This is a genomic window from Halomonas sp. CSM-2 (assembly GCF_002119345.1).
GTDB lineage: Bacteria > Pseudomonadota > Gammaproteobacteria > Pseudomonadales > Halomonadaceae > Vreelandella > Vreelandella janggokensis.
In genome coordinates, this window is the sequence record NZ_NBYR01000007.1 from 113,741 (window position 1) to 170,061 (window position 56,321).

Consider the following 56,321-nt stretch of genomic DNA (forward strand, 5'->3'; position numbering starts at 1 on the left):
AGATGACCGCTGACAGCGTCATCATGCAGTCTCAGATCGAAGACGTGTTCACCCAGGAACAGCGCGACCAACTGGATGAGGCCATGGCCCAGCGGCGGCAGCAGATGCAACAGATGCAGGAGCAGATGCAACAGCAGGGAGGCTAAGGCGAAGACGCAGTGATAGAGACTGTCTTTTCCATTGATGACCCCGCCACGTGCGGGGTCACTCGTTTGTGGCAGATGATTTCAACGAACTCACCCTAACTTATGCGGTACGACCTTATGGCCGAGTTCTTTATAGCGCTGCCAGCAGGCGCGCTTGGCGACCAGTACTTGCTGGTGCTGGTTAATGATTTCGGCAATGCGGGTGTAGCGTTCTATGCCCTCGGGAATATCCGGGTGCAGGTTCAGCAGGGCGGTCTCTGCCGAAGGCACCGGTAACTGCTGCCAGCCGAGCGTGATCGGCACGCTGGCGGCCATGTCGCTGTCTTCCAGCGCGTGGGGCAGGTAGGCGTCGTCGCGAAACCCCCACAGGGCCTCGTCGGCCTGTTCAGCCAGGGCCTTATCCTCGCAGTGCAGATGCAGGCGATAGCCTTTACGCCAGATGGTCTCGGCCAGCTTGCAGGCAAACTGGAGGCGGGCATCCAGCGTGGTGTCCGGCAGGATATAAAAGTCTATACGCGCCATGGCGGATTCCTGGCAGGGCGTCTCAAGGCAGCGCCGCCGCAGGCAATGCCGCGGCGACGCAATAAGGCTGGGGGTTATGCCAGCTTAGTGAGCCAGCCGTACTGGTCTTCGCTACGGCCGTATTGCAGATCCAGCAGTTTGGTGCGAATGCGCTTGGCGACCTCGTTGCTGCCGCCAGCCGTAAGACGAATACGCTCATTTTCGCTGACCAGCTCGCCCACCGGTGTGATTACCGCCGCCGTGCCGCAGGCAAAAACTTCGGTAATCTCGCCTGAGGCCGCCCCCTCACGCCACTCGTCGATGCTGATAGGGCGTTCTTCAGGGCTCAGGCCTTCGTCTTTGGCCAGGGTGAGCACCGAGTTGCGCGTGACGCCCTCGAGAATGGTGTCGGTCAGGCGAGGCGTCACCAGGCGACCGTCCTTGAAGACGAAAAACAGGTTCATGCCGCCCAGTTCCTCGATCCACTTGCTTTCTGCGGCATCCAGAAACGCCACCTGGCCGCAGCCGTTGGCGGCGGCTTCCTTTTGCGCTGCCAGTGAGGCCGCGTAGTTGCCGCCACACTTGGCAAAGCCGGTGCCGCCGGGCGCGGCGCGCTTGTAATGGGAAGACAGCCAGATGGAAACGGGTTCAATGCCGCCTTTGAAATAGGCGGCGGCCGGTGAGGCAATCACGTAGTAATCCACCTCATGGGCAGGGCGTACGCCCAGGAAAGCTTCCGTGGCAATCATGAAGGGACGCAGGTAGAGGCTGCACTCATCGGCATTGCTTGAGGGCGTGGGCACCCAGGCGTGATCCTGGGCGAGCAGGGCTTTCAGCGAGCCAATAAAGTCCTCGTCGGAAAGCTCTGGCAGTGCCAAACGCCGCGCGCTGCGACGAAAGCGCTCGGCGTTCTTCTCGGGGCGGAACGTCCAGACCGAGCCGTCGGCGTGACGATAAGCCTTGATGCCCTCGAAAATCTCCTGGCCGTAGTGCAGTACCGAAGCGGCGGGGTCAAGCGTCAAGGGGCCGTAAGGACGCACCTGGTGACCGTGCCAGTCGGCATCGATCGTCCAGCGAACGTGGGCCATGTGGTCGGTGAAGTACTGGCCAAAGCCGGGGCTTTCCAGAATGCTGTCGCGAATCTCGTCGTCTGTCGGCTGATTGGACGGCAACACATCAAAACGGGTATCAGAACTTGCAGTGGGCACGGCTGTGGGTCTCCGCTAGCAATACGCCTTGTCGGGCGAATACTGTATCAGTAAGAGGTATTAAAACAGGCGCACCGAGTCAGGCCCAGTACGCCTTGATGTGTTCAGGTTTAACGGTTGTGGCGCTTAAAGGCAACCGCTGGTTGTCTAGTCGTCGCCATTTTCAACCTGGACGTCGTTTTCCCGGTCCAGAAGGTACTGGGTGAGCAGGCCGACGGGGCGGCCGGTGGCACCTTTCTGCTTGCCGGAGTGCCAGGCGGTGCCGGCAATGTCCAGGTGTGCCCAGGGGAAACGGTCGGCAAAACGCGACAGGAAACACGCCGCGGTAATCGTGCCCGCAGGGCGGCCACCGATATTGGCCAGGTCGGCGAAGTTGGAGTCGAGCTGTTCCTGATATTCATCCCACAGCGGTAGGTGCCAGGCACGATCCCAGGCGCCTTCGCCTGCATCCAGCAGGTCAAGGGCGAGGTCATCATCATTGGAGAGCAGACCGGTGGCATGATGGCCCAGCGCGATGATGGCTGCACCTGTGAGCGTGGCAATATCGACCACGCTTGCCGGCTTGAAGCGCTCGGCATAGGTCAGCGCGTCGCACAGCACCAGACGGCCTTCGGCGTCGGTATTGAGCACCTCAACGGTCAGCCCCTTGAGCGTGGTAATGATGTCGCCGGGTTTGGTGGCGGCGCCGTCCGGCATGTTTTCCGCTGCGGCGACGATAAACACCAGGTTCAGCTTGGGCTTGATCGTGAGGAGCGCTTTGACCGTGCCAAAGACGCTGGCCGCCCCGCCCATGTCGAACTTCATCTCGTCCATGCCTTCGCCAGCCTTGAGCGAAATGCCGCCTGTGTCGAAGGTGATACCCTTGCCGATCAAGACATGGGGGGCTTCTTCCGCATTGTCGGCCCCTTTATAGTGCATGACGATCAGGCGACTTGGCTCTCGACTGCCACGCCCGACCGATAGCAGGGCGCCCGCGCCCAATTCGGCAAGCGCCTCTTCGTCCAGAATATCGACGGCCAAAGCGCCTTGGGATTCGCGTCCAAGCTGTTCCGCCTGGTCGGCCAAGTAGCTCGGCGTGCAGACATTTCCCGGCAGATTGCCTAGCGTACGCGTATAGTTGATGCCCTGACCGATGGCGCTACCCTGGTGGGCGCCCTGTCGAGCCCCTTCGGCATCGGCGGCATTGCTGATCATCAGGTTCAATTGCGTCAGGCTTGCCGCTGGCGCCGGGTTGCGCTTGAACTGATCAAACCGGTAGTTCGCGCGTTCGATACTTTCGAGCACTTTGCGCGCTTTCCAGCCCGTATCGCGATCGGCAAGCGGCACTTCGGTCAGCATGACGCTGGCATTATCGATGGGAAGTTTGATCAGCGCCGCCATGGCAGCATCCAGCGCCTTCAGATACGCCGTTTCATGACATTTTTCGCGTTCGCCAAGGCCAACAATCAGCAGGCGCTCGGCACCCAGACCTGGGGCATACGGCAATAGCTGAACGTTTGCGAGGCTGGCATCAATGTCGCCACTGGCGACAAGCTGGCCGATCAACTGTTCGCTGGCATCGTCGAGTTTGGCAACGGCGGGTAATAAGTCGCTACTTTTGTGGTCAGGTACCTTGTAAACAGGAACGACCAGGCAGGCCGTTTCTATTTTGGCAGGGTTAGCCGTTTGAACGGAAAATTCCATGACGTCTCCAACAAGACAAGCATCGAGGTATTCAGGATAATGTCCCAGTGTACCCAAGCACTGCAGGTGTTGCATAACATCCTGCACGACTAGCCGGAGAGCGCGTTGATCTTATTTCGCTATTTAACACGAGAAGTTCTGGTCACCATGTCCGCTGTAGCGGGCATTTTGTTGTTGGTGATCATGGGCAGCCGCTTTATCCGCTATTTTTCCGACGCCGCGGAGGGAGACTTTCCGGTCAATATCCTGGGTAGCTTGATGGTCTATCACCTGCCGGGGTTCATGGAGCTTATCCTGCCGCTTTCGTTTTTTCTGGGCATATTGCTGGCTTATGGCCAGTTGTACATGAACAGCGAAATTACCGTTATGGTGGCCTGTGGCATGAGCCCCAAGCGGCTTCTCAAGGTGACGTTATTGCCCGCTTCGGCGGTGGCGATAGTGGTAGGCGTTTGCAGCCTGTGGCTGACACCGGCGGGGGCTCTCCAGACCGCTGCCATCATAGAAGAACAGGAAAGCCGCTTGGACGTTTCAGTCCTGGCCCCCGGCCGCTTTCAGGAGTTTGGCGGTGGGCGTACCGCCTATATCAGCGGTTTCAATGATGATGGAAGCGAAATGCAGGATGTGTTGGTTCATGAACAGCGTCAGCCTGGTGATGATGCAGAACACAACTATGTCACGCGTGCAGTGTCGGGTTATCAGGAAACGCGGATGGATACCGGTAGCCGCTTTCTGGTGCTTAATGACGGTGAGCGTTACGGCGTGACCCCGGGGCAGCGAAACGCCGAACGCTTGACGTTTGAGCGCTACACGTTGCGGCTTGGCCTGAGCCGCGACCGCCAGGAACTGGATTCGCTGGAGTACGCCACGACGTTGGCACTTTGGCAGGATGACAATGATCGTGCCCAGGCCCAATGGCAGTGGCGGGCGGGGTTGCCGCTGATGGTCTTTATTCTGGCGATCATGGCGCAGCCGCTCTCGCGGGTTAACCCCCGACAGGGGCGGTTTGCCAAGTTGCTTCCCGCGGTCTTTTTATACGTTGCGTACCTGAGCTTATTGCTGGCGGCTGTCGATGCGGTGGGTAGCGGGGCGTGGTCCACTAGCGTGGGCATATGGCCCGTCCATGGGCTGTTTCTAGCCTTGGGGCTCTTGCTGATCTGGCACTCGCAACGCAAGGGGATGCGCTGATGATCGTTGATCGACTCGACCGCTATATTGCTCGCAATGTGCTGGCGGCCATTGTGGTGGTGCAGTTTGTTCTGCTCGGATTGGATATCACCATCGCCTACATCGACGATCTGGGTGATGTGCAGGAAGGCTATTCGGCACTGGATGCACTGTTCTATCTACTGATGCGGACTCCCTGGCGGTTTTACCAATATGCGCCGGTCGCGGTGCTGATAGGTGCGCTGATCGGCCTGGGCAGCATGGCGTCAAGTAATGAACTGACCGTGATGCGAGCGGCGGGCCGTTCACTGGGACGTATTGTCTGGAGCGTGATGAAGCCTGTGCTGGTCGTCGTCGTGGTCGTACTGATGGTGGCCGAGTATGTCAGCCCGCGCACCGAACAATATGCCGAAGCGTGGCGGCTTGAACAGCTTCAGGGTGAGGGGGCCATGTTAACCAGCCGCAGCGGCTGGCAGGTCGAAGGAGACAGTGTTTACCGCTTCGGGGCTATCCGGGCGGACAATGTGGTGCTCGACCTGACGCGTTACCGGTTTGACGAGGAACGTCTCGTCGAAGCGACCCATGCGCAACGCGCTATCTGGGACGATGGCGGGTGGCAACTGGAAGGTGTCGCCACCACGCAGATTTTTGATGACCACACCGAGTCTGAGCAAGCTCAAACCTTGCGCTGGGAAACCGACTTCACCCCGCTTCAGTTGGAGCGCCTGTTGCGTTCGGTAGAAAGCCAGGCACCCAGCGAACTTTGGGCTTACGCGCGCTTCCTTGAAGAGCAAGGTATGCAGGCGGACCAGCCGTTGCTGTATTTCTGGCAAAAAATGTTAATGCCGCTGACCATGGGGTCGCTGGTCTTGATTGCCGCTTCGTTCGTGTTTGGTCCGCTGCGCACCGTGGCGGCGGGCACGCGGGTGTTTTACGGCGTGGTGACCGGGCTGGTCTTTAAATACGTTCAGGACTTGCTGGCACCGGCCTCGACACTCTTTGGTTTCTCCCCTGTCTGGGCAGTACTGGTCCCGACGCTGGCGTGCGCCGTGGTGGGAGTGTATTTCCTGCGGCGCAACGGTTAATCCAGATGCCGAGGAGTCCCATGACCAAGCGACGTTTTCCGCAACCGGCCAATACCCGGCCCGCGGGATTGCCATCGCGCCTGGGCGCGATGCTCTACGATGGCTTGTTGGTGACAGCCATCTGGATCGCCGTGACTGTCGCTCACTTGGTGTTTTTCAGGTTCGTGCTAGGTCAGAAGGCAGAAGAGATTGGCATCCAGGGCGTCGATATTTGGAGTTTGCGGCTTTTGCTGGTGCTGATCACGACGCTGTTTTTTGTTTTCTTCTGGCAGCGCGGAGGCATGACGCTGGGCATGCAGGCGTGGCGGCTGCGTGTGCAAACCCTCGATGGAGAGAGCATTTCACTCAAGCAAAGTCTGGTGCGCTGCCTCATGGCCTGGCTTTCCCTGGCAGCGCTGGGAATAGGTTACTGGTGGGTGTTGTTTGATAGCCAGTGCCGCAGCTGGCCAGACATCGCTTCTGGCACCCAGATCGTGAAATTGCCCAAGCATTAATTTTTCTTTGCAAGTGGATGAAATGTCGTTCCCGACAATCAGTTACATGCACCCTCACGTTACTTAAGACGAATCGATACTAAAGGTCATGCATTTTTACTTGCAAAGATGTATGCGACTCATTTACATTCACCTCATGAACTTTATGAGGTGCAGCCATGTACGTGTGTGTGTGCAAGGGAGTAACTGACCATCAGATCCGCCAGCAGGTGAGCGACGGCGCGCGTAGCTGGCAGGAAGTCCGTGAAGCAACCGGCTGTGCCACCCAATGCGGCAAGTGCGCATGCTTCGCCAAGTCGGTGACCCGCGAAGCGGTTCATGAGGCGCGCCTGGAAGCCAATGCTGGCTTGGCATATGCCGTTTGACGCGAATCACTATTGTTAGGGTTATCTTTAGCAAATATATGATTTGCTTGAATTTTTAGTCCTCATCTCTATACTCCCAGTAAGGCTGGGAGTACGCCTTTTATGGCCAATACTCCTCCATTAACGTAACTGCTTGATAGAGCCTGCTAAACTATCAGCATTACAGCAAAAAGGTGACGTCATGAAAGGTGATCCGAAAGTAATTGAGCATCTCAATATTGCACTTGGCAACGAGCTGGTGGCCATCAATCAGTACTTTTTGCATGCCAAGATGTACAAGGACTGGGGCCTGCAAGCGCTGGCCAAGTGGGAATACGACGAATCCATCGAAGAGATGCAGCACGCCGATAAACTTATCGAGCGTATCCTGTTCCTTGAAGGCATTCCCAACCTGCAGGATCTCGGCAAGCTGTATATCGGCGAAAATGTCAAAGAGATGCTCGAAAGCGATCTGAAGATCGAGCACGATGGCCGCAACGATTACATCGAAGCCATTACCTATTGCGAGAGCGTTAAAGATTACGTTACCCGCGATTTGCTGCGCGACCTGCTCGCCGACGAAGAAGATCATATCGACCACATCGAAACCGAGCTTGGCTTGATCGACAAGGTGGGTATTCAGAATTATATGCAGCGCCAGATGCAGATGGCAGGCGACGAGTAATCGCTTGAGTTGAGCCAGCTTAACAGCTGAGCCAATCGCACAACGCAAAACGGGCAGCCATCATTGGCTGCCCGTTTTGTTTTTGGCTGTCTCTAAGCGTTATTCACTGTCGTCAGAGGCTTCTACGATGCCACAGCCCACGCGGCTTCCGCCGCCACCCAGTGCTTCAGGGTCATCCGAATAGTTATCGCCGCCTTCGTGAATCATGATGCTGCGGCCTTTTACATCCTCGACACTCAAGCGCGGCGCGAGGACAGGTAGAGTGGCGTTGCCGTCTTCATCGACGATAAGCACGGGTAAATCGCCCAGGTGGCCGTCGTCGTAGGGCCCTTTGTGGCTGCCTGTTTCTTCCGGGTCATAATGGCCCCCGGCATAAAGCCCCGCGGTCATGTGCCCGCTGTCGTTTTCCTGAGCCTCGCAGCTTGGGTTCTGGTGTACATGAAAGCCATGGGGGCCAGTTTCCAGATCGCTGAGGTCAGGCGTCAACAGCAGGCCATGTTCAGTGTCTTCCAGCGTGATGCTGCCGATGGACTCGCCGACGCCTTCGGCGCTGATTTTATGCATTCCTACATCCATGCTGTTGTTAGCCTGAGCAGCAGAGACGAGCAGTAGAGAGGCGGAAAGACCGCCGATTATTGCTGCATGACGCATGATGATGTCTCCTTTCCTTGTCCATGGAAATTTCGCGATAAGGTACTTCCTTAAAGTAGCTGCATGAGGGCTAAACTGCCAATCGTTCGTCCCGCGCTTTTCCCATCGCGTGGGTGACAACGCCGCGCCAAGCCGCGACAATGGCACTCTGCCATAGTGACTCGTTATGATTACCCAGGAGCGTTATGACGCCACTCAACATCCTCTATCAGGATGAGCATCTGGTTGCGGTACATAAGCCGTCAGGGCTTTTAGTCCATCGTTCGGCGCTGGCGCGTGGAGAAACTGAATTTCTCCTTCAACGGCTGCGTAATCAGCTTGGCAAACGCGTCTACCCGGTGCATCGGTTAGACCGGCCCACCTCAGGCGTGATGGTGTTTGGTTTATCCTCAGAGGTCGCTGCTCTGCTCAGCGACGCCTTTAGCGAACGTCAAGTCGAAAAGCGCTACCTGGCCGTGGTGCGCGGTAAAGCCCCGGAAAGTGAGCGCTTGGATTACCCGCTCCGGGAAGAGGATGGCACGCGCCCCAAGGCGGAAATGCCCGCGATGCCAGCGATGACGGATATTCGCCGCCTGGACAGTGCTGAGCTACCTGTCCAGGTCGACCGCTACCCCGTGGCGCGCTACTCGCTGGTCGAGGCGCGGCCACTGACCGGGCGGCGCCATCAGATTCGCCGCCATCTTTCGCGGCGTGGCTACCCCATCATTGGTGATGCCAAACATGGCAAAAGTGTCCACAATCGCTTTTTTGCCGAACAGCTAAGTGCTCCCCGGTTACTGCTGGCCGCGACCTATCTGGCGTTTGACCATCCGCTGTTCGACAAGCGCATTCAGCTTAGCTGTGCCCTGGATGACACCATGAGCACGCTGCTTGATTACCTGGGCTGGTCTGGCCACTTGCCCCTGGACAGCGTGCGGACGCCGCCTGTCGGCACGCCATCCGCCCTTTTAACATGAGCCTGGGAGATATTATGTCGTCTGCGGACTACGATTTTCGCTTCGGCGGGATTCGCCGCCTCTATGGTCAGCGTGCCGCGGATGTATTTCGCCATGCCCACGTGGTGGTCGTCGGCGTCGGTGGGGTAGGTAGCTGGACAGTCGAGGCGCTGGCGCGCTCGGGCATTGGCAAGCTGACGCTGATCGACCTGGATGATGTCTGTGTCTCCAACGTCAACCGGCAGCTTCACGCGCTGGATGGCACCATCGGCAAGCCCAAGGTCGACGTACTGGCTGAGCGCTGCCGCCTGATTGCCCCCGAGATTGAGATTGTCGCTGATACCGCCTTCGTCACGCCCGCCAATCTTGCCGAGCGCGTCCCCGATGACGCTGATCATGTGGTGGATGCCATCGACAGCGTGATCGCCAAGGCCGCGCTCATCGCCTGGTGCAAACGGCGCAAAATTCCGATTACCGTGACGGGGGCGGCGGGTGGGCAAACCGACCCGACACGCATTCAAGTGTCGGATTTAACCCGCACCGAGCACGATCCGCTTCTATCAAAGGTCCGCTCGCGGCTGCGCCGGGACTACGGCTTCTCCCGCAACCCCAAACGGCGTTTCTCGGTGGAATGCGTCTACTCCGATGAACAGCTCATCTACCCCAGCGGCGACGGCGAAGTCTGCCTGCAAAAGCCCGGTAGCGGTGACGCCACGCGGTTGGACTGCGCTTCAGGCTTTGGCGCCGCCACTTTTTTAACCGGCACTTTTGGTTTTGTTGCTGCCTCAAAAGTGCTTGAGCGACTTGCCAAAAAAGCCAACCAGCCAGCGACTCAAAAGGAAGCTTTATGACCGCTCCCGTCCCCGGTATTTACCGCCATTACAAAGGCAGCCTTTACGAAGTGCTCGGGACTGCCCAGCACAGCGAAAGTGAAGAGCCGCTGGTTGTGTATCGTGCCCTGTATGGCGACTACGGTCTCTGGGTGCGCCCGCTTGAGATGTTTATGGAGACAGTCAGCAAAGAGGGCCAGACCCAGCCCCGTTTTGCGCTGGAAAAAGCGTTTTCGTGAGTGCTATTGCTTATATTCTTTAATCAGCTATCTTTATAACCTTTATTGAATGGCGTCAACATTGAGGATATAAGCATGAAGACCTTCGCGCTTTCCCAGCACAAGGGAGAAGGCACGCCGGATGTCGCCGGTTTTTTTGATCCACGCACCTTCAGCGTTCAGTACGTAGTGAGCGACCCTGCTACCCAGCAGTGCGCGATTATTGACCCGGTGCTGGATTACGATGAGAAGTCTGGCGCGACGGCGACCTTTAATGCGGACGAGTTACTGGCTTATATAGAGCAAGCAGGGCTTTCGGTCGCCTGGATTCTGGATACCCATCCCCACGCTGACCACTTCTCGGCGGCCCACTATTTACAAGAAAAAACCGGCGCGCCCACCGCCATTGGCCAGCACGTCACTCAAGTGCAGGCGCTGTGGAAGGATATCTATCACTGGCCGGAAATGCCCACCGACGGCCGTCAGTGGGACACGCTGTTTGCGGAAGGCGACACGTTTAAAATCGGTAAGCTGGACGCCCGCGTGCTGTATTCGCCAGGCCACACACTGGCCTCGATTACTTATGTGGTCGGCGATACGGCTTTCGTTCATGACACCCTTTTTCAGCCTGATTTTGGTACCGCCAGGGCGGACTTTCCCGGTGGAAGTGCCAAAGCGCTATGGGATTCCATCCAGCAGATTCTCTCCCTGCCCGACCATACTCGCTTGTTCACCGGCCACGATTATATGCCTGATGATCGAGAGCCCCAGTGGCAAAGCAGCGTCGCCGAACAGCGGGCGCACAACCCGCACTTGGTGGGCAAAAGCCAGGATGACTACATTGCGCTGCGCCAAAAGCGTGACAGCGAGCTCCCCATGCCCAAGCTGATTCTCCACGCGCTACAGGTCAATACCCAAGGCGGTCGCCTCCCGGAACCAGAGGCCAACGGCAAGCGCTACCTGAAAATTCCGCTGGATGCACTGGAAGGTGCGGCCTGGGAGTAACGCCCACGGATAGTCTGATGGGTACGTTTTACGGTAGGCTGTTGGCCAACTGTTTTACTTTTCCGCCAAGGAACGGTCATGCCCCCGATATCGCCGCAACAAACGCTCAAGGACGTCTTCGGCTTTGACGACTTTCGCGGTGGCCAGCAGGCGGTAGTGTCAAGGGTGCTGGATGGGTACTCCACGGCGGCGATTTTTGCCACCGGTGCAGGGAAGTCGCTCTGCTATCAGTTGCCAGCGATTCACCTTCCGCACTTGACCCTGGTGGTGTCGCCGCTGCTGGCGCTAATGCAGGATCAGCTTTCCTTTCTGGCCCGTCATGGTGTGGCCGCAGCGAGTATTGATTCCACCCAAGACCGTGACACCACCCGTGACGTCATGGAGCGAGCCAAAAGCGGCGAGCTGAAAATCCTCATGGTCTCGGTGGAGCGGCTCAAGAACGAGCGTTTTCGGCACTTTCTACGCCAGGTGCGTATTTCGCTTATGGTGGTCGACGAAGCCCACTGCCTCTCTGAATGGGGGCATAACTTCCGCCCCGATTACCTCAAACTGCCGGACTACCAGCGTGAGTTTGCCATTCCCCAGGTGCTGTTGCTCACCGCCACGGCAACGCCCGCCGTTATCGCTGATATGCGTGAGAAGTTTGCCATCGCGCCGGATAACGTCATCACCACCGGCTTCTATCGTCCCAATCTTGAGTTGCTGGTGGCACCTGCCCTGGAGGATCGCCAGCAGCAGTTGATTGAGTGGCTGACACCGCAGATGCAGCCGGGCTTTGAGGCGCCGACGATTATCTATGTCACCCTGCAGCAAACTGCAGAGCAGGTGGCGAAAGCGCTGACGGCTCAAGGCATTGCCGCCCAGGCATATCATGCCGGGCTCGATTCGCAGCGGCGGGATGAGATTCAGGGGCAGTTCATGCGCGGGGAATCGCCCTGCATCGTGGCCACCATTGCCTTTGGCATGGGCATCGACAAGGGCAATATCCGCAACGTCGTTCACTATGACCTGCCCAAATCCATCGAAAACTACAGCCAGGAGATCGGCCGGGCGGGGCGCGACGGCCGGCCTTCCACCTGCCTGACCATGGCGGGACGCGATGGCTTGCGGGTGCTGGAAAATTTCGTTTACGGCGATACCCCCGAATACGCCGGCATTGTCCGCTTGCTGGAAGAGATCGCGGCAGCAGGTGGCCAGCCCGACCGCCAGTGGGAAGTGTTGCTTTTCACGCTTTCCCGCGACACCAATATCCGTTCGCTGCCATTGAAAACTCTATTAGTGCGGTTGGAAATGCACGGCATTATCGCCCCGCGCTTTGCGTTTCTCGCCGAGTATCGGCTGCGCTATCACATCGAACCCGCGGAACTGGTGAGCCGCTTTGAGGGCGAGCGCGCGGCCTTTGTGCGCCTTATTGTCGATAACATCCCCATCGCCCGGACCTGGGGAACGGTGGATTTTGAGCGCCTGCACAGTGCGGGGCAGGCCCAGCAGATTGACGCCTCCCGTGCCCGCGTGATTGCTGCGCTTGAGTACTTTCAGGATAAAGGCTGGCTGACCCTGGAAGGCAAGCGGATGACCGACGTGTACGAGGTGCTTCAGCTGAATTTTGCCATTGAAGCGCTGGCGAGTCAGTTAATTGACGAATGCCGACATCGGGAACGAATTGAGATTGAGCGGCTACAGGCCATGCTGGCGCTGTTTGAATCGGAAGGTTGCCTGACGCGGAGGCTGGCCGAACACTTTGGCGATAGCACTTTTGAAGCACCACCCGAGACCGAGCAGGGCCGCTGCAGGCACTGCTCGGTGTGTTACGGCCACCCCGTGCGACTGCCGGATGCGCCGCCGCTGCCCGCGCTAAGCGATGCTGATTTTGCGCGCTATGCCAGGCCGCTGATTGAGCGCCACACCGAACAGTTTGGTAAGCCGCCTAATGCGCAGCGGCTGGCGCACTTTCTGTGCGGCCTCACCATGCCGATATTCACACCGCTCAAAGCTCGTGGCCTTAACGGCTTCGCGGTTTTCGAACAGCGGCCCTACCCGGACGTGCGCCAGTGGGCTGAAAGGCATTTAGGCAATGCCGACCACTAACGACATGTCATTCCCAAGCAGGGAAGGGGTCGGGTAGCGTCTTCCACGCTTCCATGCCTTCGAGTAACTCTGCTTCACTCAGCAGGCAATCATCCAGCGCTGCGCGCATTTTGGCTTGATCCAGACTCTGGCCGATAAATACCAGTTCCTGGCGCATGTCGCCAAACGGTTCTTGCCACTTGTCCATAATAAACTGTCGTGTTTCTGGGTCGTCCGGCCATTGGTCTTCAAGAATGGCTTTCCAGAATACGCCGGCCATACCGTGGTGGGCGATACCGCCTGCCTGGCTCCACTGGCCCGCGTAGCGCGGGCGGGTCGCCAGCCAGAAGAAGCCTTTCGAGCGTAGCAGGCCGTTACCGAACCACTCCTGATTCAGCAGGTCGTGAAATTTTTGGGGATGGAAGGGGCGGCGGGCATGGTAGGCAAAGCTGCCGATGCCGTACTCTTCGGTTTCGGGCACGTGCTCACCGCGCATCTCTTTCAGCCAGCCGGGTGCCAGTTGTGCGCGCTCAAAGTTAAACTTGTCGGTGTCGAGCACCTTATCCAGCGGCACGTCGCCCTGGGTAATCGGCACCAGTTCAGCATCGGGGTTCAGCGAGCGCAGAATGGCTTTTAGAGCGTCCAGCTCTTTGTCGCTAATCAGATCGGTCTTGCTGATCAGCAAGACGTCGCAAAACTCAACTTGATCGACCAGCAGGTCGGCCACGTTGCGCTCATCCTCTTCACCCAAACTTTCGCCTGCTTCGGACAGGCTTTGCGCTTCGCGGTACTGCTCCAGAAAATTTGCCCCGTCGACCACAGTGACCAGCGTATCCAGCCGCGCTAGGTGGGAAAGGCTCTGGCCGCTTTCATCTTCGAACGTGAAGGTTTCCGCCACGGGCAACGGCTCGGAAATGCCGGTGGACTCAATCACTAGATAATCGAACTTGCCTTCCCGGGCCAGTTGGCTGACCTCTTCCAGCAAGTCTTCACGCAGGGTGCAGCAGATGCAGCCATTGCTCATCTCGACCAGCCGTTCCTCACTGCGATTAAGCGCCACCTCGCCATCCAGCGTCGACTGGCCAGGGCCGCCGCGCACCAGCGCGCCGTCGATATTGACCTCGCTCATATCGTTGACGATGACCGCCACACGGCGACCTTCACGGTTGGCAAGAATATGATTGAGCACGGTGGTTTTGCCAGCACCCAGAAAACCCGAGAGCACTGTCACGGGTAAAGGAGAAAGCGCAGTCATTACCAGGTCACCTCTAAATGATAGTATGTTATGTAATAATATAACAAAAAAGAGGTGGCAACAGAAAGATATGTTTCTCTGGCGTCTACATGAAGCTCTTCATGAGCAGCAATCAGCGCTTATATTGCGTTGGGCAGTAGCCGCGTAGGACATCCGGTGAGCGCAGAGCGGTATGTTTCGTCGCGCGGCCGGTGACCCGTTTGCGCCAGAGGCGAAATGAAGCCGGTTTCAGCTGGTGGCGCATTACCTCGATTACATCGGGTTCGGCAAGACCATAGAGCGTTGCAATGGCTTCAAATGGCGTGCGGTCTTCCCAGGCCATTTCGATGATGCGTGACTGTTCATCGTCAGGTAGGCGGCGAAACCGTTTGACGGCAGCTTTGGGCATGGCGATACCTTTTTGAGTTTAGGGAAAATGTAAGTGCGTACACGCGACGAGTGGCGGCGTTTTATGGCGATCCAGCGCAGAACCTGGAAAAGAGCGTCAGCCCGTATGGTAGGCGAGGGTGTTGGATGGCACCAGTCCAACCGGGCGACATAGCGTCGCAATATAAGGTGTCATTCGGGTTTGGCGGCCAACAGGGCACGAAACAAGCCGTTCATCAGGACCGGTTCGTCGTGGCGGATCTGGAATCCGGCCTGGGTAAGCAACGGCTCTGCTTGGCGGGTAATATCGGTTGCGAGTGCAGACGTCACTATATTGACAAGACGTCGACTAGCACCTGCTGGCTGGCCGTCAGGCTGGAACTTGTCCATCACGCATAACTGACCGCCAGGCCTGAGTACGCGGTAAGCTTCAGCCAGACCTTGCTGGGGGTTGGGCATGACAGCGAGCAGTAAATGCATGATCACAACGTCGAAATGCTCGTCCGGATAGGTTAGCGCTTCAGCATCCATTACGTGGCAAGTGACATCGCGCTGATAGCGATGAGCACGAGTCTTGGCGCGCGTGACCATGGCGGGTGTCAGGTCGGTTAAATGAATCTCCAGCTCACGAGGTATAAAAGGAAGGTCTAACCCAGTGCCAGCCCCCACCAGCAAGACGCGCATTCCAGGTTCCCAGTCCACCTGACCCAGCGCCACCCGCCGAGGCCTGCGAAAAGCACGACTCGCAATGGCATCGTATAGTGGCGCATAGGCGGTATAGCGTATACGGTTCCAAACGGTGGTGTTGAGCATCAATGCCCTCACTGGCATGCAGCGTTGATCAATCATCTATAGCACGAATGAGTAAAGGTCACCAACAAGGGTGGGGCTTCGGGAAGGCTCGATCTTGCTTTAATTTTATGAGGTCATTGTTTAAAGGCTGATGGTCAGTTTGTTTTTTTAATATAGTTTTATGAAGCTTTTCTTATTTTTAATCGGCTTTAATTTATTTTTTATGATTAAAACGGTTGGTTAGATTCTCGAGAATATCGAGTAACAGCTGGCGGTCACTTGTATCGAGTGGTGCCAGAAGTTGCTTTACCCGACTGGACTGGTCGTCCAGGTGAAAGCTGGCTTGCCCTAATAACAATGCGGCCTCGCAGTTGAAGATTTCTGCCAGTTCCAGCAGCCGAACGATGTTGGGGATCACCCTGCCACGCTCTATCCGCGACACGGCCTCATTGCCAATGCCCAAGCGTTCAGCCACTTCTTCCTGGGTAAGTTGACTGCGAATCCGCTGCTTGGCAATTGCTCTGCCAATGTTGCTAGCTAGCCGTTTCTGTTCAGTTTTGTTCACAGTGCCCTCCGTATAGACCTAAATGGTTGAGGATCAACCTATTGACATGAAGGACTGTTTGGGTTGAATATCAACTTTTTAGGTTGATGTACAGCAGGATAGAGAGTTTTTGATAGCAACGTCTGCAGGGGAAATAGGCAGATGAAAAATTTAATTTCTTTGATCATTTAATTAAAAGTAAGTTGGGTGTTTTTAGTTGGTTTTTTAGGGGTGAGTTGAAGCTATTTTCGCGTTTTCATAAATGGACGTAGTTGATTAGGTGGGCCTTAGCTGATGCCAAATTAAAGGCAGATTTAGACGCACAGCGGGTGTAGGCCCTGCCGTTGGAAGCGGCGGGTCGTGGTTTATAACGTAATACATGAAATTATTTACTCTACTAGCGAATGGTTCAGGGATGATCACACCGCAGCCTTATACAGCCTTTGGCGAGCAGACGTGGCGTACCTGTCGGATTTCAAGGCGTTAATATCATGTCTTCTACTAAGGCTCCAGTGGTTTTTGGGCAGTTGGCTGACAGCTTGACCTCTGTCAGTGAAAACGGTTTTTTTTATCACTTGGTAAAAGCGCTCTCGGACATCCTGTGCGTTGACCATGTGCTATTGGCACGCTTTGATTCTGAGCGTGGTATCGCAACCCCTTTGGCTTTCTGGACCCATGGGGCGCCCAGCGAGCTGGATACGTACGCTGTAAAGGACACACCCTGCGAACAGGTCGTTATGCTAACCCGCTGGCGCACCCTGTCGGGTGTAAGCGACCACTTCCCTAATGACGCACGGCTGGGTGAGCTATCGGCGGAAGGCTATTGGGGCATGGCGCTACAAGCACCCGACGGCACCTGCATGGGGGTGCTTGCCATCATGCACTCGTCACCTCTGGTGCTGCCTGCCTACGCTGAAGAGATCTTGCGAGTCATCGCGATACTGGGGGGAACCGAACTTGCCCGCCAACTCACCCAGGATAATGTTCAAGCACGGTTACGCAGAAAGAAAAGAGCACTGCAGCTAATGAATCGGCGTCACGATTTATTAATGCATACCGGTAGCGAACAACATTTGTTGCAGTCAGCGTGCAGCTTGGCGGTGGGCATCGGCGGGTACGCTGGCGCCTGGGTTACCGCGTTTACGCCTGATGCGGGATCAGAGGAGGTTTTATCCATAGAGGCGATGGCGGATGAAGACGGTGAGGCCGCTTCCTGGTTGAGCCCCGCTCAGCTCTTTATTTCACGTTACTGCAAAGGGCTGGCCGAGAGAGCGCTGCAGCTTAATCGTCCTGTCGTCATTGAGCGCCCCAATGATGAAACATTGCCTTTGGGGGTTAATCAGGCCCTCAGCGTGCTGGGAGCCGAACAGGTGGTTGCCTTGCCGCTTCAGTATGCCGATAAGCAGTACGGTGTAATGACGCTTTATCATCGACAGTCTGACAGGCTGAACGTCGAAGAAATGCAGTTGCTGGAAGAACTGGTCGATGAACTATCATTAGGGATCTATAGCCGTCGGCAAAAACAAGCGGAAGCACGTATCCAGCATGCGGTCACCAGAATTGCGACGGCCGTCTCCGCCAGTAGCGGCGAGGCGTTTCTTCATCAACTCACGGTACACATGGCCGAGGCCTTATCGGCAGAAGTCGGGTTTATTGCGCTGCTGGATGAGCAAGATACTGATTTCGCTTGTACATTAACGCTGTACGTAGAAGGCCAGCTTCAGGATAATTTTACCTACTACCTGCCTGGGGTGCCTTGCCACAAGGTGATGGTCGAACAGGAATGCATTGTTCATAAAGATGCTGCCTTCATGCTTCCCGGTGAAACGAAGGGGGCGCTGAGTTGGGTAAATGGGTATGTAGGGAGGCGCTTGGATAATAGCCATGGTCAACCCATGGGGCTTGTTGGCGTGATGTTCAAAGAGCCGCTGGCCGAGGTGGAGATTGTACGTAATGTGCTGCAGATATTTGCAGCCCGTGCTGCGTCAGAGCTGGAGCGCCAGGAAGATGAAAGCCGTATAAGGCAACTGGCCTTTAATGACACGGGTACCCAATTACCCAACCGAGCGGCTTTCATGCGCCACTTAAAGCATGTGCTCACCGATATACCGGCTCCGGGCCTGGCACTGTTAATTCTGGACCTTAATCATTTCAAAGAGATCAATGACACCGCCGGGCACGATTTGGGGGATCTAGTCCTTAAAGAAGTGGCCAGTCGCTTGGCGGCATCATTGACGCACAACGAGTATCTGGCACGGTTGGGCGGAGATGAGTTTGTTGTGGTCTGCCCTGCTCGCGATGAAGCCGAAGCCCTGGCAAATGCACGGCGATTGTGCAAGTGCATCGAGGATCCTTTCAGCATCTACCAGCAATCCTTCGAACTCACGGTCAGTGTCGGCATCTCGCTCTCCCCTCGGCATGCAACAACGCCTTTGGACCTTCTTAAGGATGCCGACATTGCCATCTACCAAGCCAAGCGCCAAAAGCTGCCTGTTTGTGTCTTTGAACCGTGGATGGAGTGCGAAGTCGCTGAGCAGTTGCAGATAGCCAAACGGCTGTCCAATGCCATTACAGAAAAACAACTGCGTCTGCATTTTCAGCCACAGGTCGACCTTCGGAATGGAAAGTTAATCGGCGCTGAGGCGTTATGCCGTTGGCACGATGAGGAACTTGGTGTCGTGTCACCTGGCAAGTTTATTCCCATTGCCGAAGACCGTGGCATGATGGTGGCGCTGGGCAACTGGGTTATAGAAGAAGCCTGTCGGCATCTGGCGCAATGGCACCAACAGGGCCTGTGGCTACCGGGGCAGTTGGCGATCAACATTGCGGCCGACCAGTTTGAAGACGGTGATCTGGTAAGGTCACTATTGGACTACTGCCAGCAGTTTCAGGTGGAAGCCTCAATGCTCAGCCTGGAAATCACCGAAAGCGGTATCATGGTGAATCCCGAAAAGGCCATTGCCATGACCAAAACCCTGAAAGGAAAAGGGTTGGGATTGGCGATTGATGACTTTGGTACAGGGTATTCGTCGTTGGCCTATTTAAAGCGTTTTGCCGCCGATAAAATCAAGATTGATATTTCATTCGTTCGCGACATGCTCACCAGCGACAATGACCGCGTTATAGTCGAGACAATTATTGCCATGGCCACCACCTTGGGGCTCGCAACGATCGCGGAAGGTATTGAACATGCCTCCCAGGCGGAAGCACTGCTGGCGATGGGGTGTACCCAGGCGCAAGGCTACTATTTTGATCGGCCGCTACCCGCCGACCAGTTTGCTGAACGCTGGCTTGTGGGCGCTCAGCGTTTGTGAGGGACATTCACCAAACTGTTGCTTGTAGTCATGGGCGAACTGACCCAGATGCCAGAACCCCCAATAAGTGGCAATCTCGGTCACCGACTGATCAGGGGCTGCGGCCCGCAATGCCCGTCGAACCCGGTTGAGCCGGGTAAGGCGCAAAAACTGCAGCGGGCTGATGCCAAGAATGGTGGTGAAGCTGTATTGCAGCGTGCGCCTGCTGACATGGGTCAGTTCGCACAGTGCCTCCATGGTGACCGGTCCTTCCAGATGTTCGTCGACGTAACGCTTAACGCGGTCGACGACTTCTTTTCGATGCGCATAGCTGGGTGGTGCTTCCTGGCAAGGCTTTTCCGCCTGCAGTAATTCAAGCAGAGCCATCAAAAAAATATCTCGATGCAGTCGTTCGGCAATGGTGCCTTTCGGGTTAACCACTAACTTTTCCAGCAAAAACGTAACGGCACTCAGCGTGTCATGCGCCACATGGCGGCGTGGTACTTGCTGCCATCGCTCATCCAGCTTAATACCCTGTTGCGCTGCGGCGGCGTTCAGCGTGGGCAAGTCAACCACCAAACCATAAATATCAAACGCATCTGGGGTGACGAGTTCAAAGTCGTGGCCGCCTGGTCGACACATGACCTCATCGACATTCAGCGCTTGTCCGTTAATGCGTGATCCTTGTGTTAATGGCGGTATGCCAATCCACAGCGAGTTGGGCCACACGCAGCAGTCTTGACGCAGCGCTTGGCCGGTGTGCTCTTTAAACACCTGCATACCGGTTAGCTCGATTTCATCCAGCCGACCGTAGAATCGGCCAGGGCTTAACTGGTCGTATTGCTGTTGCCAGCGCGTCAGGTTGTTGGCGTGCTCATCAGCATCAAACGCTTCCTGAATGCATCTTTTTGGTGCATTAGCGCTGCCAGACGCGTCCATGATCAACTCCTTTGTGGCTGCTTAAGGACGTTAATTGCCCTGTTTTTTACGTACCTGTTTGTTTTTGTTTGGATTATCGAGAGTGTGGTGAGTTTGCCAAAACTCGATACTTCCCATTAAGGGTTAGCGCTAAGGTAGAAACAAGCAAGTATTGTACCTTGGCGCTTTTTGATAGCGCCTCATTCCGCCAAAAGGAACGCTTTATGGCACAAGCCTATCACTCCACGGTGGGGAGCCGCAGCTACCGCTTTGCAAGCCTGGCCGAGTTGATGGCCAAAGCCACGCCGCCCCGTTCCGGTGATCGCTTGGCCGGGGTGATGGCGGAGAGTGCCGAAGAGCGCGTAGTTGCCCAAATGGTGTTGGCCGAGCTGCCACTCACCACCTTTTTGAACGAGGCGTTGGTCCCCTATGAAGAGGACGAAATCACCCGGCTGATTGTCGATGACCACAACGCCGACGCTTTCGCGCCTATCAGTCACCTGACCGTGGGCGACTTTCGCAACTGGCTGCTCTCCGACCACGCCACCAGTGAGGTGCTAACAGAAGTACGCGCAGGCATTACTCCTGAAATGGCCGCCGCTGTCAGCAAGCTGATGCGCAACCAGGATCTGATTCTGGTCGCCAAAAAGTGCCGGGTCACCACGGCTTTTCGTAACACCATCGGCCTGCCGGGTCGGCTCTCGACAAGGCTCCAGCCAAACCACCCCACCGACGATGTCACCGGCATTGCCGCCAGTATTCTCGACGGGCTGCTCTACGGCAGCGGCGACGCGGTGATCGGCATCAATCCGGCCACTGATAACGTCGCCCAGAGCGTCAAGCTGATGCGCCTGATGGACGAAGTCATTCAGAAATATCAGATCCCTACCCAGTCCTGCGTGCTTACCCACGTCACCAATACGCTGGAGGCGATTGAGCAGGGTGCCCCGGTTGATTTGGTGTTTCAGTCAATAGGCGGCACCGAGGCGACTAACCGCAGCTTTGGTTTTGACTTGAGCACCCTGGCGGAAGCGGAAGCGGCGGCGCAGTCGCTTAACCGCGGCACGGTGGGGCGCAACGTGATGTATTTTGAAACCGGCCAGGGCAGCTCGCTCTCCGCCGATGCCCATCACGGGCTTGACCAGCAAACCTGCGAGGCCCGCGCCTACGCGGTGGCCCGCAAGTTTAATCCGCTGTTGGTCAATACCGTGGTGGGCTTTATCGGCCCTGAATACCTGTTCGACGGCAAGGAGATCACCCGGGCGGGGTTGGAAGACCACTTCTGCGGCAAGTTGCTGGGCGTGCCCATGGGCTGCGACGTTTGCTATACCAACCATGCCGAGGCCGACCAGAACGATATGGATAACCTGCTCACGCTGCTCGGCGTGGCGGGCTGCAACTTCATCATGGGCATCCCCGGTTCTGACGACATTATGCTCAATTACCAGACCACCTCCTTTCACGACGCGCTCTACGCGCGGCGGGTGCTGGGGCTAAAAGCGGCGCCGGAGTTCGAGCGCTGGCTTGAAGACATGCAGATTTTCCAGGATGTCAGCACCCACCGGCTCAACGACCAGTTGCCTGCCGCCTTTGCCAATAGCCTGCGCCACCTGCCACAGGAGCCGCGACATGGTTGATAAGCCGACAGCGCCCATCGTCGTCGACAATCCCTGGGAGCGCCTGAATGCGTTTACCGACGCGCGAATTGGACTGGGGCGCGCGGGTGTCAGCCTGCCGACCAGCAAGCTGCTGGCCTTTCAGCTCGCCCACGCGCAGGCCCAGGACGCCGTTCATACCCCGCTGGATGTTGATGCGCTTGCCACTGAGTTAACAACCACACCTGAGGTGTCAGAGGCGCCCATACGCTTACATAGCCATGCCCAGGATCGCGCCATGTATCTGCAGCGGCCTGACTATGGCCGCCGTCTCAACGATGAGACCCGTGCGCAATTACAGCAGACCGCCGCCTCTCAGCAGCGCTATGACCTCGCGGTAGTGATTGTCGATGGACTCTCTGCGCTGGCCGTGCAGCAGAACAGCGTGCCGTTTCTCAGCACGCTGTATCAGATGTTCAACAGCGATGTTGCGGATTGGCAGCTAGCGCCGTTGACCATTGTCGAGCAGGGGCGGGTGGCGATTGGCGATGAGATTGGTGCGCTACTGAACGCTGACGCCGTTCTGGTGATGATCGGTGAACGGCCAGGGTTAAGCTCGCCGGATAGCCTGGGATTGTATATGACCTGGGCGCCGGAACCGGGACTAAAAGATGACCGGCGTAACTGTATTTCCAACGTGCGCCCGGCGGGTTTGCAGATCGAGGAGGCCGCCCGGCGCTTCTTTCTACTTTTTAAAGAGGCCCGTCAGCTCAAGGTGTCGGGGGTTAAGTTGAAAGATCGTAGTGAAGACGATGTGCTGGAAGGTGACGCCGCATCGGGTTCAATACGCAACTTTCTGGTCGCTGATTAACGACCTTGACGAACGGCAGCAGCCGTATAACAGCAGACGTATCACAACAACGACGTAATCATTCTCCAATAACAATATGGAACGCAGTAAGCAGCACATAGCAAAGCACGCCGCTGACGACACTTTCGTTCCACACCATGAGGGCAAAACGATGACACAACCATCAGTTGATCAGGCGTATTTGGCAAAACGTCAACTGCGTAAAGGCACCGCCGGCTGGATGCTGCTGGCGGGGTTAGGGGTTTCCTATGTTATTTCCGGTGACTTTGCAGGCTGGAACTTCGGTATCGGCGAAGCGGGCTGGGGTGGTTTTGCGATTGCCGCCTGCTTGATGGCGTTGATGTATCTTGCGCTGGTGTTATCGCTTGCGGAAATGTCCGCCGCGATACCCGCAGCGGGTGGCGGTTACAGCTTTGCCCGCCAGGCCATGGGGCCGGCCGGTGGTTATCTCACCGGGCTTGCGGTATTGATCGAATACGCTCTGGCCCCGGCGGCGATCGTGATTTTCATCGGTGCCGCGGTGGAGTCATTACTGGGCATTAACGGTCCGCTGGTGTATCTGCTGTTTTACGCCGTGTTTATCGGTATTCACCTGGCCGGGGTGGGTGAAGCGCTGAAGGTCATGATGGTGATCAGCGGCTTGGCGGTGTTCGCCATCATTGCCACCGCCGTGGCGCTGATCGGCAATTTTGACGCCGCCAACCTGTTTGATATCGCCCCCACCGATGCGGCGGGCGCGAGTACCTTTATGCCGTTTGGCTGGTACGGTATCTGGGCGGCGCTGCCCTTCGGCATGTGGCTGTTCCTGGCGGTGGAAGGTGTGCCGCTGGCAGCGGAGGAAGCCAAAGACCCCGCTCGGGATATGCCCAAGGGTATTATCGGCGCGATGCTGTTTCTGCTGTTCACCGCCTTGTTGGTCGTGGTGCTGCTCGCCGGTGCGGCGGGCGCCGAGATGATCGGCCAAAGCGGGGTGCCACTGGTCGATGCCCTGAATGCAGCGGGCAACCCAATGCTTGCCACCCTGGTTAACATATTGGGACTAGCCGGTCTGATCGCTTCCTTCTTCTCGATTATCTACGGCTATAGCCGTCTGGTATTCGCGCTTTCCCGTGCAGGCTATATTCCTAAACCGCTATCGCTTACCAGCGAACGCAAAGTGCCCTATCTGGCGCTGATTGTGCCCGGTGTGTTTGGCTTCTTGGTGTCACTCAGCGGCGAAGGCGATCTGATTCTTGGCATGGCAGTGGTGGGAGCGACAATCTCTTACGCGCTGATGGCGCTGAGCCATATCATGCTGCGAGTCAAACAACCGGATCTGCCGCGGCCTTATAAAACCCCTGGCGGCGTAGTGACCTCGGGCATTGCATTGGTGCTCTCGCTGGTGGCGCTCACTGGCGTATACGCCTTCGATCCCCGCGCGTTCAACTACACCATTGTGCTCTTCATTGCCGGGGCGGCCTACTATTTCCTGTACAGTAAAAATCATCTGGTCGCGAAAACCGCGGAGGAGGAATTTGCGCTGGTATCCGCATCACCTGAGGAACTGGACGCAGACGAACCCGCACCGGTGGCTGCTGCCAAGCTGTAAGCAAACCAGCGATTAAGCTACTGTAACCAAGGCCCCTGGCGGTATGACGCCAGGGGCTTTTTCTTACTCACGAGCCGTTGAGAGGTGATCGTATGACGCTGACCTTTAATGATCCCAGTGAACAGCAGCGCTGGTACGCCGTCGATGATGGCGTGATGGGCGGCAAATCCCGGAGTCAGTTCAGTGTTGTTGACGGTGAGGGGCGCTTTCATGGCGAGGTATCGCTGGAAAACGGCGGCGGTTTTGCCTCCGTTCGCCGCGAGCCCCACGATTTTGAATCAACGCTGGCGGATGCCCGTGGCATAACGCTAACCGTGCGCGGCGATGGACGCACCTATCAACTGCGCCTTAAAAGTAACTCCCTGGGCGATGCGTCCGCTTACCGGGTTAAATTTACCCCTGCCCAGGATAGTTGGGAAACCTTTTACTTTTCATGGGAGGCTTTCGAGGCCGTCCGCCGGGGCAAACGACTGACTGACGCACCACCTATCGCTCCCGCAGATATTACTCAGGTGGGGTTTTTAATTGCCGATCGCACCGCCGGATCCTTCTGTTTGCGGCTGCAATATATGCAATCGTTATGACCCAAGCGCTGGGGTTTCCACCAAGGTCGCCTCGTATGTAGTTTGCCGTTGGGTAACGCTAGCTAAAATCGACTGGAGGCCAGCCTGTGAAACTATCTCCCGCGTATCGCCTAGCGGCCACTATTCTGCACGGCTTTGACGAGTACCGTGCGCGCTTCAAACAGATTACCTTCGACGCCAGCCGCCGCTTTCGCGAGGCGGCATGGCGCGATGCCCAGCAGGCTTCGGCGTCGCGTATCAATCTCTACGGCGAAAAGGTGGAGGATACCCTCGGGCGTTTGCGGCGTACTTTCCCCCAAGATGTACTGGTTCACTGTGAAACCTGGGGCGAAGCGCGTCACCACTATGCGGAATTGATCAGTCAGCGGCTCGATTACGAATTGGCCGAAACCTTCTTCAACTCACTGTTCTGCTCGATTTTTCAGCATCGCCACATCCGCAATGAATGGATGTTTGTGTACAGCTCCCGCGACGATGCCGCGCATCGCTCAGGCATTGAGTTGTGCCGTCGCTGCCCGGTGAATGGTGACTGGCCAAGTGCCCTGAGGTGGGCGCTGGAAGAAGCTCCGTTCGATAACCCCTTTGCCGATCTGGAGCTGGATGTCGAGCTTGGGACAGCGTTACTGGAAGCCCAACTGCCCGCGGCGATATGGCAGGCCGACGATGCTCAGGTCGAGCTTTTGAAAAGTGTGTTCTATCGCAACAAAGGGGCTTATCTGGTCGGTCGTATCCTGGGCGGCGGCGAGCAGGTGCCGCTGGTGTTGCCGATCCTCCACGGCGAGGGCTTTGGCGAGCAGCAGGGCGGCGACCCTTGCCTTCATCTGGATACGGTGCTGACGGAAACCGATGAAGTCTCGATCATCTTCTCGTTTACCCGGGCCTATTTTCAGGTGGATGTGCCGGTACCAGGGGAGTTCGTCCAGTACCTGAAACAGCTGATGCCCCACAAGCCGGCGGGAGAACTCTACGCCGCCATCGGTTTCTTCAAGCACGGCAAGACCGAGTTTTTCCGGGCGCTCAATCAGCAGGTGGCCAAGCGCGAGGACCAGTTTATCATTGCCCCCGGGGTGCGCGGCATGGTGATGGCGGTGTTCGTGCTGCCTACCTTCCGTACGGTATTCAAGATCATAAAGGACAAGTTCGATCCGGCCAAAGACGTGACCCACGCCGTGGTGCGCGAGAAGTATCGGCTGGTCAAACGGCACGACCGGGTCGGCCGTATGGCGGATACCCAGGAGTTCTCCAATTTCATCGTGCGCAAGGATCATTTCGATCCGGCGTGCCTGGAACATCTGCTGGAAGTGGCGCCCTCGACGGTCTCGCTAAAGGACGACAAGGTCATCATCAAGCACTGCTATACCGAGCGCATGATGACGCCACTGAATATTTACCTGGAGGAGTGCAGCGAGGACGAGCGGGCCACGGTGCTCAAGGATTATGGCAATGCCATCAAGCAAATGGCAGCGGCGAATATTTTCCCCGGGGATATGCTGCTCAAGAATTTTGGGGTGACCCGTCACGGTCGGGTGATTTTTTACGATTACGATGAGGTGTGCTACATCACCGAGTGCCGGTTTCGGCACATGCCGAAAGGCCAGGGGGTTGATGCATCCAGCTTATCGATCGGCCCCAACGATATTTTTCCCGAGGAGTTTGGCCCCTTCATGTTTGCCAATAAAGTGCTGCGCGATATGTTCATGGACCAACACCTCGAGCTCTTCGACCCCGACTACTGGCTGGAAGTACAAAAAGCGATTCGCGATGGCCGGGTCATTGATGTCTATCCGTATCGCAACAAGCAGCGTTTCGCGGGTACCGTGGGCCAGCTGGTATATTAGAAAGAACACACTAGTCAATCACGACGAGGACACTATGGCAGACGCCCCACACTTGGTGGTATTCACAGGTTCAGGTATCAGCGTCGAGAGTGGAATAAAAACCTTCCGCGCCAGCGACGGCCTGTGGGAAGAGCATCCAGTAGAGGAGGTGGCGACGCCGGAAGGTTGGCGGCATGACCCCGAGCGGGTGCTGGGGTTTTATAATCAGCGCCGGGAACAGATTCGCCGCGCCAAACCGAATGCTGCCCATAAAGCGCTGGCGGTGCTTGAGCAGGAGGGCTTCAAGGTCAGCGTGATTACCCAAAACATTGATGATCTCCACGAGCGCGCGGGGTCGCGCCATGTATTGCACCTGCATGGAGAAATCCTGAAGGCGCGTTCCTCGGTGGATCCACGGCTGCGTTATCCGCTGCCCAAAGGTGGCATTGAGCTGGGCGATATCTGCGACAAGGGCAGCCAGTTACGCCCGGACGTTGTCTGGTTTGGCGAATCGGTACCGCTGTTTGAAGATGCCTGCGAGATCGCAAGCCAAGCGGATTTTTTCCTGGTAGTGGGCACATCGCTTGCCGTGATGCCTGCCGCGTCGCTGCTGTCCTACATTGAGCTGGAGACGCCCTGCGCGCTGGTCGACCCCGATGCGGATGCGTTAACCCCGCCGGGCGTGCTGGCGATTAACACCACCGCCGGTGAAGGTGTGCCCGCGCTGGTCAACCAGTGGCGCAAGCAGGGTAATCTAATGTTGCCCTGAGCTTTCCAAAAACCATGCCTTCATGACGTCGGTGACCTGTACCATCTCCGTTTCAGAGGTAATGTAGGCGGGCATGGTGTAAAGCCAGCGGCCGATGGGGCGCAACCAGACGCCGCGTTCGCGGGCGAAGCCTGCAACGCCTTTCAGTGCTTCAGCGGAGTGGGCTTCGATCACCGCCGTGGCGCCGAGGACCCGGACGTCGGCCACCGCTGGATGCGCGTTGAGCGCGGGGTCTTCCAGCAGCTCGTGGCGCAGTAATTGGTTGAGCGTGGCGATCTTGCCAAGGTAATCCTCTTCCTCGAATACCCGCAGGCTTTCCAGCGCCACGCGACAGGCCAGCGGGTTGCCCATGAACGTCGGTCCGTGCATAAAGGCGTGGTGCTCGCTGTCGCCGATAAAGGCGTCGTGAACACGGTTTGTAGCAAGCGTCGCGGCGTGGCCCAGGTAACCGCCGGTCAAGCCTTTGGAGAGCACCATGATGTCCGGCGTGATGTCTGCGTGGTCGGCGGCAAACAGCTTGCCGGTGCGGCCGAAGCCAGTGGCCACTTCGTCAAAGATCAGCAGTACCCCAAATTCATCACATAGCGCCCGCGCGCCGCGCAGGTAGTCCGGCGAGGTCATATTGAGCCCGCCAGCGGCTTGCAACAGCGGCTCCATCAGCAGCGCGGCGATCTCATCATGGTGGCGTTCAAGCACCTCACGCAGGGCGCTCAGGTCGTGTTCCACCTGCTCGGGAGTGGCGTCATAAGGGGCGGTGGGCGCCGGGGCAAAATAGTGCCGGGGTAGCAGCCCTGTAAACAGCCCGTGCATGCCTTCTTCCGGGTCGCATACCGCCATGCAGCCAGTGGTATCGCCATGATAAGCCTTCATCAGCGAGAGCATCCTGCGCTTGCCGGGATTGCCGGTGAGTACCTGGTACTGCAAGGCCATTTTCATCGCCACTTCCATGCCCACCGAGCCACTGTCGGAGTAGAACACATGGTCAAGGCCGGTGGGCGTAATGCGTACCAGCTCGCGGGCCAGGCGGTCGGCGGGCTCATGGGTGAGGCCACCGAGCATCACGTGGCAAAGCTCACCGGCCTGCTCGCGGATGGCCGCCACCAGGCGCGGGTGGCCGTAGCCGTGAATCATGCACCACCAGGAACAGGTGGCATCCAGCAGGCGTTCACCGCTTTCAAGTACAAAGTGAGCGCCGTCACCGCCCACCACTTTGGGCGCAGGCGATTGATGCTTGAGATCCGCATAGGGATGCCAGACAGGCGAGGTCATAGGGTCTCCAGTGTGGGTAACGGCGGCAGGGAAAGGAAGGGCTTTGCAGCTTCAGGCGAAGGCGCTTCGAGATACGGGATAACCCCCAGGCAGGGGCCCGGTAAGGTTCGCTTGAGTATCTCAAGGTTGTCAGCAAAGCGGGTCGACTCAATGGCAAAGGCCTGGTCGACCACGCTGCCCACCCAGCCCGCAAGCGTTAGCCCGTCGGCGGCAATGGCTTCGGCGCTGAGTCTGGCATGGTTGAGGCAGCCCAGCTTCAGGCCGACCACAAGAATCACCGGCAGGTGCATGGCATGGGTAAGATCGCAAATATCCTCGCGGTCGTTGAGCGGTACCCGCCAACCGCCCGCGCCCTCGATCAGGGTCAGGTCCCGCGGCGTTTGTGCAAGGGTGGTGCCAAGTGTCGCCACCATATTGCTGACTTTAAGCACTTGCCCCGCCTCGCTGGCGGCTAAGTGCGGCGCAATGGCGGGCTCAAAGGCCCAGGGGTTGACCGTTGCATAACTCACCGGCGGCATGCTTTGCACCTGCAGTGCCAGGGCATCACTGTTGCGCAGCCCCTCGGGCGTGACACGACTGCCCGAGGCGATCGGCTTCAAGCCCAGCGTGGTGAGTCCCTGAGCACTGGCCGTTGCTAGCAGTGTGCTGGTCACCAGCGTTTTGCCGGCATCGGTGTCGGTGCCGGTAACGAAGAATACGCTCATAACGGTTTGTCCAATTGCAGGGTAAAACACTGGTAGCTCACCGGCAGTCCTGGGGGCTCACGGAGCGTTTCAAAACGCTCGCGGGCTGCCTTCAATTCGCGACGGGTCAGCCGGGCGTTGGGCCTTGAGACCTGCGCGCCGACGCCCTTGATGGAGGCCATCACGGCGTTCAGGTCAGGGTAGTGGAAAGTGCGTCGCTCGACATGCTGATGAATGGACGTCAGGCCGCTGTGATCAATGGCGCGCGCCAGTTCATTCCGGTCGGGCGTCTGCAATAGCGCCTCCGGGCGCTGCCAGGCATGCGCGACTTCGGCCAGCGTCCCGGGCAGTAGTGTCGTGAGATGTGCCTGGCCCCCGGGGGCAAGCACCCGGTGGAGGTCGTTCATCACCGCGCCGATATCGCGACACCACTGAATTGCCAGGTTGGAAAACACCAGGTCAAACGTTTCGGCGGCAAAGGGGAGCGACTCGGCGTTGCCCAACTGCCAACGAATATGGTTGCCGAAGCGGGCCTGGGCTTCGGCGAGCATGCCGGGCGCAATATCCAGCCCGGTAATGCGAGCATTGGGGTAGCGCACGGCAAGCCGCTGGGTCCAGTAACCGGTGCCGCAGCCCATATCCAAAAGTCTCAGCCCAGCGGTATCAGGTAAGGTGGACCAGAGCGTTTCGCCGATATGTCGCTGGGCGTTGGCCAGCGCGTCGTAGCGCGGGGCTGCACGGGAAAACGCATGCGCGACGCTGGCTTGCCAGTTGGTTGGGGGCGGTGAAGTGGCAGTCGTGCTCATGGTCGCTCCTTGACGGCAAGCATCGCCTTTGCTGCCAGTGATTCAGCCAACTGGGCAGGCTGGGAAAGCATGGGGCAATGCCCGGCATGGGCAAGTATTGATGCCTTTTCGCGGGCCAGGCTGCCGACCAGTGGGTCGTTCTCACCGATCAGGCGCATGACCGGGCAAGGAGCTTGATGTAAACCTTGGGCATTATCGAGAGTGGCAAGCCAGTCAAGCCCCTGGGCGAGCACGCGGTGGTTCGCGTCGGGGAGATCACCCTGTAGCCCGCGCAGCTGTCGATGGGCCTGGCGGGCGTTGGGCTCGCCGCGCGCTTGCCAGCGTAAAAAGTGTCGCCAGGTGGCATTGGGGTCACGGGCAAAGGCGCGACGAAAACTGGCAAGTTCTGATGGAGTAACGCCATCATCGCTATAAAACCGCTCGCCTGCGCCGAGCAATATGAGGCCCCGCGGCGGCGGGAGGTGATCAAGCAGCGCTGCCGCCAATAGCCCACCCAGTGACCAGCCGACCCAAATGGCGTCGCTGGGCAATTGCTTGGCCATGGTGCTGGCCAACTGATCCAGCGTGGCGTTGTCGGGTAGGGCAGGCGTATCGCCGTAGCCCGGCCAGTCAATGGCGAGGGCTTCAATAGGCGCAGGCCAATAGCCCTCAAGCGTCTGCCAGATGCGCCGGTCCACCCCCCAACCCGATAACAACACTAAGCGTGACAAGTAGCCTCCGCACGCTGGCAGGCGTTTAAACCTTCCAGCAAACGATCAATGTCGCGGCGGCCATGGCGGGCGCTAAGTGTGATACGTAGACGCGCCTCACCGTTGGGCACCGTGGGAGGGCGAATCGCGCCGACCTGTAAGCCATGTTTGGCAAGCGTTGCCGCCCAGCCGAGGGTACGATCTTCGCTGCCCAGCAGCAGTGGCTGAATCGGGGTTGTCGATGTGCTCAGCGGCAGCCCAAGTTGCAACGCCCCGCGGCGGAAGTAGGCGATGTTGGCGTTGAGGTGGTCGCGGTGTTCGGGTTCACCCTGAACGATCTCCAGTGCTTTAAGCGTCGCGGCGGCAATGCTGGGTGGCTGGGCGGTGGTGTACACATAGCTGCGGGCAAACTGGGTGATATGCTCGATCAGCGCGGCATCCCCGGCGACAAAGGCACCGGCGGTGCCGAGCGCTTTGCCCAGTGTGCCGACCAGGACAGGTACATCAGCGCTGCCCCAACGAGTGCCCACACAACCGCTGCCATTATCGCCCAGCACGCCGACACCATGGGCATCGTCGATCATCAGCCAGGCGCGGTGTCGCTGGCTCACCTGGGCCAGCGTGGCAATATCCGCCCCATCGCCATCCATGCTGAACACGCCGTCGCTGACCACGAGCTTATGCGAGCATTGACTGCGATCTATCAGGCGGTTCAGGTCGTTGGCGTCGCGGTGATGAAAACGCCGCGAACGGGCGCCGCTGAGTGTGGCACCATCCAGGAGAGAGGCATGGTTGAGACGGTCCTGAAATATTGCCGTGTCGGCGTTGGCTAACGCCTGCAAAACGCCAAGGTTGGCCATATAGCCAGTGGAAAATAGCAGGGCGCGCTGCCGGCCCGTCCAGCGTGCCAAAGCGTTCTCCAGGGCCTCGTGAATCTCCAGATGGCCGCTGACCAGGTGCGATGCGCCGGCGCCGGATCCGAATCGGCGCGCGCCTTCCGCCTGGGCCTCGCTGACGCGAGGGTCCTGGGCCAGGCCCAGGTAGTCGTTACCGGCAAAGTCGAGCGTACCCGCTGCCACGACTCCTCTGGTCCGCCAGCGTTGGGTCTGCTGGCGGCTCAAGCGGGCCTGGGCTAAACGCTGATGCCACGCGTCAGACACTGGCATCGACCGCCAGCTCGGCCACGCGCTCTGCGCGGGCGTGTTGCTCGGCCTGCTGTGCCAGGCGTTGAGCGTGAGTCGCGTCATCTTCGCAGGTTTCCCGGCGCTCCGGATGAAGGCCGAGCTTGTCGAAGAGCGCACGGTCGATTTCGGCTTGAGGGTTGCCGGTGGTCAGCAATGTGTCGCCGTAGAAGATCGAGTTGGCACCCGCCAGGAACGCCAGCGCCTGGGTCGATTCGCTCATTTGCTCGCGACCGGCAGAGAGACGCACGTGGCTTTGGGGCATCATGATGCGCGCCACGGCAATAGCACGGATAAACTCGATAGGATCCAGATCCTCAACGTTTTCCAGCGGCGTGCCGGGCACCTTGACCAGCATGTTAATGGGGACAGACTCGGGGTGCGGGGACAGCCTGGCCAACTGCTGCAACAGGGCGCTACGATCCTGGGCGTCTTCACCCATGCCGAGAATACCGCCGGAGCAGACTTTCATGCCCGCCTCGCGCACGGTGGCCAGGGTATCCAGCCGGTCGCCAAAGGTGCGGGTGGTGATGATCTCGCCGTAATAGTCGGGCGAGGTGTCCAGATTATGGTTGTAGTAATCGAGCCCCGCCGTAGCCAGGCGGCTAGCCTGATCACTATCGACCATGCCCAGTGTCATGCAGGTTTCCAGGCCCAGGGCTTTGACCTGGCGGACCATCTCTTCCACCAGCACCAGATCCTTATCCCGCGGGCTTCGCCACGCCGCGCCCATGCAGAAACGACTGGCGCCCGCTTCTTTGGCCGCCTTGGCCTGTTCGACCACTTTTTCAACTTCCAGCAGCTTCTCTTTTTCCAACTGGGTATTGTAGTGGCCGGACTGGGGGCAGTACTTGCAATCTTCCGGGCAGGCGCCGGTCTTGATCGACAGCAGGGTCGAAATCTGCACCGCATTGGCGTCGAAATGCGCGCGATGCACCTGCTGGGCTCGGAACAGCAGGTCATTGAAGGGCAGCGCAAACAGCGCGTTGATCTCGTCCAGCGTCCAGTCGTGGCGGGCGGCGTCAGTCGGGGTATTGGCGGCAGTGGCGGTCACGGGTAAACCTATATTCTTTTGAAAGTTGACGAGACTTTATCGGCGACCCGGCTCAGGTGTCAACTAAGAAGAATATCCAGGTTTACAGCGGCGAGCATAGGGGGAGGGATCCAGCTGAGAGGGGTTCGTTTTGCGTGGGGACCTGCTTTATACTCGGCGCCCCTTGCCAATCGTGGGAGCGCAGATGTCAGTCTCTGAGTCCGGTACGCACAATGCTGATGCCGTCAGCCCAAACGTCGAGAGAGATCCGGCGACGGGGCATCCGCGTCCGCCCAGGCGGGAATTCAAGGCGCGGGGCAGCTTTGTCAGGCGCTGTGAGGGCTGCAACCTGCCCGAGCTCAATTGCCTCTGCCCCTACCAGGTCAAGGCCGAAAGCCATGCCCAGGTGTGGTTGCTGACCCATCCTCTGGAGCACTATAAGCCAACCAACACGGGTCGCCTGATCGGCGACGTGCTGTCGCAAACCAAGGTGTTTACCTGGTATCGCACGGCGCCCGATGAGCAGTTGATGGCGCTGCTGGACGACCCGCGCTACGCGCCCTTTGTAATATTTCCCGATGATCAGCCCGACTATGCTGACCGCGTGGTGTCGTTGGCGGCGGTGAGTGACGCAAGGCACAGCGGCAAGATTCCGGTGTATATCCTGCTGGACGGCACCTGGCGCCAGGCTCGGCGAATCTTCCGAAAAAGCCCCTACCTTGATGCGTTGCCAGTGCTGCCGCTGCGCACCGAGCGGGAGACCCGCTACCGTCTGCGCAAGCCTGCCTCCAAAGCGCATCTTTGCACCGCCGAAGTGGCCATCGAGCTGCTGCGGCAGGGTGGAGACACCTCCGCTGCGGAGGTGCTGGATGATTACTTTGAGGTGTTCAACGATAGCTATGCGGCGAGCCGGTCGTATCACAAGATTGACCCGCCGACGGCGGCGATGCAGCGCTTAGCAGCCTGTCGGACTTAACACTGATCTACTGCGAATCCATGCTTCTCGCGACGATCGGTCAAGCCCGACAGGCTGCTAGCCGCCAAACAGCGTACCGGCGATTCTGAAACCGGCTACCCAGGTACCCACCGCTGAACCGAGCGTGGCGAGAATAAATACCAGTAGCGTGCGCGACACACGGTTTTTCCACCAGCCTTTCAGGTTCACCACATCGTTGCGCAGGGTGGCAAAGTCGCGCACCTTGGGCTTGCGCATGTAAAGCTCGACCCCGGCGGCCACAAACCCGGCGCCAATCGTCGGGTTTAGCGACGTCAGCGGTGCGGCAAAGAAGGTGGCGATCACGGTGACCGGGTGCGCCAGAGCGGCGATGGTGGCGCCGGCAGACAAAATGCCGTTGATCAAAAACCATTCGGTGACAAGCTGCCAGCCCAGGTCGGTGTTGCGCGAGAAGCCAATGGCAAAACCGACCAATACCAGAGCGGTAATCAGCCAGGGAACCAGTTTCCAAATTTTAGACGGCGGCGGGGTGGCCTCCAGGGTGGCGATTTCTTCGCCAGGGTTGGCGGGCAGCGGCGCTTCAAGATGCTCGACGGTGCCCTTCAAATGACCGGCGCCCAGCACCACCAGCACGTTTCGGTAACCCCCTGAAGGCGTTTCTTCGGCAAGGCGCAGCGCCATATAGCGGTCGCGCTCGCGGATCAGCGGGTTATAAAGCGCTTCCGACTGGGCGGCAAATTCGCTGAACGTGGCTTCGAGCATATCGCCTTTCTTGAGCTTCTCGATATCTTCCTTCGAGACGTCTTCCCGCGATAGCACGCTGCCGATCAAGCCGGTAAACAGCGAGAAGCGCTGCCACCAGGGCACATTGCGGTAAATGCGCCTGAGCGTGATACCGACGTCACGGTCGACCAGCAGCAACGGTAGCTGTTTTGCCTTGCATGCCTCGACGGCGGCTCTCATTTCAGCCCCGGGCTGAATGCCCGATTGGTCGGCAATACGTTGTTGAAACGCCCCCAGAGCGAGGCTGGCGGCGACCATGCCGGCCTTGCCTTGCTTGAATACCTGGAAGAGGTCCTGCTCTCCCATGGCGTCAGGGTTCGCCATGCTGTGGTGTCGGGCATCGCACAGCTCGATGGCAACGGCGTCAAAGCGGCCGGTGTCAATCAACTGGCGCACGTCGTTGGCGCTCTCTTCCGAGACGTGCGCGGTGCCTAGCAGCGTGTAGCGGGTATCGCCCACCGTAATCACGTTTATCGGGCCGCTGGTCGCGGGCAGTGCGTCGCTGTCGGGCACTGTTGATGTAACGTCTTCCTGGGTCATGACAACGTCTCGATTCAATAAATAAGCAGGCAGCGGTGGTGGGTTAGCGCCGCCAGAAGGCAGGCGTAAACAGTACCAGCACGGTGAAAATTTCCAAACGGCCCAGCAGCATGGCAAACACCAGAATCCATTTCGCGATACCGGGCATATCGCCATAGTGGCTGCTGGCTTCGCCAAGTGCCGGTCCCAGATTGTTCAAGGCAGAGCCCACGGTTGACCAGGCGGTGACCTGATCCACCCCTGTGGCCATGACGCCTACCAGCATCAAGAAAAACAGCAGCACATAGACCGAGAAAAAGCCCCACACCGCCTGGGCGATACTGTCGGGCACGCTGACTTTACCGACTTTAACGGCAATGACGGCGTTGGGATGGATCAAGCGCATGACCTCGCGCATGCCCTGCTTCATGATCAGAATGATGCGGATGACCTTCATCCCGCCTGCGGTGGAGCCGGAGCAGCCCCCCACAAAAGCCGCCACAAACAGCAGGAAAGGCAGGGCGCCCGGCCAGCCCGAGAAATCAGCCACGGCAAACCCGGCGGTGGTGGCAACGGAGACGACCTCAAACAGCGCATGGCGTAGCACGTCGATATCGCTGTAGGTGTTACTCAGCCATAGGGTGGTTACGGTAATGGTGGTCAGCCCGGCAAGAAACAGCATCAGAAACCGGGCTTCCGGATCCTGGAAGTAGTGTGTCAGGCGTTTTTCGCGCCAAGCGATAAAGTGCAGGCTGAAGCTGAACGCCGAAATCAGCATAAAGCCCACGCAGATCATTTCGATCGCGGCGCTGTCAAAATAGCCGATACTGGCGTCGTGGGTGGAAAAGCCGCCAATGGCTACCGTCGAAAAACTGTGCCCCAGCGCATCGAACCAGTTCATGCCAGCCGCCATATAGGCCAGCATGCAAGCCACCGTCAATGTGGCGTAGATATACCACAGCGCCTTGGCAGTTTCGGTGATGCGCGGGGTCAGCTTGGAATCTTTCAAAGGGCCGGGTATTTCCGTGCGGTAAAGCGCCATGCCGCCAACGCCAAGTGTGGGCAGAATCGCCACGGCCAAAACCACGATCCCCATGCCGCCCAGCCATTGGAGCTGCTGGCGGTAGTAGAGAATCGATTCGGGCAGAAAGTCGATTCCCGTTATGACCGTCGCGCCCGTGGTGGTCAGCCCCGAAAAAGACTCGAAGACCGCATCGGTCAAACCGAGCGCCTCATCGCCAAACAGCATCAAGGGCAGCGAGCCGAACAGGGCCAGCACGGTCCAGAACATGGCGGCGATAATGAAGCCGTCGCGCACGCGCAGCTCTTTTTGTGCGCGACGGTTGGGTAAGTAGAAACACAGCCCCGTCGCCACGGTAATGGCCATGGCCATCATAAAGGCGTCCCAAACGCCGTCGCGAAACCACACGGAAATCAGCATGGGGGGGAGCATGGTGAGGCTGAAGAGCATCAACAGCAGCCCCAGGATTCGTAGAATAACCCTCAGGCTCATGGCTGTTCTAGGCTCCCCTGGTCAATAAGTTGCGCGCCGAATTTAAGCATCAGAAGAACGTCAGCCCTACCTGGAACAAGCGCTCCACGTCGCGAATGCGCCGCTTGTCGATGACGAACAGGATGACGTGGTCTCCACTTTCCACCACGATGTGGTCGTGGGCGATCATCACCTCTTTACCACGCACGATCGCGCCGATGGTGGTGCCCTCGGGCAGGTCGATCTCGCGAATGGTGCGCCCGACCACCCTTGATGACTGCTTGTCACCATGGGCGATGGCCTCGATGGCCTCGGCGGCGCCCCGGCGCAGCGAGTGGACGTTGACGATATCGCCCCGGCGCACGTGGGTCAGCAGGCTGCCGATCGTTGCCTGTTGAGGGGAAATGGCAATATCGATCTCGCCGCCCTGAACCAGATCGACATAGGCGGCGTTATTGATCAGCGTCAGCACCTTTTTGGCGCCCATCCGCTTGGCCAGCAGCGACGACATGATATTGACTTCATCGTCGTTGGTCAGCGCGCAGAAAATATCGCAGTCTTCGATGTTCTCTTCTTCCAGCAGCCGCTTGCTGGTGGCGCTGCCGTGGAGCACCACGGTGCGGTCGAGCCGCTCGGAGAGCGTGGTGCAGCGCTCCAGGCTGTGTTCGATAATCTTGACCTGGTGGCTGTGCTCCAGATGCTCCGCCAGGCGCTCGCCGATATTGCCGCCCCCGGCGATCACCACCCGGCGGAAATCCCGTTCGACGCGGCGCAGCTCGCTCATTACCGCGCGGATATCGCGCCGGGCGGCGAGGAAGAAGACCTCGTCGTCGGCTTCAATGACGGTATCGCCACGGGGAATGATCGGTCGATTGCGGCGGTAGATCGCTGCCACCCGGGTATCCACATTGGGCATATGGCGGCGTAGAAAAGCCAGGTCCTGTCCCACCAGCGGGCCGCCGTAGAACGCCTTGACGGCCACCAGTTGTACAAGCCCACCCGCGAATTCCAACACTTGCAGCGCGCCGGGGTGTTCGATCAGACGGCGCACGTGGTCGGTGACCACCTGCTCGGGGCTGATCAGCACGTCGATGGGAATCGCTTCGTGGGCGAACAGCCCTTTGCGGGTCAGGTAGGCCGTCGCGCGCACCCGGGCGATTTTTGTCGGGGTACGGAACAGGGTATGCGCCACCTGGCAGGCGATCATGTTGATCTCATCGCTGCTGGTCACGGCAATCAGCATGTCGGCGTCTTCACAGCCTGCCTGACGCAGTACAATGGGGTAGGAACCCGCGCCGGTCACCGTGCGAATATCGAGCTTGGTATGCAGCTCGCGCAGCTTTTTGGCATCGGTATCGATGACGGTGATGTCGTTTTCCTCACGGGCAAGGTGCTCCGCGAGGGTGCCGCCGACCTGGCCGGCGCCGAGAATGATGATTTTCATTGCTGAGCATCGGTTCCGTTTAGAGCGCCAGCGATGCCTCGTTAATTGCGCGAGGCGGCCTATCGTGCGCTGCAATAAAGACGGCGGCCAGTGTAAACCAGCCGCCGCCGAAAAGCAGGTGGGGATTATTCCAGGGTAAAGCCAACCTTGATCGTGACCTGCCAGTGTGCGACCCGGCCATCTTCGATGTGGCCGCGGGTGTCGGTCACTTCCAGCCAGCGCATATGCTTGACGGTTTCAGACGCCTTGGCGAGCGCGCTCTGCACGGCGTCTTCAATTCCTTTTTCGGAAGAACCGGTTAGCTCAATGTGCTTATAGGTGTGATGACTCATGGTATCTCCATCCGTGTCATGAATTCACTGCCTGTCATTACGGAAAATGCGTTAGGCAGCCTGCTTCTCTAGTCTGGCATAAAAAAAGCCGTCGTGACTGCTCACTTCGGGGAACAATTGGCGCCCCTGGCCGCTGGGCATGCCCCAGGCGACATCGTCCGGCGTGGTGACGACAGCATCGGGTGTCCGGGCAAGAAATGCCTCGATTTGATCGGCATTTTCCTCTGGCAGCACCGAGCAGGTCGCGTACAGTAGCGTGCCGCCGGGGCGCAATATCGCCCAAAGATTATCCAGCAGCTGGCGCTGCAGGGTGGCGAGCTTGCCAATGTCGTCGGGGCGTCGCAGCTTCTTGATATCCGGGTGGCGGCGAATGACCCCGGTGCCGGAGCAGGGCGCGTCCAGGAGGATGGCGTCATACGGCGTGCCGTTCCACCAGTCGCGCTGGGTGGCATCGGCGTGCTGCAGGTCGGCGGTCAGGCCCAGCCGGCTCAGGCTGTCGTCAACCCGCCCCAGGCGCTGGTTGTCGCTATCGATGGCGGTGAGCGCGATATCGAACTGCTCCAGCAGATGGGCGGTCTTGCCGCCGGGCGCGCAGCAGGCGTCCAGCACCTGTGCGCCCGGGCGTGGCGCAAGCGCCGGGCCGAGCAGCGCCGCGCTCAGTTGGGCGGCCTCATCCTGGACGCTGACCAAGCCACGCTCGAAACCGGGCAGCGTGGCAACATCGCAGGGCTGCTCCAGGGTGATGCCATCCGGCGCGTGAACGCAGAGCTGGCCGCCCAGGCCGGTTTCAGTGAGCAGCGACAGGTAGGTTTCGCGATCCTGATGGCGCTGGTTCACGCGCAGCGTCATGGGGCCGGGCTGGTTATTGGCCTCGGCGATGGCCTGCCACTGCTCCGGCCATGCCTGACGCAGTGTTTTCAACAGCCAGGCGGGATGCTCGAGGGCGACGTGGGCATCGCGGTCGACCGTCGCCTCTAGGGCGGCGGCTTCACGCTGCAAGCGACGCAGACAGCCGTTGAGTACCCGGGTTGCCCAGTCCTTGCCGAGCAACCGCGCGGCGCCAGCGGTTTCACCCACGGCGGCATGGGCCGGAATGCGCATATACAGCAGCTGGTAGATGCCGATCAGTAGTAAGGCCTGAACATCGCTGTCGCGCTTTTTGAACGGCTGCTTAAGCAGTTGACCGGCCAATGCTTCCAGGCGCGGCAAACGCCGACAGGTGCCGTAGCAAAGCTCTTTAAGTAGGCTGCGATCCCGGGCGATCACGCTATGTTCATCCAGCCCGGCGAGGGATCCCTTGTCGGTGAGCACCGGTACGAGCCCCTTGGCGGCGGCGGCGCGTACTTCCAGGCCGCTGCCTTCTTTGGGTGCGCGAGGCTGATTCATGACGGTGCTCCTTCTTGCGGGCTGGGCCCCAGGCGCGTGCCCGGGATAAGGCGTGTCTGGCGGGCGTGGAGCAACTCGCGGGCTGGCAGCGCCTTACCCCCGGGAAGTTGGGCGCGGCTGACGCAAAGCACCTGGCGACCTTCGGCGCCACAGGCGATTCGCAAGTGATCCTCGTCGTGTTCGAGCAACATGCCGGGGGGGGTTGGCGACTGTTCACCGGGCTCGGCACTTGCCTTCAGCAGGCGCAAGCGGTCGTCGCCCAGGGTGCACCAGGCAACCGGCCAGGGGTTGAAGGCGTGAATGGTGCGTACCAGCTGTTCGGCAGACTGGCTGAAATCCAGCTCGGCCTCGGCCTTGGTGAGCTTGGCGGCGTAGGTGACGCCGTCTTCTGGTTGGGGCGACGCTGTAATTCGCCCTGTGTCCAGCTCGTCCAGCACCTGAACCAGCGCATTGGCTCCTTGAAGGGCCAGCCGGTCGTGCAGGTCGCCGCCAGTGGTCTGGTCGGTGATCGGCGTACGCACCTCAAGCAGCATGTCGCCGGTATCCAGGCCGGCATCCATTTGCATGATTGTCACGCCGGAAACGCTGTCACCGGCTTCAATGGCGCGCTGGATCGGCGCCGCGCCGCGCCAGCGGGGTAGCAGCGAGGCGTGAACGTTAAGGCAGCCCAGTCGAGGCATATCCAGCACGGCCTGGGGTAACAGCAACCCGTAAGCCACCACGACCATCACGTCGGCGTTCAGCGCTGCCAGGGTCGCCTGGGCATCGGCTCCTTTCAGGCTTTCAGGCTGGTGGACCGGCAGTTCATGCTCAAGTGCCAGGCGTTTGACAGGGCTTGGGGTGAGCTTGCGTCCGCGCCCGGCGGGACGGTCGGGCTGGGTATAGGCGGCGACCACCTGATGCTGGCTTTCCAGCAGGGCGGCCAGGCTTGAGGCAGCGAATTCCGGGGTACCCGCAAAAACAACGCGCAATGATGACATGGACACAGGGACCTGGCGGCAAAAGTAAACGTGACAGTAATCTTGGACAACAAGACGCGGTCAGGCGTCCTGCATCTGCTTGTGGCGCTTTTCCATTTTCTTGCGAATCCGGTCACGCTTGAGGGGCGACAGATAGTCGACAAACAACACACCCTCCAGGTGGTCGTACTCGTGCTGAATACAGTGCGCCAGTAGGCCGTCGGCTTCAAGCGTGTAGGGCTCGCCGTTGCGATCCAGCGCTTTCAACTCCACGTTCAGGTAACGCGGCACTTCAGCGTAGTGCTCCGGAATCGACAGACAGCCTTCCGACAGCGGCTCTTTTTCGTCGCCGATGGGGGTATAGCTGGGATTGATAAGAACCAGCGGCTGGGAGTTGTCGTCGCTGACATCCATGACCACCACGCGGCGGTGAACGTCCACCTGGGTTGCGGCAAGGCCGATCCCCTTGGCGTCGTACATGGTTTCCAGCATGTCATCGACGAGCTTGCGCACTTCATCATCGACGCTTTGAACTGCTTTGGCCTTGGTGCGCAGGCGCTCGTCAGGGAATTCGAGAATGGCGAGTTTGGCCATGGCGTTGCTTCCACCGTTGTGCTGAACTGAGTAGTCGCTTGAGCAGTGCGTCAATGGGGTCGCATGCCCAAGTGCTTTATTTATGAACTGAGTACTTTATGATCGACCACTATATCATGCTGTCAATGCTCCGGGCATGCCTGCCCGGTGGCGCAGCGCGAATCACCGTCGTAATCGCAGGTAAAGACAGGGGGCAGGATGGGGGCTGGACAACGCAGGCGATATGGCGTGGGCTGTTGGTTCATCGGGACGCTGTCGCTGTTGATGTCACTTGATGTTGGCGCCTGGGAGCGCGTTCGCGATTCGGCGCCCGAGCGCTATACGGTGGTAGAGGGCGACACCCTGTGGGACATTGCTGGCCGGTTCTTGCATGCGCCCTGGCAATGGCCGGATCTTTGGCAAACCAATCCTGCTATCCGCAATCCACACCTTATTTATCCCGGCGATGTGCTTACCCTGAGCGATTGCCAGGGCGCTCCGTGTCTTTCTCTTTCCCGGGGGCAACGGGTAGTCAAACTATCGCCCAAAATGCGCGCCGTGCCTCGACGCGAAGCGATACTCCCCATCGATGCGAGTATTATCCGGCCGTTCCTGCGTGATCATCGTATCAAAGAGGGTGACCCCGCCGATAACGCCATGGCTTATGTCGTGGCCGGTAACCAGGGACGTTTGATCAGCGGGGCGGGTGATTCGCTGTATGTGCGCGGGCAGGTACCCAGTCAAGCGGAGGTAGGTATTTATCGGCCTGCCGACACTTACTTGGCTAACGATGGCAAGGTGTTGGGTACCGAGCTGATCAAGATTGGCGAGGCCCGCTACCTGCGCGCCGATGCGGATGTCGCCCAGTTGAGAGTGCTGAGCGCCGCACAGGAAATACGCAACAACGACCTTGTCTTGCCGTTGGAAACCTCGCCACTGAATGACGACATGGTGCCCCGTGCACCGCGCAATGCGTTATCCGGGACATTGATCGGCGTACCGGGCGGGGTGCGCTTTATCGGCCGTCTGCAGGTGGTGACGATCGACTTAGGCACGCTGGATGGCGTCCAGGCCGGGCATGTCTTCCAGATTGCCGAGCAGGGTGAGGTCGTCAATGATCCACGTAGCCAGGAGCCGCTTAGGTTACCTGACGAGGCCGCTGGCACCTTGATGGTCTTCAACCCCTATGATCACGTGAGCTATGCGCTGGTGATGGAGGCCTCCCGAGTGCTGGAGGTTGGTGATCTTGTCAGGACGCCGCCGCGCTAGATCAGTTGGGTCAATCGTCGATAGGTGGAATGAGGAGAGGTAATGGATACCAGGGAATGGTTAGTGGTCAATGCACTGCCGGGGGTGGGGGCCCAACGAATCGCTGAGCTGGTGGCCCAACAACCGCAATGGCCACAAGGGTGGCTGGCGGGTTTGCCCAGCAAGGCAGCCAGTGCGCTTCGATTGTGGTGTGAGCACCCCACAAAAAGCCCCCTGCAACGTGAGGTCGAGACGAGTCTGACCTGGCAGTCCAGTGCGCCAGGGCGCACGCTTTTGCACCGCGACCACCCCGCATGGCCAAGGCTACTCAATCAAATACCTGATCCGCCAGCCGTCCTCTGGGCACAGGGCGACCTGGGCGCCCTTGAGCGACCGACACTTGCCATGGTGGGCACGCGTCGGCCGACATCGGAAGGCACGTATAATGCGCAAACTTTCGCTCGGAAATTGGCCGAGCGAGGTTGGAGTATCGTCAGCGGAATGGCCTTAGGGATTGACGGGGTGGCCCAGCAAGCTGCCCTGGACGCGGGCGGTAGCAGCGTAGCGGTATTGGGCTGCGGGATTGATGTGATTTATCCCGCCCGCCATCGCGCGCTGTATCAACAGCTCAGCGATTCGCCGGGAGGACTGGTGCTGGCTGAACATCCGCCGGGCACCAGGGCCCACCCGGCTTTTTTTCCGCGCCGTAACCGTATCGTGACAGGTTTATCGCTGGGTACGCTGGTGGTCGAAGCGGCCGAGAAAAGCGGCTCGCTGGTCAGCGCCCGCCTGGCCATGGAGCAGGGCCGCGATGTGTTTGCCCTGCCCAGTTCGTTGCACAATCAGCAGGCACGTGGCTGCCTGCAGTTGTTGCGCCAGGGGGCGGCAATGGCCTGCGACCCCGAGGATATCGTCAGCGAGCTGCAGCATTGGGCGAGCGAGTTTCTGCCCGCCCCAGGGGTAGGTATCGCTGCCCACCGGTCGGCAACTGACACCGCAGTCGAACCGCTGCCCGATGCGCTGCTCGGCTTGCTGAGCGCCTCCCCCACGCCCATCGACGCGCTGGTTCAACAAAGCGGCAGCTCGGTGAGTGACTGCCAGCAGCGTCTGCTGATGCTGGAAATCGAGGGCTGGGTCGCATCCCGGGCGGGTGGTTGGGTGCGTTTACCCCGGCCATGATAAGATAATGTTTCCTTTACCATAACGGATGGAGACTTCATGACGACAGCGGCTGAACTGGATAAAGCCGTTCGCGCATTGCGCAACGGCGGCGTTATTGCCTGCCCAACGGAAGCGGTGTGGGGATTAAGCTGTGATCCTGACAACGACGAAGCGCTGGCTCAGTTAATGCGCTTAAAGGCCCGCGATCCAGCCAAGGGCGTGATTCTGGTGGCGGCATCGATTGGCCAGTTTCAGCCGTGGCTCACACAGTTGCCGCTGGCCCTGCATGCGCCATTGATTGCCAGTTGGCCGGGGCCGAACACCTGGCTGGTGCCGGATAACGGACGCAGTCACGGTCTGGTCCGCGGTGCGCACAGTAAAGTGGCGCTGCGGGTCACTGACCACCCGCTGATGCAGGCGCTTTGCGACGCCTTTGGTGGCCCGCTGGTATCGACCTCTGCCAACGTGGCCGGCGATCCCCCGGCGACCAATGCAGATGACGTCAGGGCGGTGTTTGGCGACCAGTTGGCGGCGATCATCGACGGCGAGCTAGGCGGTAACGAACGGCCCAGCAAGATCCGGGATCTCGTCAGTGGCAGCGTGATACGCAGTTAATCGATCATCAGGAGACGACGTGGCGCACGAACATCTGGATACCGTCAAGAACTACCTGCTGGATCTGCAGGAACGTCTTTGCGAGGGGCTGGCAAGCGCCGACGGACAGGCAAACTTCAAGCAGGATGAATGGGACCGTGAAGAAGGCGGCGGTGGCCGCTCGCGGGTAATCGAAAATGGCGGCGTGTTTGAAAAAGGTGGCGTCAATTTCTCGCATGTTTTCGGTACCCAGTTGCCGCCCTCGGCCACGGCCGCGCGACCGGAACTTGCCGGGCGCAGTTTTCACGCGGTCGGGGTTTCCTGGGTGCTGCATCCGGAAAATCCCCATGTGCCCACCAGCCACGGCAACGTACGGTTCTTTATCGCCGAAAAAGAGGGCGAGCCGCCGGTCTGGTGGTTTGGTGGCGGCTATGACTTAACGCCGTTCTACCCGGTGTTTGACGATGTAGTGCACTGGCACAAAGTAGCTAGCGCGGCCTGCGCACCGTTTGGGGACGACGTTTACGCGCGCTACAAGGCCTGGTGCGATGAGTACTTCTATCTCAAGCACCGAGAGGAAACCCGAGGCGTGGGTGGCTTGTTCTTTGATGATCTCAACGACGGCAGCTTTGAAGACTGCTTTGCTTTTCAACGTGCCGTCGGCGACAGCTTTCTGGACGCCTACCTGCCGATTGTCGAACGTCGTCGTGGCGATGCCTGGAACGAGCAGCAGCGTCAATTCCAGCTTTATCGCCGCGGACGCTATGTCGAGTTCAATCTGGTATGGGATAGAGGGACGCTGTTTGGCCTGCAAAGCGGGGGGCGCACCGAGTCCATTCTGATGTCGATGCCACCCTTGGCCCGCTGGGAATATGCGTTCACCCCGGAGAACGATAGCCCCGAGGCGAAGCTCAATGAGTATCTTGTGCCCCGCGACTGGCTCGACGAAGCCACCGCAACGCGTGGCGAGGAGGTTCTATGACCGATCGTTACGCCGTCTTTGGCAATCCCATTGGCCACTCCAAATCTCCCATGATTCACGCCGACTTTGCCGATCAAACAGGGCAGGACATCGACTATACCGCCATGGAGCCGCCGATAGGCGAGCTGGCGGCGGCGTGGCAGGCGTTTTGCGCCGAGGGTGGACGAGGTGCCAATGTGACCGTGCCGTTCAAGGCGGATGCTTTCGCGCTCTGCGATACGCTGAGCCATCGTGCCCGTCGGGCAGGGGCAGTGAATACGCTGATTCTGGGCGGTAATGGCCGCACCTACGGGGATACCACCGATGGCGTTGGCCTGGTACGTGATCTGGCTTATCACCGCGTGGCGCTAGCGGGAAAGCGTGTCTTGATAGTCGGCGCAGGCGGCGCCGTGCGCGGTATTCTGGAGCCCCTGCTCGGTGAGCAGCCCACTGAAATGGTCGTGGTCAATCGCACGGCAGAAAAAGCCCGGCAACTGGCCGATGATTTTGCCGACTTGGGGCCGATCAAGGGCGGTGGTTTCGACGCTCTGGAAGGCAAATTTGACGTGGTCATCAATGGTACCAGCGCCAGCCTTTCGGGCGACTTGCCGCCGCTACCCGACGAGCTGTTTGCCAATGGCGCCTGGGCCTATGACATGATGTACGGTGTCGAGCCGACGGTGTTTTTAAAGTGGGCCGGGCCCCGAGGGGCGAAACTCCTGGACGGACTGGGCATGCTGGTCGAGCAGGCGGCAGAAGCGTTTTACCTCTGGCGCAATCAGCGCCCTGATACAGCGCCGGTTCGGGCGCGGCTGCGCCAGTCACTGAACTACGAATAGCTGAACTGTGCTAGCTGGATATAGCTAAGGAGCGACTTTTCGGGGTCACCCGAGGGCCGTAACCCTGATGAACCGCCGCTGCCGAGAGGCAGCGGCGGTTGCTTATTATGGGCGTGAACAGTTGGGCGTGCGGCCGTTGTTGCGCGCCTGTTCAAAGGTGGCCATGGCATTGCTCATGCTCGCTTGCAGCCCTTCAATCCGCTGGCCTTGGCTTGGGTGGGTCGACATCCAGGCCGGCGGTGCGCCACCGCCAGATGCTTGCTGCATGTTTTGCCACAGCGTGACGCTCTCACGCGGGTCAAACCCGGCCCGGGCCATCAACTCCAGGCCAATGGTATCCGCTTCGCTTTCATGGCGACGCGAGAAGGGCAGCATGATGCCGTATCGCGCCCCCATGCCAAGGACGCCCATCAGCTGCTCACCACCTGCGCCTTCCAGGCCGGAAGCGCTGGAAATGACGGAAAGCCCCAGTTGGGTCGCGCTTTGGGTCGATGCCCGCTCATTGGAGTGCTTGGCGAGCACGTGGCCGATTTCGTGGGCGACCACTGACGCCACCTGGTCCTGATTGGTGGCGATATCCAGCATGCCGGTATGTAAGCCCATATAGCCGCCGGGTAGCGCAAAGGCGTTAGGCTCTTCAGCCTCGAAGACACGGATTTGCCAGTCCATCTGCTGCTGGTCCTGAGGGAGTTCCGCGACAATGGCATTGGCAATGCATTGCGCGTAGCGCTGGCTTGCCTGACCGGCACTGGGCAATTCCTGCTGATACTGGTTAAAGGCCTGGCTACCCATGTTGTTGAGTTCCTCGTCGGATAACAACAACAGCTGTGAGCGCCCGGTAGGCGATGTCGAACAGGCCGCAACAGCAAGACACAGGGCCGTAATGGCGATAGGGCGAAACCAGCGCATGGTGTATTTCCTTTTGTGAAAGTGAATTCCTTGCCCCAAGATAACGGCTGTACAGGGTAAATCAATCCTCATGCGAATAATTCACCAAGAGAGTCGTTATGGATGCCGAATTAAGCCAGCGCTTAACCCACTTACTCGATCGACTGGACCATTGGTTACCACCCGCAGCCGAACCGGTTAATTGGCAGACGGAAGTCGCCGCGCTGTGGCAGCGTCACCCGCTGGGCGGGCGTCTGGTGGCGGTGCCGCCAAGGGATGCGCTAGCGCTTGACGACCTGCTGGGCATTGAACGGCAAAAGCAGGCGCTGGTGGATAATACCCGGGCGTTCTTACAAGGCTTGCCCGCCAACCACGCGCTATTGTGGGGAGCGCGAGGCAGCGGGAAATCGTCGGTGGTGCGCGCGCTGCTTAACGCACTGGCAGGCGAGGGGCTACGCCTGGTTCAGATTGACCGCCATGAACTTGCTAGCCTGCCGGTACTGGTCGAACAGTTGCGTCATCAGCCACAACGCTTCGTCGTTTACTGCGATGACCTCTCTTTTGAGGGCAACGACGATGCCTACAAGGCGCTCAAGAGCGTGCTCGATGGGGCGTTGACCGGCCCGCCGGATAACGTATTGCTGTATGCCACCTCGAACCGTCGTCATTTGCTGCCCGAGTCGATGGACGACAACAGCGGCTCGCAGCTGGTCGGTGAGGAGTTGCACCATGGCGATGCGGTGGAGGAGAAAATCTCGCTGTCGGACCGCTTTGGGCTATGGCTGAGCTTTCATCCCTTTAACCAGGCAACCTACCTGGACCTGTGCGCCCATTGGGTCTCGCGGGTGAGCGACGAGAACGTCAGTTGGGATGATGAGGCGCGCGCCGAAGCGCTGCGCTTTGCAACCCTGCGCGGTGGGCGCAGCGGACGCACCGCCTGGCAGTTTGCGGCCCACTGGGTAGGCCGCAAGGGATTGCACGACAAGGCTTAGCCGTTTAACGGCGGCTTTTACGTGCCTCTTTGGTGCGGTTGAGCTCACGCTTTTTGGCTTTCTCTTTGTCGCTGGCGCCTGCCATGTGGTCAAAGGGATTGTCGCCGGAGCGAAACTCGAAACGCATGGGCGTGCCGCGCACCTTCAACACCTTGCGGAAGGTATTGGTCAGGTAGCGGCGGTAGGCGTCGGGCAGGGAGGCCGTCTGATTGCCATGCACGACGATGATCGGCGGATTGCTGCCGCCTTGGTGGGCCATGCGCAGCTTGATGCGTCGCCCATGGATCATCGGCGGCGGATGCTGGCTGACAGCATCCTGAAGCAGCGTGGTCAGGCGGTTGGTGGACCAGTGGGCGTTGGCGGCATTGAAAGCGCGGTCAATCGACGGGTAAAGGTCGCCTACCGCCGTACCGTGCAGCGCTGAAATAAAGTGCATCTCCGCGTAGTCGGCAAAGCCCAGGCGACGCTTGATTTCGTTACGCATCTTATCCTTGGCTTCGCTTTCCAGTCCGTCCCATTTATTGACCGCCAACACCAGGGCCCGGCCGGAGGTAAGAACGTAATCGAGCAGGTGCAGGTCCTGCTCGACCAGTCCACTGCGTGCATCCAGCACCATCACCGCGACATGGCATTCTTTAATGGCGTCCAGGGTCTTGATGATGGAAAACTTTTCGGCCACTTCACTGACGTTCTTGCGTCGCCGGACCCCGGCGGTATCAATCAGCACATAAGGTTTACCGCGGCGTTCGAAAGGGATTTCAATGGCGTCACGCGTGGTGCCCGCCTCATCGAAGACGACCACACGTTCCTCACCCAGCAGGCGGTTGACCAGCGTCGATTTGCCCACATTGGGCCGCCCGATCACGCCGATACGAATGCCCTTGGTGCCGGTGTCGGCGGGTATGTCGGCATCGCGCTCGGGAAAGGGCTCGAGCACCGTATCCATCAGGGTCGAGACGTTGCGGCCGTGAGCCGCCGCAATCGGCCATGGGTCACCCAGGCCAAGCGACCAGAAATCGCCCATGGCAGAGTGTTCTTCCAACCCATCGGTCTTGTTGACCACCAGCCAGGTTTTCTTCTGGTTGACCCGCAGGTGGTTGGCAATGGCCTCGTCGGCCATGTTTAAGCCTGCCCGCGCATCGACCATGAACAGCACGATATCCGCTTCGTCGATGGCGGCCAGCGATTGCTCCGCCATGGCCGCATCGATGCCTTGTTCGTCGCCGCTGATGCCGCCGGTGTCGATCACGGTATAGGCTTTATTGCCCAGCATGCCGTTGCCATACTTGCGATCGCGGGTCAGGCCGGGAAAGTCGGCGACCAACGCATCCCGCGAGCGGGTAAGGCGGTTAAACAGCGTCGACTTGCCCACGTTCGGGCGGCCAACTAGCGCAATCACAGGTGTCATGGAGAGACTTCCAGCGTTTCAAAATGTCCGTCATTGGCCAGCACGTGGATCACGTCGCCTTCAGTGACCGCCGGGACGCTAATGCCCGAGCTGTCGACTTCGGTGCGACCCACCAGCTCTCCTTCGCGGGCGTCGATCAGGTGCACATAGCCTTCAAAATCGCCTACCACCACACGCCCGTCGGCGAAGGTGGGGGCCGTCAGCCAGCGATCTTCCAGGGCGTCGTTGCGCCACACTTCCTGGCCATTAGTGCTGTCAATGGCGACCAAGTGACTATCGTCGGTGACCACAAACAGCAGGTCACCCACCAGCAAGGGCGAGTGGCGGCTGGAGAGTTCGCGCTCCCATAGGACATTGCCGCGCGTCGCATCCAGTGCCACCAGTTGGCCGTTATAACTGGTCACGAACAGGCGACCTTCCCGGCTGAGAATCGGCTGGCCCGCAAGGTCGACAAGGCGCTCGACTTCGCTACGACCTTGAGGCGTGGCAATCTGCATATCCCATAGTGGCTGCCCATTGCGGTTATCAATAGTCGTCAAACGGCCGTTGGCCAGGCCGACAAAGCTGACCGGCTCGATCACCAGAGGCGTGCCGGTGCCACGCAGGGTCAGTGACGGCAGTGAACTGGAAAATACCCAGCGCTCGTCACCGCTTGCGCGGTCAAGTGCGGTCACCTGGCCGTCGATGCTTTGTACGACCAGCAATTCCGGGTTGGCCTGGGGGGCTGCCAGCACTTCGCTGGAGACCCGCGCGCGCCAGTTAACACTGCCGTCGCTTTGGTCCAGGGAAATGACTTCGCCGTTACGCGTGCCCAGATAGACCTGACCGGCAATCGCGGTCAAGGCACTGGAGATGGGCGTGTCCAGGTCGACTTCCCAGCGTTCCTCGCCGTCGTTGGCGGAAAACGACATCACCACGCCTTGCGCGTCGGCGGCGAAGACGTTATCGCCTTCGCGCGCTGGCGCAATGGGGTAGTGCGCCCGCCCCAGGCCGTCGCCTACGTCGTGTTGCCAAAGCGTCTCAAGGGTTGAACTTGCTTCGAAGCTTTTAAGCTCTTTGGGCGTGTATGCAGGTTCGCTTTTGCTCGCGCAGCCAGCCAGCAGGGCCAGTGCAGCGGCGCCCAGGGCCGCACGCATGATGGGAGTTGGAAGCGTGCGTTTCGAAAACGTAGATATGGATAACATTGATGTTGAAAACAGGGGGGTCATTGAGTTGTCTCCTCAGCGCCGAGATCGTCAAGCTTGAACTGCACGCCGTATAGCGGCTGGCCTTGTTGCTGTGCCAGCGAAAGGGCATCCTGCCAGGCGTTTCGAGCCTGGTCGTTCTGGCCAAGCGCCATGTGGGCGTCGCCCCGGACGTTGGCTTGCTGGGCTGCCAGGGGGTCGGTGATCGGTTCATCGAGCAGTTCGAGCGCGCGTTCGGGGTCGTCGTTGGCGATGGCGAGACGTGCCAGGCGCAGCCAGGCAAGGCTTTGCACATAGCGCCGCGACGAAGATTCCGCCACCTGGGTAAGCGACTCAACAGCGCTGTCGAGGTCATCCTGCTGAACGGCCAGGCGGGCATCAAGCAGTAAGGCCAGTTCAGCGTACAAGGTGTCGTCGTGCTCACTGACAATCTCGTCGACCATCTCACGGGCTTCGCTGAGCTGGTCGCCTTCAAGCTCATTGCCGGCGGCGAGGCTAACCAGCTGCTGATAGCGTACTGACGCTGCCTCGGCTTTGTCGGCTTGATAATCCTGCCAGGCGTTCCAACCGAATACGCCGGCTGCCGCCAGCGCAGCGCCAGCGATCAGTGACGTGCCGTTTTCTTTCCACCAGCGCTTGATCACATCCAGCTGTTCGTCTTCGCTTCTATCCGCCACGGGCGGCCTCCTATTCAGCAATAACCGCCGCCCACGGCTACGGTCATGATGGGTTGAGTGGCAGGCAATGCCTGCCACTCGTTTATGGGGTGTTGGGTAGCTGCTCGCTAAGCGTGTGAGCCAGCATTGCCTGGGGAACACGTTGCTGTTCCCGGTCGTCGCGCAGGGCCTTGAGCGTGACAGCATTTTCGGCTATTTCGTCTTGACCTAACAGCAAGGCGAACGCGGCCCCGCTTTTATCGGCTTTTTTCATCCGGCTTTTGAAACTGCCGCCGCCGCAATGCAACTGCAGACGTAGCCAGGGAAGTTCGCTGCGTAGCTGCTCGGCCAAGGTGATCGCGGCAATCGTCGCCGTGTCGTCCATCGCCAGCAGATACACGTCGCTGGCAGCTTCGTCAGGCACAAGATCGAGAGTTTCGAGCAATAAAATCAGACGCTCAATGCCCATGGCAAAACCCACCCCGGGGGTGGGTTTGCCGCCCAGTTGTTCGACGAGGCCGTCGTAGCGGCCGCCAGCGCATACGGTACCCTGGCTGCCCAGTGCCGTCGTCGTCCACTCGAAGACGGTACGCGAGTAGTAGTCGAGACCGCGGACCAGCCGCGGGTTGATGACATAGTCAATACCCGCCGCGTCTAGCATGGCTTTGAGTTGCTCAAAGTGGGCCTGCGAAGGCTCGTCAAGGTTATCCAGCAAGCGCGGAGCGCCGTCGAGCATCTCCGCCATGGCCGGGTTTTTGGAGTCGAGAATGCGCAGTGGGTTACTGGTCAGCCGCCGCTTGGCGTCTTCGTCAAGCACGTCGCGATGCTGCTCGAAATAGGCAACCAGCTTGTCACGGTAAGCCGCGCGGGCTTCGCTTGAGCCCAACGAGTTGAGCTCGAGGGTCACGTGCTCCATCAGCCCCAGCTCTTGCCACAGGCGAGCAGAGAGCAGAATGACCTCGGCATCAATGTCCGGTCCTTCAAAACCGTAAGCCTCAATGCCGACCTGGTGAAACTGGCGATAGCGACCCTTCTGCGGCCGCTCATGGCGGAACATCGGCCCCTGGTACCACAACCGTTGGGTCTGGTTGTACAGAAGACCATTTTCCATGGCGGCGCGTACGCAGCTGGCGGTGCCTTCGGGACGCAGGGTAAGGCTGTCGCCGTTACGGTCTTCGAAGGTATACATCTCCTTTTCGACGATGTCGGTGACTTCCCCGATGGAGCGCGCAAACAGCGCAGTCTGCTCGACGATCGGCGTGCGGATTTCCGCAAAACCGTAACGCTGCATCAACTGGCGGACTATTCCTTCAAAAAATTGCCAGCGAGAACTCTCGCTGGGCAATAAATCATTCATGCCTCGAATGGCTTGGATTTTTTTCGCTACAGACTTGCTCAAGGCAAACTCCCTGGGTCGGCTATCCCGCGTTGTGCTTAAACGCTGCGGGCGATCGTGTTGTCTTCCTGCTGCTGTTTTTCACGGACTTTGTCGCGGATCAGCCGCTCCAAGTCATCGACAAGGTGGTCGTTGCGTAATTTGCTGGACGGCTTGCCGTCGATATACACCAGGTTGGCGGGGCTGCCGCCGGTCAAGCCAATATCGGTTTCCTTGGCTTCGCCAGGACCGTTGACCACACAGCCAATGACCGACACATCAAGCGGGGTCATGACGTCTTCCAGCCGTTCTTCAAGCTGGTTCATGGTGCTGATGACATCGAAATTCTGCCGCGAGCAGCTCGGGCAGGCAATAAAGTTGATGCCTTTGGAGCGGAGTTTGAGGCTTTTCAGCATGTCGTAGCCGACCTTGATTTCTTCCACAGGGTCAGCTGCGAGCGAGACACGAATCGTATCGCCAATCCCATCCATCAGCAGCATGCCAAGGCCGATGGAGGATTTTACCGTGCCGGAGCGTAGCCCGCCTGCTTCGGTAATACCCAGGTGGAGTGGCTGCTCAATGCGTGTGGCCAGGTCGCGGTAAGCGGCCACGGCCATGAAGACATCCGAGGCCTTTACGCTGACCTTGAAGTCAGGAAAATCCAGGCGGTCCAGGTAGTCGATATGGCGCATCGCCGATTCGACCAGGGCTGCCGGTGTCGGTTCGCCGTATTTTTTTTGCAGGTCTTTCTCGAGAGAACCCGCATTTACGCCGATACGCAGGGGAATGCCGTGCTCGCGCGCAGCACTGACGACCGCACGGACGCGGTCTTCCCGGCCAATATTGCCAGGGTTGATGCGCAGGCAGTCAACGCCTAGCTCGGCCACACGCAGGGCAATCTTGTAATCAAAGTGGATGTCGGCGACCAGCGGCACGTTGGCTTGGCGCTTGATCTTGCCAAAGGCTTCAGCGGCGTCCATATCGGGCACTGACACGCGTACGATATCAGCCCCGGCTTTCTCTAACTGGGCTATTTGCGCAACGGTCGCCTCGACGTCCAGCGTGTCCGTGTTGGTCATGCTCTGAACGGCGATGGGCGCATCTCCGCCAACGGCAACGTTACCCACATGGATTTGGCGCGAAGCCCGGCGCTTGATGGGCGAATGAGCGTGCATAAGTCGGTTACTCTCCCAGAGTGAAGCGAGCCACGTTGTTGGCGCCTGCGCGAGAGGTCAAGTCGACGTCTTCGCCTTGATAGCGCATTTCAACGCCAGTGACGTTGCCCACGGTGAGCCGGAACGGTGGCTGACCTTCGACACTGGCAGACGTGCCAGGTTCTTGAAGTCCTACCAGCACGCGCTGGTTGTCAGCGTCGATAATTTCGGTCCATGACTGTTCGTTGAAGGTCAGCGTCAGAAGGTTAGGGTTGGCGTCGTTGTTGCCGTCATCGCTGTTGCTGTCATCATCCTCGCTATCCGTTGTTGCCAGATTGTTGGCCTGAGCCGCCTCATCGCCGTCGACCAGCGATGCAGGATCAGGTTCAGTTGAGGACGTATCGTTACTTGTTGTCTCACTGATACTGTCTTCGGTGCTTTCTGCGGCAAGATTGCTCTCCGCTGTGCTGGTGTCATCTTCAGCGACCAGATCGTCAAATGTCGTTTCTTCTTCTGCGTCGCTGGATGAAACCGCCGATTCAGTCTGTGAAGGCTCGTCTAATAAATCACCGGCCTGGTCCTGCTCTTCGGGTGTGTCCATTTGTGACGATGAATCCAGGTCAGGGAGCTCGTTCCCCCCGCGGCTTTGCCACCACATGACGGTAACGGCAATCAACGCCACGATGACCAGTAATGTCACCAGCTTGAATAACCAGGCGCCCAGTCGTGAGGGCGGCTTGGTGACTGCGACCGGCGTAACTTTGCGTTCGACATCGGCTTCGCCAAAGCGCGCCCGGTAAGCCTCAAGTATCTGTCGTTCATCCAGTTCGAGATATTTGGCATAGGCGCGCAGGTAACCGCGGCGATAGGTCACCACCGGGATTTCGCTGTAATCATCGCGCTCGAGGCCATCGACAACGGCAGGGCGCAGATTCAGCGCCCGAGCGGCGTCGTTAAGGGCAATGTCAAGTTGTTCGCGGCGGCGGGCCAACAGCTCGCCGGGGGAGTCATTAACATTTGGGGTGTCGCTAGCTTGTGACGGTGTCTCGCTCATGGCTGAGCATCCTTCATTAAATAATCGGTGGTCAGGGCGTCCATCGCTCAATTGGCACTCAGCTGACGTTGATAGTCGGCCACAGCGGCGTGATCGCCTCTGGCTTCGGCAATATCAATGGCCAGCGTCAGCGCATCCTGGCTCGGCCCGGCAAGCTGCAGGTGTTTTTGCAGCGGTGACCATGCCTCGGCGTAATTGCCCTGTGAATATTCGAGTTCAGCTAACATTAAATAGCCGCGTGGGTTGCGCGGATCGATTTGTTGCGCGCGTTTAAAGCGCTCGCGTGCTAATTCCGTCTCGCCCAGGGCCATATAGCACTGCCCTAAATTGGCAAAAAGTTGGGTACGATTATCGTACTGGGCATCCTTGGAAGCGATTTCCAGTTGGTTGCAGGCGGCTTCCACTTGCCCCTCTTGGTAAAGAAACGCGGCGTAATTGTTACGCGCACGGGTAAACTCGGGCGCCGTCTCGATAGCACGTTGGAAATGCTGGTCAGCCAGGTTGCTTTCCCCTTGCTGCTGGTAAACCAGCGCGATGGCCTGCAGCGCTTCCGCATTATCGGGGGCGATCTCAAGCGCACGGTCCAGTGCATTGAGTGCTCTTGGCAGGTTGTCGCGTTCCAGGTAGGCAACGCCGAGCTGGGTATAGGCTGATGCGGCCTCGGGAGGTGACGGCGAGGAGGGTACATTGGAGGTAGAGGCACAGCCGGCTAGCCACATGCTGCCGATCAGCGCGGCGAGCAAGGACACCCGAGATGGGTGGTAAAGCCTGCGGTGACACATCATGTAGATCCTCGCAAGGTAACGGTAAAAAAGGGGGATCGCTAAATTAAACCGTGTCCATCAAAGCGCTGTGTTAACCGGAAGTCAAGAAGGCGTCTCATCAGTCGGCATCCAATTGAATCGATTGGATATAGCGGGCGCTGCGTTTGGTGCGATCCTTCACCCGGCCCACAAGCTGTCCGCAGGCGGCATCAATATCATCGCCGCGCGTCGACCGAATGGGAGCAGTGTAGCCCAAGTCGTGCAGCCACTGCTGGAAACGCATTGTCTGGTTCCGCGATGGTGTTTCATACCCGGAGTTGGGGAACGGGTTGAACGGAATCAAATTGATTTTACAGGGTAGCTCGTCGAGCAGCGCCGCTAACTGCTCGGCGTGCTCTTGCTGGTCATTGACGTCTTTGATCAGGGTATATTCGATGGTCACCAATCGGTTTTCTGGGCATTTAGCCAAATAGCGGTGACAGGCATCCATCAATGACCGTATGTTGTACTTGCGATTTAGCGGTACGAGTT

56 protein-coding genes (2 of these 56 running past the window's edge) are annotated in these 56,321 nt (G+C 58.9%); 25 read left to right on the forward strand and 31 right to left on the reverse strand.

All coding sequences use genetic code 11. From position 1 onward, the window contains the following. Positions 1-146 carry the 3' end of a Spy/CpxP family protein refolding chaperone gene (locus tag B7L15_RS07535; protein WP_085918378.1) on the forward strand. Its footprint begins 310 nt before the window's first position, so only the last 146 of its 456 coding nucleotides appear in the window; the start codon falls outside the window, past its left edge; it ends in the stop codon at positions 144-146. 90 nt (positions 147-236) lie between these two features. Here B7L15_RS07535 and B7L15_RS07540 read toward each other — a convergent pair whose 3' ends face one another. The 3 genes from B7L15_RS07540 to B7L15_RS07550 form a co-directional block, all read right to left on the reverse strand. Continuing rightward, on the reverse strand, positions 237-668 hold the full coding sequence (locus B7L15_RS07540; protein WP_085918379.1) for a DNA polymerase III subunit chi: 432 nt from the start codon (positions 666-668) through the stop codon (positions 237-239). Between the two features lie 74 nt (positions 669-742). Further along, complete coding sequence (locus B7L15_RS07545) at positions 743-1,855, reverse strand: branched-chain amino acid aminotransferase (protein ID WP_085918380.1); 1,113 nt, start codon at positions 1,853-1,855, stop codon at positions 743-745. Between the two features lie 147 nt (positions 1,856-2,002). Continuing rightward, positions 2,003-3,538 (reverse strand): leucyl aminopeptidase, encoded by a 1,536-nt coding sequence (locus B7L15_RS07550; protein WP_085918381.1) that lies wholly within the window; start codon positions 3,536-3,538, stop codon positions 2,003-2,005. Between the two features lie 105 nt (positions 3,539-3,643). On the opposite strand from B7L15_RS07550, the gene lptF reads away from it, so the two are divergent. The 5 genes from lptF to bfr all read left to right on the forward strand — a co-directional run bounded on the left by lptF (position 3,644) and on the right by bfr (position 7,310). Next, positions 3,644-4,723, forward strand: coding sequence for an LPS export ABC transporter permease LptF (gene lptF / locus B7L15_RS07555; RefSeq protein WP_085918382.1), 1,080 nt, complete (start codon positions 3,644-3,646; stop codon positions 4,721-4,723). Beyond that, complete coding sequence (gene lptG / locus B7L15_RS07560) at positions 4,723-5,787, forward strand: LPS export ABC transporter permease LptG (RefSeq protein WP_085918383.1); 1,065 nt, start codon at positions 4,723-4,725, stop codon at positions 5,785-5,787. Before lptF ends, lptG begins: the two co-directional genes overlap by 1 nt. Before the next feature lie 20 nt (positions 5,788-5,807). Beyond that, the gene (locus tag B7L15_RS07565; RefSeq protein ID WP_085918384.1) at positions 5,808-6,281 is read left to right on the forward strand and encodes an RDD family protein; all 474 of its coding nucleotides are present in this window, start codon (positions 5,808-5,810) and stop codon (positions 6,279-6,281) included. Positions 6,282-6,439: 158 nt separating this feature from the next. After that, positions 6,440-6,646, forward strand: coding sequence for a (2Fe-2S)-binding protein (locus B7L15_RS07570; RefSeq protein ID WP_085918385.1), 207 nt, complete (start codon positions 6,440-6,442; stop codon positions 6,644-6,646). Positions 6,647-6,827: 181 nt separating this feature from the next. After that, positions 6,828-7,310, forward strand: a complete 483-nt coding sequence (bfr, locus tag B7L15_RS07575) for a bacterioferritin (RefSeq protein ID WP_085918386.1) — start codon at positions 6,828-6,830, stop codon at positions 7,308-7,310. 99 nt (positions 7,311-7,409) lie between these two features. Here the strand turns inward: bfr and sodC are convergent, their stop codons facing one another. Further along, positions 7,410-7,961: a superoxide dismutase family protein gene (gene sodC, locus B7L15_RS07580; protein ID WP_085918387.1), complete on the reverse strand. Its 552-nt coding sequence runs from the start codon at positions 7,959-7,961 to the stop codon at positions 7,410-7,412. Positions 7,962-8,146: 185 nt separating this feature from the next. Between sodC and B7L15_RS07585 the strand changes: the two genes are divergently transcribed. From B7L15_RS07585 to B7L15_RS07605, 5 genes are all read left to right on the forward strand, one after another. Then, on the forward strand, positions 8,147-8,917 hold the full coding sequence (locus B7L15_RS07585; RefSeq protein ID WP_085918388.1) for a pseudouridine synthase: 771 nt from the start codon (positions 8,147-8,149) through the stop codon (positions 8,915-8,917). 14 nt (positions 8,918-8,931) lie between these two features. Next, positions 8,932-9,747: a tRNA cyclic N6-threonylcarbamoyladenosine(37) synthase TcdA gene (gene tcdA, locus B7L15_RS07590; protein ID WP_233337338.1), complete on the forward strand. Its 816-nt coding sequence runs from the start codon at positions 8,932-8,934 to the stop codon at positions 9,745-9,747. Further along, entirely contained in the window at positions 9,744-9,965 is a 222-nt protein-coding gene (locus B7L15_RS07595; RefSeq protein ID WP_085918390.1) for a DUF1653 domain-containing protein, read from the forward strand. Before tcdA ends, B7L15_RS07595 begins: the two co-directional genes overlap by 4 nt. A gap of 75 nt (positions 9,966-10,040) precedes the next feature. Continuing rightward, the gene (locus B7L15_RS07600; protein WP_085918391.1) at positions 10,041-10,949 is read left to right on the forward strand and encodes an MBL fold metallo-hydrolase; all 909 of its coding nucleotides are present in this window, start codon (positions 10,041-10,043) and stop codon (positions 10,947-10,949) included. 78 nt (positions 10,950-11,027) lie between these two features. Continuing rightward, complete coding sequence (locus B7L15_RS07605) at positions 11,028-13,037, forward strand: RecQ family ATP-dependent DNA helicase (protein WP_085918392.1); 2,010 nt, start codon at positions 11,028-11,030, stop codon at positions 13,035-13,037. Positions 13,038-13,044: 7 nt separating this feature from the next. On the opposite strand, the gene zigA is transcribed toward B7L15_RS07605, so the two are convergent. From zigA to B7L15_RS07625, 4 genes are all read right to left on the reverse strand, one after another. Beyond that, on the reverse strand, positions 13,045-14,271 hold the full coding sequence (zigA, locus tag B7L15_RS07610; protein ID WP_085918393.1) for a zinc metallochaperone GTPase ZigA: 1,227 nt from the start codon (positions 14,269-14,271) through the stop codon (positions 13,045-13,047). Between the two features lie 112 nt (positions 14,272-14,383). Next, on the reverse strand, positions 14,384-14,659 hold the full coding sequence (locus B7L15_RS07615; protein WP_085918394.1) for a TIGR03643 family protein: 276 nt from the start codon (positions 14,657-14,659) through the stop codon (positions 14,384-14,386). A gap of 170 nt (positions 14,660-14,829) precedes the next feature. Then, positions 14,830-15,450 (reverse strand): class I SAM-dependent methyltransferase, encoded by a 621-nt coding sequence (locus B7L15_RS07620; protein WP_085918395.1) that lies wholly within the window; start codon positions 15,448-15,450, stop codon positions 14,830-14,832. Positions 15,451-15,643: 193 nt separating this feature from the next. Then, a complete protein-coding gene (locus tag B7L15_RS07625) occupies positions 15,644-15,994 on the reverse strand; it encodes a helix-turn-helix domain-containing protein (RefSeq protein ID WP_085918396.1) in 351 nt (116 codons plus the stop codon). Positions 15,995-16,464: 470 nt separating this feature from the next. Between B7L15_RS07625 and B7L15_RS07630 the strand changes: the two genes are divergently transcribed. Next, on the forward strand, positions 16,465-19,287 hold the full coding sequence (locus tag B7L15_RS07630; protein ID WP_254902881.1) for a bifunctional diguanylate cyclase/phosphodiesterase: 2,823 nt from the start codon (positions 16,465-16,467) through the stop codon (positions 19,285-19,287). Here the strand turns inward: B7L15_RS07630 and B7L15_RS07635 are convergent. Then, a complete protein-coding gene (locus tag B7L15_RS07635) occupies positions 19,234-20,205 on the reverse strand; it encodes a helix-turn-helix domain-containing protein (RefSeq protein WP_085918397.1) in 972 nt (323 codons plus the stop codon). The two genes, B7L15_RS07630 and B7L15_RS07635, sit on opposite strands and share 54 nt — an antisense overlap. 203 nt (positions 20,206-20,408) lie before the next feature. Here B7L15_RS07635 and B7L15_RS07640 point away from each other — a divergent pair, with 203 nt between their 5' ends. The 6 genes from B7L15_RS07640 (at position 20,409) to B7L15_RS07665 (ending at position 27,408) form a co-directional block, all read left to right on the forward strand. Continuing rightward, positions 20,409-21,821 (forward strand): ethanolamine ammonia-lyase subunit EutB, encoded by a 1,413-nt coding sequence (locus B7L15_RS07640; protein WP_085918398.1) that lies wholly within the window; start codon positions 20,409-20,411, stop codon positions 21,819-21,821. Further along, positions 21,814-22,650 carry an ethanolamine ammonia-lyase subunit EutC gene (gene eutC, locus B7L15_RS07645; protein ID WP_085918399.1) on the forward strand — a complete coding sequence of 279 codons (837 nt, stop codon included), beginning with the start codon at positions 21,814-21,816 and terminating at the stop codon, positions 22,648-22,650. Before B7L15_RS07640 ends, eutC begins: the two co-directional genes overlap by 8 nt. A 151-nt stretch (positions 22,651-22,801) precedes the next feature. Further along, positions 22,802-24,238 carry an ethanolamine permease gene (gene eat, locus B7L15_RS07650; protein WP_085918400.1) on the forward strand — a complete coding sequence of 479 codons (1,437 nt, stop codon included), beginning with the start codon at positions 22,802-22,804 and terminating at the stop codon, positions 24,236-24,238. 92 nt (positions 24,239-24,330) lie between these two features. Further along, on the forward strand, positions 24,331-24,822 hold the full coding sequence (locus tag B7L15_RS07655) for a CIA30 family protein (RefSeq protein WP_085918401.1): 492 nt from the start codon (positions 24,331-24,333) through the stop codon (positions 24,820-24,822). A gap of 86 nt (positions 24,823-24,908) precedes the next feature. After that, positions 24,909-26,660 carry a bifunctional isocitrate dehydrogenase kinase/phosphatase gene (gene aceK, locus B7L15_RS07660; protein ID WP_085918402.1) on the forward strand — a complete coding sequence of 584 codons (1,752 nt, stop codon included), beginning with the start codon at positions 24,909-24,911 and terminating at the stop codon, positions 26,658-26,660. 34 nt (positions 26,661-26,694) lie between these two features. Continuing rightward, the gene (locus tag B7L15_RS07665; RefSeq protein WP_085918403.1) at positions 26,695-27,408 is read left to right on the forward strand and encodes an SIR2 family NAD-dependent protein deacylase; all 714 of its coding nucleotides are present in this window, start codon (positions 26,695-26,697) and stop codon (positions 27,406-27,408) included. On the opposite strand, the gene bioA is transcribed toward B7L15_RS07665, so the two are convergent. Genes bioA through bioB form a run of 6 tightly spaced genes read right to left on the reverse strand, consistent with a single transcriptional unit; the run spans position 27,394 to position 33,090 of the window. Then, positions 27,394-28,677 carry an adenosylmethionine--8-amino-7-oxononanoate transaminase gene (gene bioA, locus B7L15_RS07670; RefSeq protein WP_085918404.1) on the reverse strand — a complete coding sequence of 428 codons (1,284 nt, stop codon included), beginning with the start codon at positions 28,675-28,677 and terminating at the stop codon, positions 27,394-27,396. The genes B7L15_RS07665 and bioA overlap by 15 nt on opposite strands. Continuing rightward, positions 28,674-29,381 carry a dethiobiotin synthase gene (bioD, locus tag B7L15_RS07675; RefSeq protein WP_085918405.1) on the reverse strand — a complete coding sequence of 236 codons (708 nt, stop codon included), beginning with the start codon at positions 29,379-29,381 and terminating at the stop codon, positions 28,674-28,676. Before bioD ends, bioA begins: the two co-directional genes overlap by 4 nt. Next, a complete protein-coding gene (locus tag B7L15_RS07680; RefSeq protein ID WP_085918406.1) occupies positions 29,378-30,166 on the reverse strand; it encodes a methyltransferase domain-containing protein in 789 nt (262 codons plus the stop codon). The genes bioD and B7L15_RS07680 overlap by 4 nt, the downstream gene beginning before the upstream one ends. Beyond that, complete coding sequence (locus tag B7L15_RS07685; protein WP_085918407.1) at positions 30,163-30,876, reverse strand: alpha/beta fold hydrolase; 714 nt, start codon at positions 30,874-30,876, stop codon at positions 30,163-30,165. The genes B7L15_RS07680 and B7L15_RS07685 overlap by 4 nt, the downstream gene beginning before the upstream one ends. Continuing rightward, positions 30,864-32,021, reverse strand: a complete 1,158-nt coding sequence (bioF, locus tag B7L15_RS07690) for an 8-amino-7-oxononanoate synthase (protein ID WP_085918408.1) — start codon at positions 32,019-32,021, stop codon at positions 30,864-30,866. The genes B7L15_RS07685 and bioF overlap by 13 nt, the downstream gene beginning before the upstream one ends. Then, on the reverse strand, positions 32,008-33,090 hold the full coding sequence (gene bioB, locus B7L15_RS07695) for a biotin synthase BioB (protein WP_085918409.1): 1,083 nt from the start codon (positions 33,088-33,090) through the stop codon (positions 32,008-32,010). Before bioB ends, bioF begins: the two co-directional genes overlap by 14 nt. Positions 33,091-33,274: 184 nt before the next feature. On the opposite strand from bioB, the gene B7L15_RS07700 reads away from it, so the two are divergent. Continuing rightward, entirely contained in the window at positions 33,275-34,045 is a 771-nt protein-coding gene (locus tag B7L15_RS07700) for a tRNA-uridine aminocarboxypropyltransferase (RefSeq protein WP_085918410.1), read from the forward strand. Positions 34,046-34,102: 57 nt separating this feature from the next. On the opposite strand, the gene B7L15_RS07705 is transcribed toward B7L15_RS07700, so the two are convergent. From B7L15_RS07705 to def, 7 genes are all read right to left on the reverse strand, one after another. Continuing rightward, a complete protein-coding gene (locus tag B7L15_RS07705; RefSeq protein WP_085918411.1) occupies positions 34,103-35,347 on the reverse strand; it encodes a TraB/GumN family protein in 1,245 nt (414 codons plus the stop codon). A 43-nt stretch (positions 35,348-35,390) separates the two neighbouring features. Next, entirely contained in the window at positions 35,391-36,839 is a 1,449-nt protein-coding gene (locus B7L15_RS07710) for a TrkH family potassium uptake protein (RefSeq protein WP_085918412.1), read from the reverse strand. A gap of 49 nt (positions 36,840-36,888) precedes the next feature. Continuing rightward, a complete protein-coding gene (gene trkA / locus B7L15_RS07715) occupies positions 36,889-38,262 on the reverse strand; it encodes a Trk system potassium transporter TrkA (RefSeq protein ID WP_085918413.1) in 1,374 nt (457 codons plus the stop codon). A gap of 125 nt (positions 38,263-38,387) precedes the next feature. Next, positions 38,388-38,594 carry a dodecin gene (locus tag B7L15_RS07720; RefSeq protein WP_085918414.1) on the reverse strand — a complete coding sequence of 69 codons (207 nt, stop codon included), beginning with the start codon at positions 38,592-38,594 and terminating at the stop codon, positions 38,388-38,390. 51 nt (positions 38,595-38,645) lie between these two features. Next, positions 38,646-39,980 (reverse strand): 16S rRNA (cytosine(967)-C(5))-methyltransferase RsmB, encoded by a 1,335-nt coding sequence (gene rsmB / locus B7L15_RS07725; RefSeq protein WP_085918415.1) that lies wholly within the window; start codon positions 39,978-39,980, stop codon positions 38,646-38,648. Further along, positions 39,977-40,960 (reverse strand): methionyl-tRNA formyltransferase, encoded by a 984-nt coding sequence (gene fmt / locus B7L15_RS07730; RefSeq protein WP_085918416.1) that lies wholly within the window; start codon positions 40,958-40,960, stop codon positions 39,977-39,979. Before fmt ends, rsmB begins: the two co-directional genes overlap by 4 nt. Before the next feature lie 60 nt (positions 40,961-41,020). Next, a complete protein-coding gene (gene def, locus B7L15_RS07735; RefSeq protein ID WP_085918417.1) occupies positions 41,021-41,533 on the reverse strand; it encodes a peptide deformylase in 513 nt (170 codons plus the stop codon). A 198-nt stretch (positions 41,534-41,731) separates the two neighbouring features. Here def and B7L15_RS07740 point away from each other — a divergent pair, with 198 nt between their 5' ends. From B7L15_RS07740 to aroE, 5 genes are read left to right on the forward strand one after another with little or no spacing between them, the layout of a single operon-like run. Next, positions 41,732-42,781: a LysM peptidoglycan-binding domain-containing protein gene (locus B7L15_RS07740; RefSeq protein ID WP_085918418.1), complete on the forward strand. Its 1,050-nt coding sequence runs from the start codon at positions 41,732-41,734 to the stop codon at positions 42,779-42,781. Between the two features lie 42 nt (positions 42,782-42,823). Further along, positions 42,824-43,939, forward strand: a complete 1,116-nt coding sequence (dprA, locus tag B7L15_RS07745) for a DNA-processing protein DprA (RefSeq protein WP_085918419.1) — start codon at positions 42,824-42,826, stop codon at positions 43,937-43,939. Between the two features lie 39 nt (positions 43,940-43,978). Further along, positions 43,979-44,536 carry an L-threonylcarbamoyladenylate synthase gene (locus B7L15_RS07750; RefSeq protein ID WP_085918420.1) on the forward strand — a complete coding sequence of 186 codons (558 nt, stop codon included), beginning with the start codon at positions 43,979-43,981 and terminating at the stop codon, positions 44,534-44,536. A gap of 19 nt (positions 44,537-44,555) precedes the next feature. Further along, the gene (gene hemF, locus B7L15_RS07755) at positions 44,556-45,497 is read left to right on the forward strand and encodes an oxygen-dependent coproporphyrinogen oxidase (protein WP_085918421.1); all 942 of its coding nucleotides are present in this window, start codon (positions 44,556-44,558) and stop codon (positions 45,495-45,497) included. Next, complete coding sequence (gene aroE / locus B7L15_RS07760; RefSeq protein WP_085918422.1) at positions 45,494-46,315, forward strand: shikimate dehydrogenase; 822 nt, start codon at positions 45,494-45,496, stop codon at positions 46,313-46,315. Before hemF ends, aroE begins: the two co-directional genes overlap by 4 nt. 105 nt (positions 46,316-46,420) lie before the next feature. Here the strand turns inward: aroE and B7L15_RS07765 are convergent, their stop codons facing one another. Continuing rightward, complete coding sequence (locus tag B7L15_RS07765) at positions 46,421-47,224, reverse strand: M48 family metallopeptidase (RefSeq protein ID WP_085918423.1); 804 nt, start codon at positions 47,222-47,224, stop codon at positions 46,421-46,423. A gap of 98 nt (positions 47,225-47,322) precedes the next feature. Here B7L15_RS07765 and B7L15_RS07770 point away from each other — a divergent pair, with 98 nt between their 5' ends. Beyond that, complete coding sequence (locus tag B7L15_RS07770; RefSeq protein ID WP_085918424.1) at positions 47,323-48,195, forward strand: ATP-binding protein; 873 nt, start codon at positions 47,323-47,325, stop codon at positions 48,193-48,195. A gap of 4 nt (positions 48,196-48,199) precedes the next feature. Here the strand turns inward: B7L15_RS07770 and der are convergent, their stop codons facing one another. The 8 genes from der to rlmN all read right to left on the reverse strand — a co-directional run. Continuing rightward, on the reverse strand, positions 48,200-49,603 hold the full coding sequence (gene der, locus B7L15_RS07775; RefSeq protein WP_085918425.1) for a ribosome biogenesis GTPase Der: 1,404 nt from the start codon (positions 49,601-49,603) through the stop codon (positions 48,200-48,202). Continuing rightward, positions 49,600-50,739 carry an outer membrane protein assembly factor BamB gene (gene bamB, locus B7L15_RS07780; protein ID WP_268901130.1) on the reverse strand — a complete coding sequence of 380 codons (1,140 nt, stop codon included), beginning with the start codon at positions 50,737-50,739 and terminating at the stop codon, positions 49,600-49,602. Before bamB ends, der begins: the two co-directional genes overlap by 4 nt. Positions 50,740-50,807: 68 nt before the next feature. After that, positions 50,808-51,464, reverse strand: a complete 657-nt coding sequence (locus B7L15_RS07785) for a YfgM family protein (RefSeq protein WP_085918427.1) — start codon at positions 51,462-51,464, stop codon at positions 50,808-50,810. 82 nt (positions 51,465-51,546) lie between these two features. After that, entirely contained in the window at positions 51,547-52,842 is a 1,296-nt protein-coding gene (gene hisS, locus B7L15_RS07790; RefSeq protein WP_085918428.1) for a histidine--tRNA ligase, read from the reverse strand. Positions 52,843-52,877: 35 nt separating this feature from the next. Continuing rightward, positions 52,878-53,993, reverse strand: a complete 1,116-nt coding sequence (gene ispG / locus B7L15_RS07795; protein ID WP_066321885.1) for a flavodoxin-dependent (E)-4-hydroxy-3-methylbut-2-enyl-diphosphate synthase — start codon at positions 53,991-53,993, stop codon at positions 52,878-52,880. 7 nt (positions 53,994-54,000) lie between these two features. After that, positions 54,001-55,026: a RodZ domain-containing protein gene (locus B7L15_RS07800; protein ID WP_085918429.1), complete on the reverse strand. Its 1,026-nt coding sequence runs from the start codon at positions 55,024-55,026 to the stop codon at positions 54,001-54,003. A 47-nt stretch (positions 55,027-55,073) separates the two neighbouring features. Then, positions 55,074-55,811 (reverse strand): type IV pilus biogenesis/stability protein PilW, encoded by a 738-nt coding sequence (gene pilW / locus B7L15_RS07805; RefSeq protein ID WP_085918430.1) that lies wholly within the window; start codon positions 55,809-55,811, stop codon positions 55,074-55,076. A gap of 97 nt (positions 55,812-55,908) precedes the next feature. Continuing rightward, positions 55,909-56,321 carry the 3' portion of a 23S rRNA (adenine(2503)-C(2))-methyltransferase RlmN gene (gene rlmN, locus B7L15_RS07810; RefSeq protein WP_085918463.1) on the reverse strand. The gene runs 766 nt beyond the window's last position, so the window shows 413 of its 1,179 coding nt (coding positions 767-1,179); its start codon lies beyond the right edge, outside the window — the gene reads right to left on this strand; its stop codon occupies positions 55,909-55,911.

What these genes read in the sequence shown, in the direction of transcription:
- B7L15_RS07540 (WP_085918379.1), bottom strand. Translation starts at nt 668, where the DNA reads ATGGCGCGTATAGACTTTTATATCCTGCCGGACACCACGCTGGATGCC.
- B7L15_RS07550 (WP_085918381.1), bottom strand. Translation starts at nt 3,538, where the DNA reads ATGGAATTTTCCGTTCAAACGGCTAACCCTGCCAAAATAGAAACGGCC.
- lptG (WP_085918383.1), top strand. Translation starts at nt 4,723, where the DNA reads ATGATCGTTGATCGACTCGACCGCTATATTGCTCGCAATGTGCTGGCG.
- B7L15_RS07565 (WP_085918384.1), top strand. Translation starts at nt 5,808, where the DNA reads ATGACCAAGCGACGTTTTCCGCAACCGGCCAATACCCGGCCCGCGGGA.
- B7L15_RS07570 (WP_085918385.1), top strand. Translation starts at nt 6,440, where the DNA reads ATGTACGTGTGTGTGTGCAAGGGAGTAACTGACCATCAGATCCGCCAG.
- bfr (WP_085918386.1), top strand. Translation starts at nt 6,828, where the DNA reads ATGAAAGGTGATCCGAAAGTAATTGAGCATCTCAATATTGCACTTGGC.
- sodC (WP_085918387.1), bottom strand. Translation starts at nt 7,961, where the DNA reads ATGCGTCATGCAGCAATAATCGGCGGTCTTTCCGCCTCTCTACTGCTC.
- B7L15_RS07585 (WP_085918388.1), top strand. Translation starts at nt 8,147, where the DNA reads ATGACGCCACTCAACATCCTCTATCAGGATGAGCATCTGGTTGCGGTA.
- tcdA (WP_233337338.1), top strand. Translation starts at nt 8,932, where the DNA reads ATGTCGTCTGCGGACTACGATTTTCGCTTCGGCGGGATTCGCCGCCTC.
- B7L15_RS07595 (WP_085918390.1), top strand. Translation starts at nt 9,744, where the DNA reads ATGACCGCTCCCGTCCCCGGTATTTACCGCCATTACAAAGGCAGCCTT.
- B7L15_RS07600 (WP_085918391.1), top strand. Translation starts at nt 10,041, where the DNA reads ATGAAGACCTTCGCGCTTTCCCAGCACAAGGGAGAAGGCACGCCGGAT.
- B7L15_RS07605 (WP_085918392.1), top strand. Translation starts at nt 11,028, where the DNA reads ATGCCCCCGATATCGCCGCAACAAACGCTCAAGGACGTCTTCGGCTTT.
- zigA (WP_085918393.1), bottom strand. Translation starts at nt 14,271, where the DNA reads ATGACTGCGCTTTCTCCTTTACCCGTGACAGTGCTCTCGGGTTTTCTG.
- B7L15_RS07615 (WP_085918394.1), bottom strand. Translation starts at nt 14,659, where the DNA reads ATGCCCAAAGCTGCCGTCAAACGGTTTCGCCGCCTACCTGACGATGAA.
- B7L15_RS07620 (WP_085918395.1), bottom strand. Translation starts at nt 15,450, where the DNA reads ATGCTCAACACCACCGTTTGGAACCGTATACGCTATACCGCCTATGCG.
- B7L15_RS07630 (WP_254902881.1), top strand. Translation starts at nt 16,465, where the DNA reads ATGTCTTCTACTAAGGCTCCAGTGGTTTTTGGGCAGTTGGCTGACAGC.
- B7L15_RS07635 (WP_085918397.1), bottom strand. Translation starts at nt 20,205, where the DNA reads ATGGACGCGTCTGGCAGCGCTAATGCACCAAAAAGATGCATTCAGGAA.
- B7L15_RS07640 (WP_085918398.1), top strand. Translation starts at nt 20,409, where the DNA reads ATGGCACAAGCCTATCACTCCACGGTGGGGAGCCGCAGCTACCGCTTT.
- eutC (WP_085918399.1), top strand. Translation starts at nt 21,814, where the DNA reads ATGGTTGATAAGCCGACAGCGCCCATCGTCGTCGACAATCCCTGGGAG.
- eat (WP_085918400.1), top strand. Translation starts at nt 22,802, where the DNA reads ATGACACAACCATCAGTTGATCAGGCGTATTTGGCAAAACGTCAACTG.
- B7L15_RS07655 (WP_085918401.1), top strand. Translation starts at nt 24,331, where the DNA reads ATGACGCTGACCTTTAATGATCCCAGTGAACAGCAGCGCTGGTACGCC.
- B7L15_RS07665 (WP_085918403.1), top strand. Translation starts at nt 26,695, where the DNA reads ATGGCAGACGCCCCACACTTGGTGGTATTCACAGGTTCAGGTATCAGC.
- bioA (WP_085918404.1), bottom strand. Translation starts at nt 28,677, where the DNA reads ATGACCTCGCCTGTCTGGCATCCCTATGCGGATCTCAAGCATCAATCG.
- bioD (WP_085918405.1), bottom strand. Translation starts at nt 29,381, where the DNA reads ATGAGCGTATTCTTCGTTACCGGCACCGACACCGATGCCGGCAAAACG.
- B7L15_RS07680 (WP_085918406.1), bottom strand. Translation starts at nt 30,166, where the DNA reads ATGAGCACGACTGCCACTTCACCGCCCCCAACCAACTGGCAAGCCAGC.
- bioF (WP_085918408.1), bottom strand. Translation starts at nt 32,021, where the DNA reads ATGCCAGTGTCTGACGCGTGGCATCAGCGTTTAGCCCAGGCCCGCTTG.
- B7L15_RS07700 (WP_085918410.1), top strand. Translation starts at nt 33,275, where the DNA reads ATGTCAGTCTCTGAGTCCGGTACGCACAATGCTGATGCCGTCAGCCCA.
- B7L15_RS07705 (WP_085918411.1), bottom strand. Translation starts at nt 35,347, where the DNA reads ATGACCCAGGAAGACGTTACATCAACAGTGCCCGACAGCGACGCACTG.
- B7L15_RS07710 (WP_085918412.1), bottom strand. Translation starts at nt 36,839, where the DNA reads ATGAGCCTGAGGGTTATTCTACGAATCCTGGGGCTGCTGTTGATGCTC.
- trkA (WP_085918413.1), bottom strand. Translation starts at nt 38,262, where the DNA reads ATGAAAATCATCATTCTCGGCGCCGGCCAGGTCGGCGGCACCCTCGCG.
- B7L15_RS07720 (WP_085918414.1), bottom strand. Translation starts at nt 38,594, where the DNA reads ATGAGTCATCACACCTATAAGCACATTGAGCTAACCGGTTCTTCCGAA.
- rsmB (WP_085918415.1), bottom strand. Translation starts at nt 39,980, where the DNA reads ATGAATCAGCCTCGCGCACCCAAAGAAGGCAGCGGCCTGGAAGTACGC.
- fmt (WP_085918416.1), bottom strand. Translation starts at nt 40,960, where the DNA reads ATGTCATCATTGCGCGTTGTTTTTGCGGGTACCCCGGAATTCGCTGCC.
- def (WP_085918417.1), bottom strand. Translation starts at nt 41,533, where the DNA reads ATGGCCAAACTCGCCATTCTCGAATTCCCTGACGAGCGCCTGCGCACC.
- B7L15_RS07740 (WP_085918418.1), top strand. Translation starts at nt 41,732, where the DNA reads ATGGGGGCTGGACAACGCAGGCGATATGGCGTGGGCTGTTGGTTCATC.
- dprA (WP_085918419.1), top strand. Translation starts at nt 42,824, where the DNA reads ATGGATACCAGGGAATGGTTAGTGGTCAATGCACTGCCGGGGGTGGGG.
- B7L15_RS07750 (WP_085918420.1), top strand. Translation starts at nt 43,979, where the DNA reads ATGACGACAGCGGCTGAACTGGATAAAGCCGTTCGCGCATTGCGCAAC.
- aroE (WP_085918422.1), top strand. Translation starts at nt 45,494, where the DNA reads ATGACCGATCGTTACGCCGTCTTTGGCAATCCCATTGGCCACTCCAAA.
- B7L15_RS07765 (WP_085918423.1), bottom strand. Translation starts at nt 47,224, where the DNA reads ATGCGCTGGTTTCGCCCTATCGCCATTACGGCCCTGTGTCTTGCTGTT.
- B7L15_RS07770 (WP_085918424.1), top strand. Translation starts at nt 47,323, where the DNA reads ATGGATGCCGAATTAAGCCAGCGCTTAACCCACTTACTCGATCGACTG.
- der (WP_085918425.1), bottom strand. Translation starts at nt 49,603, where the DNA reads ATGACACCTGTGATTGCGCTAGTTGGCCGCCCGAACGTGGGCAAGTCG.
- bamB (WP_268901130.1), bottom strand. Translation starts at nt 50,739, where the DNA reads ATGCGTGCGGCCCTGGGCGCCGCTGCACTGGCCCTGCTGGCTGGCTGC.
- ispG (WP_066321885.1), bottom strand. Translation starts at nt 53,993, where the DNA reads ATGCACGCTCATTCGCCCATCAAGCGCCGGGCTTCGCGCCAAATCCAT.
- B7L15_RS07800 (WP_085918429.1), bottom strand. Translation starts at nt 55,026, where the DNA reads ATGAGCGAGACACCGTCACAAGCTAGCGACACCCCAAATGTTAATGAC.
- pilW (WP_085918430.1), bottom strand. Translation starts at nt 55,811, where the DNA reads ATGATGTGTCACCGCAGGCTTTACCACCCATCTCGGGTGTCCTTGCTC.